Annotated in this window: 32 protein-coding genes, 5 tRNA genes, 1 pseudogene and 1 riboswitch (1 of these 39 running past the window's edge); of the genes and pseudogenes, 12 read left to right on the top strand and 26 right to left on the bottom strand. The window is 56.8% G+C overall.

Features of this window, described 5'->3' with window-relative positions; all coding sequences use genetic code 11:
* Positions 1-140: 140 nt before the first annotated feature.
* Positions 141-217, bottom strand: a tRNA-Arg gene (locus tag KBP52_RS25905).
* Positions 218-512: 295 nt separating this feature from the next.
* On the opposite strand from KBP52_RS25905, the gene KBP52_RS25900 reads away from it, so the two are divergent.
* Together KBP52_RS25900 and KBP52_RS25895 are read left to right on the top strand one after the other, a co-directional pair.
* Entirely contained in the window at positions 513-749 is a 237-nt protein-coding gene (locus tag KBP52_RS25900; RefSeq protein WP_137218949.1) for a hypothetical protein, read from the top strand.
* Positions 750-769: 20 nt separating this feature from the next.
* A complete protein-coding gene (locus KBP52_RS25895; protein ID WP_077574181.1) occupies positions 770-949 on the top strand; it encodes a PA3371 family protein in 180 nt (59 codons plus the stop codon).
* Here the strand turns inward: KBP52_RS25895 and phnN are convergent.
* Positions 924-1,493, bottom strand: coding sequence for a phosphonate metabolism protein/1,5-bisphosphokinase (PRPP-forming) PhnN (gene phnN / locus KBP52_RS25890; RefSeq protein WP_212621269.1), 570 nt, complete (start codon positions 1,491-1,493; stop codon positions 924-926). The two genes, KBP52_RS25895 and phnN, sit on opposite strands and share 26 nt — an antisense overlap.
* A 131-nt stretch (positions 1,494-1,624) precedes the next feature.
* Between phnN and KBP52_RS25885 the strand changes: the two genes are divergently transcribed.
* Together KBP52_RS25885 and KBP52_RS25880 are read left to right on the top strand one after the other, a co-directional pair.
* On the top strand, positions 1,625-1,879 hold the full coding sequence (locus KBP52_RS25885; RefSeq protein ID WP_212621268.1) for a hypothetical protein: 255 nt from the start codon (positions 1,625-1,627) through the stop codon (positions 1,877-1,879).
* Positions 1,880-1,883: 4 nt separating this feature from the next.
* Positions 1,884-2,210 (top strand): Arc family DNA-binding protein, encoded by a 327-nt coding sequence (locus KBP52_RS25880; protein WP_003178899.1) that lies wholly within the window; start codon positions 1,884-1,886, stop codon positions 2,208-2,210.
* Positions 2,211-2,323: 113 nt separating this feature from the next.
* Here KBP52_RS25880 and mgtE read toward each other — a convergent pair whose 3' ends face one another.
* On the bottom strand, positions 2,324-3,766 hold the full coding sequence (mgtE, locus tag KBP52_RS25875; RefSeq protein ID WP_034153320.1) for a magnesium transporter: 1,443 nt from the start codon (positions 3,764-3,766) through the stop codon (positions 2,324-2,326).
* Positions 3,767-4,087: 321 nt separating this feature from the next.
* Between mgtE and KBP52_RS25870 the strand changes: the two genes are divergently transcribed.
* Positions 4,088-4,606 (top strand): cell envelope protein SmpA, encoded by a 519-nt coding sequence (locus tag KBP52_RS25870; RefSeq protein ID WP_212621267.1) that lies wholly within the window; start codon positions 4,088-4,090, stop codon positions 4,604-4,606.
* A gap of 19 nt (positions 4,607-4,625) precedes the next feature.
* Here the strand turns inward: KBP52_RS25870 and KBP52_RS25865 are convergent.
* The 8 genes and pseudogenes from KBP52_RS25865 to ltaE all read right to left on the bottom strand — a co-directional run bounded on the left by KBP52_RS25865 (position 4,626) and on the right by ltaE (position 10,737).
* A tRNA-Arg gene (locus tag KBP52_RS25865) sits at positions 4,626-4,702 on the bottom strand.
* A 71-nt stretch (positions 4,703-4,773) separates the two neighbouring features.
* A tRNA-Arg gene (locus KBP52_RS25860) sits at positions 4,774-4,850 on the bottom strand.
* A 71-nt stretch (positions 4,851-4,921) separates the two neighbouring features.
* Positions 4,922-4,998, bottom strand: a tRNA-Arg gene (locus KBP52_RS25855).
* A 107-nt stretch (positions 4,999-5,105) separates the two neighbouring features.
* Positions 5,106-5,196 (bottom strand) — tRNA-Ser (locus KBP52_RS25850).
* Positions 5,197-5,258: 62 nt separating this feature from the next.
* Positions 5,259-5,447 (bottom strand): carbon storage regulator CsrA, encoded by a 189-nt coding sequence (csrA, locus tag KBP52_RS25845; RefSeq protein WP_002554426.1) that lies wholly within the window; start codon positions 5,445-5,447, stop codon positions 5,259-5,261.
* Between the two features lie 187 nt (positions 5,448-5,634).
* Positions 5,635-6,877 (bottom strand): annotated as a pseudogene (locus KBP52_RS25840) (aspartate kinase).
* Between the two features lie 90 nt (positions 6,878-6,967).
* Complete coding sequence (alaS, locus tag KBP52_RS25835) at positions 6,968-9,586, bottom strand: alanine--tRNA ligase (RefSeq protein ID WP_212621266.1); 2,619 nt, start codon at positions 9,584-9,586, stop codon at positions 6,968-6,970.
* 146 nt (positions 9,587-9,732) lie between these two features.
* A complete protein-coding gene (gene ltaE, locus KBP52_RS25830) occupies positions 9,733-10,737 on the bottom strand; it encodes a low-specificity L-threonine aldolase (RefSeq protein ID WP_212621265.1) in 1,005 nt (334 codons plus the stop codon).
* A 275-nt stretch (positions 10,738-11,012) separates the two neighbouring features.
* Positions 11,013-11,183: riboswitch (FMN riboswitch) on the top strand.
* A 101-nt stretch (positions 11,184-11,284) separates the two neighbouring features.
* Here ltaE and KBP52_RS25825 point away from each other — a divergent pair.
* Entirely contained in the window at positions 11,285-11,794 is a 510-nt protein-coding gene (locus KBP52_RS25825) for a 6,7-dimethyl-8-ribityllumazine synthase (protein WP_007919335.1), read from the top strand.
* Positions 11,795-11,915: 121 nt separating this feature from the next.
* Here the strand turns inward: KBP52_RS25825 and astE are convergent, their stop codons facing one another.
* The 7 genes from astE to KBP52_RS25790 form a co-directional block, all read right to left on the bottom strand.
* Positions 11,916-12,926: a succinylglutamate desuccinylase gene (gene astE / locus KBP52_RS25820; protein ID WP_212621264.1), complete on the bottom strand. Its 1,011-nt coding sequence runs from the start codon at positions 12,924-12,926 to the stop codon at positions 11,916-11,918.
* 12 nt (positions 12,927-12,938) lie between these two features.
* Complete coding sequence (locus KBP52_RS25815; RefSeq protein WP_077574188.1) at positions 12,939-13,229, bottom strand: topoisomerase II; 291 nt, start codon at positions 13,227-13,229, stop codon at positions 12,939-12,941.
* A gap of 57 nt (positions 13,230-13,286) precedes the next feature.
* On the bottom strand, positions 13,287-14,633 hold the full coding sequence (astB, locus tag KBP52_RS25810; protein WP_016983957.1) for an N-succinylarginine dihydrolase: 1,347 nt from the start codon (positions 14,631-14,633) through the stop codon (positions 13,287-13,289).
* 139 nt (positions 14,634-14,772) lie between these two features.
* Positions 14,773-16,242, bottom strand: a complete 1,470-nt coding sequence (gene astD, locus KBP52_RS25805; RefSeq protein ID WP_212623163.1) for a succinylglutamate-semialdehyde dehydrogenase — start codon at positions 16,240-16,242, stop codon at positions 14,773-14,775.
* Positions 16,239-17,264: an arginine N-succinyltransferase gene (astA, locus tag KBP52_RS25800; RefSeq protein ID WP_077574191.1), complete on the bottom strand. Its 1,026-nt coding sequence runs from the start codon at positions 17,262-17,264 to the stop codon at positions 16,239-16,241. Before astA ends, astD begins: the two co-directional genes overlap by 4 nt.
* 51 nt (positions 17,265-17,315) lie before the next feature.
* Positions 17,316-18,335, bottom strand: a complete 1,020-nt coding sequence (gene aruF / locus KBP52_RS25795; RefSeq protein ID WP_007919353.1) for an arginine/ornithine succinyltransferase subunit alpha — start codon at positions 18,333-18,335, stop codon at positions 17,316-17,318.
* Between the two features lie 214 nt (positions 18,336-18,549).
* A complete protein-coding gene (locus tag KBP52_RS25790; protein WP_008077923.1) occupies positions 18,550-19,770 on the bottom strand; it encodes an aspartate aminotransferase family protein in 1,221 nt (406 codons plus the stop codon).
* Between the two features lie 303 nt (positions 19,771-20,073).
* On the opposite strand from KBP52_RS25790, the gene KBP52_RS25785 reads away from it, so the two are divergent.
* Positions 20,074-27,879, top strand: a complete 7,806-nt coding sequence (locus tag KBP52_RS25785) for a DUF6543 domain-containing protein (protein WP_212621263.1) — start codon at positions 20,074-20,076, stop codon at positions 27,877-27,879.
* Positions 27,880-27,898: 19 nt separating this feature from the next.
* Here KBP52_RS25785 and argR read toward each other — a convergent pair whose 3' ends face one another.
* The 7 genes from argR to acs all read right to left on the bottom strand — a co-directional run bounded on the left by argR (position 27,899) and on the right by acs (position 35,954).
* On the bottom strand, positions 27,899-28,879 hold the full coding sequence (gene argR / locus KBP52_RS25780; protein WP_034153329.1) for a transcriptional regulator ArgR: 981 nt from the start codon (positions 28,877-28,879) through the stop codon (positions 27,899-27,901).
* Between the two features lie 244 nt (positions 28,880-29,123).
* On the bottom strand, positions 29,124-29,888 hold the full coding sequence (locus KBP52_RS25775) for an ATP-binding cassette domain-containing protein (protein WP_007912705.1): 765 nt from the start codon (positions 29,886-29,888) through the stop codon (positions 29,124-29,126).
* Between the two features lie 27 nt (positions 29,889-29,915).
* Positions 29,916-31,028 (bottom strand): M14 family metallopeptidase, encoded by a 1,113-nt coding sequence (locus KBP52_RS25770; RefSeq protein WP_123594083.1) that lies wholly within the window; start codon positions 31,026-31,028, stop codon positions 29,916-29,918.
* Position 31,029: 1 nt separating this feature from the next.
* The gene (locus KBP52_RS25765; protein ID WP_007912703.1) at positions 31,030-31,728 is read right to left on the bottom strand and encodes an ABC transporter permease; all 699 of its coding nucleotides are present in this window, start codon (positions 31,726-31,728) and stop codon (positions 31,030-31,032) included.
* Positions 31,725-32,414 carry an ABC transporter permease gene (locus tag KBP52_RS25760; protein WP_007912702.1) on the bottom strand — a complete coding sequence of 230 codons (690 nt, stop codon included), beginning with the start codon at positions 32,412-32,414 and terminating at the stop codon, positions 31,725-31,727. The genes KBP52_RS25765 and KBP52_RS25760 overlap by 4 nt, the downstream gene beginning before the upstream one ends.
* Before the next feature lie 91 nt (positions 32,415-32,505).
* Positions 32,506-33,279 carry an ABC transporter substrate-binding protein gene (locus KBP52_RS25755; RefSeq protein ID WP_077574196.1) on the bottom strand — a complete coding sequence of 258 codons (774 nt, stop codon included), beginning with the start codon at positions 33,277-33,279 and terminating at the stop codon, positions 32,506-32,508.
* Between the two features lie 719 nt (positions 33,280-33,998).
* Positions 33,999-35,954, bottom strand: coding sequence for an acetate--CoA ligase (gene acs, locus KBP52_RS25750; RefSeq protein ID WP_007912698.1), 1,956 nt, complete (start codon positions 35,952-35,954; stop codon positions 33,999-34,001).
* Positions 35,955-36,408: 454 nt separating this feature from the next.
* Between acs and KBP52_RS25745 the strand changes: the two genes are divergently transcribed.
* Both KBP52_RS25745 and KBP52_RS25740 read left to right on the top strand, forming a co-directional pair.
* The gene (locus KBP52_RS25745; protein ID WP_008084846.1) at positions 36,409-36,669 is read left to right on the top strand and encodes a DUF2790 domain-containing protein; all 261 of its coding nucleotides are present in this window, start codon (positions 36,409-36,411) and stop codon (positions 36,667-36,669) included.
* A 542-nt stretch (positions 36,670-37,211) separates the two neighbouring features.
* Positions 37,212-38,462, top strand: coding sequence for a ribonucleotide-diphosphate reductase subunit beta (locus KBP52_RS25740; RefSeq protein ID WP_008084848.1), 1,251 nt, complete (start codon positions 37,212-37,214; stop codon positions 38,460-38,462).
* A gap of 92 nt (positions 38,463-38,554) precedes the next feature.
* Here the strand turns inward: KBP52_RS25740 and KBP52_RS25735 are convergent, their stop codons facing one another.
* A complete protein-coding gene (locus KBP52_RS25735) occupies positions 38,555-40,930 on the bottom strand; it encodes an AAA family ATPase (RefSeq protein WP_212621262.1) in 2,376 nt (791 codons plus the stop codon).
* 296 nt (positions 40,931-41,226) lie between these two features.
* Between KBP52_RS25735 and KBP52_RS25730 the strand changes: the two genes are divergently transcribed.
* The 3 genes from KBP52_RS25730 to KBP52_RS25720 all read left to right on the top strand — a co-directional run.
* Positions 41,227-42,449, top strand: a protein-coding gene (locus tag KBP52_RS25730) for an IS3 family transposase (protein WP_212620801.1) whose coding sequence is annotated in 2 segments (ribosomal slippage) — positions 41,227-41,578 and positions 41,578-42,449 — 1,224 coding nt in all. Because the reading frame shifts where the segments join, the coding sequence is not laid out codon by codon here.
* 266 nt (positions 42,450-42,715) lie between these two features.
* Entirely contained in the window at positions 42,716-43,249 is a 534-nt protein-coding gene (locus KBP52_RS25725; protein ID WP_212621261.1) for a Bro-N domain-containing protein, read from the top strand.
* A gap of 113 nt (positions 43,250-43,362) precedes the next feature.
* A protein-coding gene (locus KBP52_RS25720) for an HNH endonuclease signature motif containing protein (protein ID WP_095112220.1) crosses the window boundary here: on the top strand, positions 43,363-43,798 show its 5' portion. The gene runs 281 nt beyond the window's last position; the window shows 436 of its 717 coding nt (coding positions 1-436); it begins with the start codon at positions 43,363-43,365; its stop codon lies off the right edge, out of view.

The following is a 43,798-nucleotide window of genomic DNA, read 5'->3' as shown; positions in this document are numbered from 1 at the left end:
CGCTTACGCACGCCTGATTCAAAATCAAGGAGACAGCCCCTCTAGCAGCAAGCGCAGGCAAGCCCCCTTGGCCCATGACAAAGCCAGAGCCTTGAGCATTGGGTTAGCGAACAGCAAGGGAGAGGAGTTTCTATAGTAGATGGTGTCCCAGGGCAGGTTCGAACTGCCAACCTTCCCCTTAGGAGGGGGATGCTCTATCCAATTGAGCTACTGAGACACACGTTTCGTCGCAGCAGACGCTGCATGACGGACGGCGTGCATGTTAACCACCGAACCCCGATTTGTCATGTCGTCCGTAGGGCTTTTTAAGTGTAGGCAGGCGCCCTGTGATGCTGCGGGAAAAATTACCGTGCATTTTGCACGCAGGCTTAAAAGCCATCAGTGCAGATTGCAACCTGCACAATCCGAAAAACTTGCTCAAATGCTTGTTTTTAAAGGACTTAACAGAGGTTAGACTGTTGGCACGACGGCTGCTTTGTCTGTTCAATAGAAGAACATTCGGAGCTACGCCCATGAACAGCACCCTTTTGCTTGCAAACGCAATTGCTCTGGCGGTTTTGGTGAGCTTCCATTTTATCCCCGCAAGCGACTCGCCGGAGCCATTGGCCCAGCGTATGCCGCATTACTTGCAGGTACAAAAAGCCCCCCAACTGGCAGTACTGAGCGATCAGGGCACATCAACACCGCTGGCCGTCAGTAACTCTGAGCAAGTGCGACCAGCACTGACCTCCGAACATCTGGTTTTTTGAAATATCTTCAGGAGTACAACATGTCCAAGTCAGCTGCGGGATTTCTGATCCTCGCCCTTTTGAGTGGCGTTGCGCATTTATCGCTGTTCGAAGGCGCTGAAATCACCCTGCCCCTGATTGGCTGCGCCGTTTTTGCCGTGCTATTTGTGCTGGCACTGGCAGCAGGACGAAAGATCAAATTTGATCCGGTTTTACGCTGAGCCGGATCAGACGCAAGAGATCATTGACGGCGTCCGCCAGATCTCCGGAATTGTCGACAATATGTACTGGCCCATCACTTGATCTCCTATCCTTGAACAACGCATTGCGAGCCAGTCTTGCATCAATTTGCTCAAGCGTTTCCCTACCACGCTTGAGCAGACGCTCTCGCAGTACTTCATCCCTGACCGTCAGCAAAACCGGCAGCAACGCTGGATAGCATTCAATTGCCTGACGCAGATTGGCCCTAGAGCCATTGACCAGCACATGCTGCCCATCGCTTAGGCGCTGATCCATTTCCACCGGAATCCCGTAGGCAAGACCATTGGCACGCCAGGCCAGCGAGAAATTGCCAGCATGCTCACGACGTTCGAACTCTTCCGGTGTTACACCAATAGCATCCTCCCCTACCGATTCGGCAGATCGTGTGATCACCCGGCGCATCACATGGCAATTCAAAGCGCGTAATGGCTGCCGAGCTGCCTCAATCAAACTGTCCTTGCCTGAACCGGAAGGCCCCATCAAATAAATTAGCTTGCCATCCATCCTGAAAACGCCCTCCAGCGGGTGCCTGCCACTAGTAAATCGGCAATTTGCCACTATCCTGTAAAGGTAAGGAACAAGGATGCAGAACCCGCATAGAATGCACGCTCTGATGCCTTCGGACATCAATTCATATGCAGCAGGAAGCGGGCAAGGATGCGGACAGAGGCGAAGTTTTCAAACCAGTCCGCATTTCTGATAATTGGTGCTGGCATTACGCCTTTACCCAGCTCAATATTTGTCACAGAATTGACGCCAATGATCTGGCAATTTTGAGGCATGATGCGGGCCTCTTAACAATTCAGGTTGAACCATTTGGCGCGGATGCTTGTCCTACCACACATCCTGCGGCCAATCCCGAGAACCGCTCCCCTGAACTAACCGGTTAAATATATGCGCCCATTGAAACAGGCAATTTATTCCAGCCGTACGGCTGACAAGTTTGTCGTACGTCTGCCAGACGGAATGCGTGAACGCATTGCCGAGGTGGCTCGCAATCATCATCGCAGCATGAACTCCGAGATCATTGCGCGCCTTGAGCAGAGTCTTATTCAGGAAGGCGCACTGGGCGAAGAGCTGAGCATGCGCCTGGACAGCCCGGAGCTGTCGTTGCACGAGCGCGAGCTGTTGCAACGTTTCCGCCAGCTATCTCATCGTCAGCAAAACGCTTTGGTGTCCTTGATTGCCCATGACGCCGAAATGGCAGCAGACGCGTCCTGAGCCATACCGAACATCTCAAGCCAGCTTAACTGCTGGCTTTTTTTTGCGCGGAATTTGAGTTTTCGCAGCCACAAAAAAGCCCGCCAATTGGCGGGCAGTTTCGCTAATACCGATCAGAGCAGGAAGATTGTCGCCAACCCCAGGAAGATGAAGAAACCACCACTGTCCGTCATCGCAGTGATCATCACGCTCGCCCCCATCGCCGGATCTCGCCCCATCTTCGCTAGGGTCATAGGGATCAACACTCCCATCAACGCAGCCAGCAACAGATTCAGCGTCATCGCTGCCGTCATTACCACGCCCAACGACCAACTGCCGTAGAGCAGATAAGCAACGACGCCGATCACACCGCCCCAGACCAAGCCATTAATCAAGCCCACCGCCAACTCCTTGCGCATCAGACGCGAGGTATTGCCAGTGCTGACCTGATCGAGCGCCATGGCGCGAACAATCATGGTGATCGTCTGATTACCGGAATTGCCGCCGATACCCGCCACGATCGGCATGAGCGCTGCAAGCGCTACCAGCTTCTCGATCGAGCCTTCGAACAGACCGATCACTCGAGAGGCGACAAACGCAGTGATCAGGTTGACCGCCAGCCATGCCCAACGGTTGCGTAAAGACTTCCAGACGGAGGCGAAGATGTCTTCCTCTTCACGCAGACCGGCCATGTTGAGAACTTCGCTCTCACTCTCTTCACGAATCAGGTCAACCATTTCATCAATGGTCAGACGGCCGATCAACTTGCCGTTCTTGTCGACTACAGGGGCCGAGATCAAGTCGTAACGCTCGAACGCCTGCGCGGCGTCGTAAGCGTCTTCGTCCGGATGGAAACTCACCGGATCGCTGGCCATCACTTCGGCAACCTGCTTGTCCGGGTCATTGACCAGCAGACGCTTGATCGGCAGCACACCCTTGAGCACACCGTCGTAGTCGACGACGAACAGCTTGTCGGTATGACCCGGCAGCTCTTTGAGTCGACGCAGATAACGCAGAACCACTTCGAGGCTGACATCCTCACGGATGGTGACCATCTCGAAGTCCATCAACGCACCGACCTGCTCCTCGTCGTAAGACAGGGCCGACCGTACGCGTTCACGTTGCTGGTTATCCAGACTCTCCATCAGCTCATGGACGACGTCTCGCGGCAGCTCGGAAGCCAGGTCAGCAAGTTCGTCGGCGTCCATGTCCTTGGCCGCAGCCAAGAGCTCGTGATCGTCCATGTCGGCGATCAGCGTTTCACGAACGGAGTCGGATACTTCGAGAAGGATATCGCCGTCGCGATCAGCCTTGACCAATTGCCAGAGCGTCAGACGATCGTCCAGCGGCAGGGCTTCAAGGATGTAGGCAACGTCAGCGGAGTGCAGATCATCGAGCTTGCGTTGCAGCTCGACGAGGTTTTGTCGGTGAACCAGGTTTTCGACGCGATCGTGATGCGCGCCTTCCTGGCGGTGAGTCAGGTCTTCGACGACCCGCTGACGCTGCAGCAGTTCGACGACCTGAGCCAGGCGATCCTGCAGGCTTTCTTGTGTTTTCTTTACTTCGATTTCAGACATAGGCGAACTCCACTCCCAGCAGCGGGGCACGCCGGAAGGATCAATCAGTCAATTCATGATTGGTGAAACTATTTACTGAGTAACTACTGGGTAAGTCCATGGAGGTTTTCCATAAGCCCCGGCGGGGCTGACGGGCGCAATGATACACCGCCTGACGGTTTAAAACGTTAAAAAATCGCGGTCGAAACAAGCGCTTGCGAAACAAACCTGAGCGCTGTCCTGATCCCTGCAAATGCGACGACTCATCCTGAAAAGAAAACACACCAGCACTTGAAAATGTAGCGACTACCCTTGAGCGTAGATCGTCATGGAGGACGCCGAATGCCATTGAAACCATCCCACCTCGTACTCACCAGCCTGCTCTGCCTGCCACCCACCGGGGCCGCCCTCACCCTCCATCGCTGCGAAGCCGCTGACGGCAGCATCACGTTCACCTCGATGAGCTGCGCACAAGGCGAGCAGCGCTCAGCACAGGAAGTCCACCCCTACTTACCCGGATCGGTTGTGGCAGTGATGCCGGAACACAACCATGAAGAAACATCAGGCATGACAACGCGAAATAGAGAACCAGGCATTGTTGGCCACACTGAAGACAAATGCGGAAACCTGATCGACGCGAGACAACGTCGCGCCGCGATCATCAATCAACGCGTGATTGCCGGCATGAGTCAGCAAGATGTCGAAAGTGCGCTAGGCAAACCGGACAAAGTGAATATTCGAACATCGACGACGAGCTATCGATACGACCTCAAGCGAGGCAGGAGTGCTCAAATAGATTTTGACGAGAGAGGATGCGTGAAGGCAAAAGCCAAATCGCGAACAGCAAAAAGCCCGCGTTAAACGCGGGCTTTTCGGTATATGGTGCACTCGACAGGATTCGAACCTGTGACCGCTCGGTTCGTAGCCGAGTACTCTATCCAGCTGAGCTACGAGTGCATTTGTGTTTTTAGACCAGACCACAACTGGCTGAAACCAAGTTATTCACATTGCTGCAACTAACTCTTAAATGGTGCACTCGACAGGATTCGAACCTGTGACCGCTCGGTTCGTAGCCGAGTACTCTATCCAGCTGAGCTACGAGTGCATTTGTGTTTTTAGACCAGATCACATCTGGTTGAAGCCAAGTCATTTACATTGCTGTAACTGACTCTTAAATGGTGCACTCGACAGGATTCGAACCTGTGACCGCTCGGTTCGTAGCCGAGTACTCTATCCAGCTGAGCTACGAGTGCATTTGTTGCGCCGCATTATAGCCCGTCTAATCTCTATTCCAACCACTTTTTCTATAAATTTCAACAACTTACAGAAAAAGCCAGATTACGACGTACTAAGCAAATAATGGCGGAGAACGGGGGATTCGAACCCCCGACACCCTTGTGAGGTGTACTCCCTTAGCAGGGGAGCGCCTTCGGCCACTCGGCCAGCTCTCCGCAACACGGGGCGTATCTTAACCAACCTTTTCCCCGTTTGCAAACATAAAAATCGATAAAAATTAATGGCTTGGTTCTTCGTCCTTCTCTTTCTTTATACGCAGGTAAATTTCCTCACGGTGCACGGCAACCTCTTTCGGGGCGTTGACGCCGATACGCACTTGGTTTCCTTTAACGCCGAGCACGGTCACGGTGATTTCGCCATCACCGATAATCAGGCTTTCTGCGCACCGACGAGTCAGAATCAGCATACCTTTCTCCTCACGCAATTCAGTTCAGGGACAACAGTCTGCAAAAAAAAGGCACCCGACCTACAACCGGAGCGATCGTAGCCCTACATGCCTGAGTATTGACCAGCGCGAGCAAAAGAACAGTTCAGGGCTCGCGCCATTCAAAAAATAAAGGGCGCGGTCAGACCGCGCCCTTCAAGAAACGGAATTACTCGCCTTGACGGGCCGGAGCATCCAGTTCGAAAGCCGTGTGCAGGGCGCGCACGGCCAATTCCAGGTACTTCTCTTCAATCACCACGGAAACCTTGATTTCCGAAGTCGAGATCATCTGGATGTTGATGCTTTCTTTTGCCAGGGATTCGAACATGCGGCTGGCCACGCCTGCGTGGGAACGCATGCCGACGCCGACGATCGAGACCTTGGCAATCTTGGTGTCGCCAACCACTTCACGGGCACCGATCTCGCGAGCGGTGTTTTCCAGCACGGTCTGTGCGGCCTGGTAGTCGTTGCGGTGTACGGTGAAGGTGAAGTCGGTGGTGTTATCGTGCGCAACGTTCTGCACGATCATGTCGACTTCGATGTTCGCGGCACTGATCGGGCCGAGAATCTTGAACGCCACGCCCGGGGTGTCTGGCACGCCACGGATGGTCAGCTTGGCTTCATCGCGGTTGAAAGCGATGCCGGAAATGATCGGCTGTTCCATGGTTTCCTCTTCATCAATAGTAATGAGGGTGCCCGGACCCTCCTTGAAGCTGTGCAGTACGCGCAGCGGAACGTTGTACTTGCCGGCGAATTCCACCGCACGGATTCTGCAACACCTTGGAACCGAGGCTGGCCATTTCCAGCATCTCTTCAAAGGTGATCTTGTCCAGACGCTGAGCGACTGGCACGACACGCGGGTCAGTGGTGTAAACACCATCAACGTCGGTGTAGATCTGGCACTCGTCAGCCTTCAACGCGGCAGCCAGTGCCACACCGGTGGTGTCGGAACCGCCACGACCGAGGGTGGTGATGTTGCCGTGCTCGTCGACGCCCTGGAAACCGGCGACAACCACCACGCGACCCGCTTTCAGATCACCACGAATCTTCTGGTCATCAATCTGCAAGATACGCGCTTTGTTGTGCGCACTGTCGGTCAGGATCCGCACCTGGTTACCGGTGTACGACACCGCCGGCACACCGCGCTTGATCAGCGCCATGGCCAACAGGGCAATCGTCACCTGCTCACCGGTGGAAACGATCACGTCCAGTTCACGCGGAACCGGTTGAGTGTCGCCACTGATTTGCTTGGCCAGATCGATCAGACGGTTGGTTTCGCCGCTCATTGCAGACAGCACAACCACCAGGTCATCGCCGGCATCGCGGAATTTCTTCACCTTGTCGGCAACCTGCTCGATTCTCTCGACGGTACCGACCGAGGTGCCTCCAAATTTCTGTACGATCAAAGCCATTTCAAAGCCGCCTCTGCCCATGAAGGGCGCCCAATAATCACTCGAACAGCCGCCGGGCCCGCCACTAGACTGCGGGCCCGCCGTGCCGTCTTATAAACCCTGCTCGACGAATGGAAAGGTCAGCGCCAATGCACCATCCAGCGCGCCGGCGTCGATACCGCCGCCCTGCGCCATGTCCGGACGACCACCGCCCTTCCCGCCCACTGCCGCAGCAGCCTGCTTCATCAAATCACCGGCTTTGAGTTGGCCAGTCAGGTCTTTGGTTACGCCAGCAACCAGAACGACCTTTTCCTCATGGACACTGCCGAGCAGGATCACTGCGCGACCGAGTTTGTTCTTCAACTGATCAACCAGCGCCAGCAGCGCCTTGGCGTCCTGACCATCCAGACGTGCGGCCAGAACCTTCACGCCTTTGACGTCCAGCGCCGAGGACGACAGATCGTCGCCCGCAGCGCTGGCCGCCTTGGCTTGCAACTGCTCGAGTTGCTTCTCCAGTTGGCGGTTGCGCTCCAGCACAGCTGACAGCTTGTCGATCAGGTTGTCGCGGCTGCCCTTGACCAGGCTGGCCGCTTCCTTGAGTTGTTCTTCTGCCGCGTTCAAGTAGGCCAGTGCTTGCGCACCAGTGACTGCCTCGATACGACGTACGCCCGATGCCACACCGCCTTCGCTGATGATTTTCAGCAGGCCGATGTCGCCGGTACGGTTGGCGTGGATACCGCCGCACAGCTCGACGGAGAAATCGCCGCCCATGCTCAGCACGCGCACGTTGTCGCCGTACTTCTCGCCGAACAGCGCCATGGCGCCTTTGTTCTTGGCGGTTTCGATGTCGGTTTCTTCGGTTTCAACGGCGGAGTTCTTGCGGATCTCGGCGTTGACGATGTCTTCCAGTGCTTTGATCTGTTCCGGCTTGATCGCTTCAAAGTGGCTGAAGTCGAAACGCAGACGCTGGCTATCGACCAACGAACCTTTCTGTTGAACGTGCTCGCCCAATACCTGACGCAGCGCAGCGTGCAGCAAGTGCGTGGCCGAGTGGTTCAGCGAAGTCGCGTGACGCACTTCGGCATCGACGTGGGTTTCCACTGGCGCGCCGATGGTCAGGCTGCCCGAATCCAGCACGCCGTGGTGCAGGAATGCGCCGCCAGTCTTGGTGGTGTCACGTACGTCGAAACGTGCGTTGCCAGCCTGCAGATAACCACAGTCGCCGATCTGGCCGCCGGATTCAGCGTAGAACGGCGTCTGATTCAGAACGATCACCGCCTCTTCGCCTTCATTCAAGACGTCGACCGACTGGCCATCTTTATAGATAGCGACGATTTTTGCCGAACCGCTGGTGTCTTTGTAGCCGGTGAATTCGGTGGCCACATCAACCTTGACCAAGGTGTTGTAGTCCAGACCGAACGAGCTGGCCGAACGCGCGCGAACACGCTGGGCTTCCATCTCACGCTCGAAACCGGCTTCGTCGACAGTCAGGCTGCGCTCGCGGGCGATGTCGGCGGTCAGGTCCATCGGGAAACCGTAAGTGTCGTAGAGTTTGAACACCACGTCGCCCGGCACCACGGTGCCTTTGAGTTCCAGCAGATCCTGCTCGAGGATCTTCAGACCGTGCTCCAGCGTCTTGGAGAACTGCTCTTCTTCAGCCTTGAGCACGCGCTCGATGTTGCTCTGCTGCTTCTTCAGTTCCGGGAAGGCTTCGCCCATCTCGGCAACCAGCGCCGCGACGATCTTGTAGAAGAAGCTGCCGGTGGCACCCAGCTTGTTGCCGTGACGGCAGGCGCGACGGATGATCCGACGCAGCACATAGCCGCGACCTTCGTTGGACGGCAGCACGCCGTCGGCGATCAGGAAACCGCACGAACGGATGTGATCGGAAACAACCTTGAGCGAAGACTGATCGCCATTTTCGCAACCGATGGCTTCAGCCGAGGCCTTCAGCAGGTTCTTGAACAGGTCGATGTCGTAGTTGGAGTTGACGTGCTGCATCACCGCACTGATCCGCTCCAGGCCCATGCCGGTGTCGACCGACGGTGCTGGCAACGGATGCAACACGCCATCGGCGGTGCGGTTGAACTGCATGAACACGTTGTTCCAGATCTCGATGTAACGGTCGCCATCTTCTTCCGGCGAGCCCGGTGGGCCGCCCCAGATGTGGTCGCCGTGATCGTAGAAAATCTCGGTGCATGGGCCGCACGGGCCGGTATCGCCCATGGTCCAGAAGTTGTCAGAGGCGTATGGCGCGCCTTTGTTGTCGCCGATGCGGATCATGCGCTCGACCGGCACACCGATTTGTTTGGTCCAGATGTCATACGCTTCGTCGTCGGAGGCGTAAACGGTGACCCAGAGTTTTTCCTTCGGCAGTTGCAGAACGCCGGTCAAGAAGGTCCACGCGTAGGTAATCGCGTCTTTCTTGAAATAGTCGCCGAAGCTGAAGTTACCGAGCATTTCAAAGAACGTGTGGTGACGAGCGGTATAACCGACGTTTTCCAGGTCGCTGTTCTTGCCACCGGCACGCACGCATTTCTGGCTGCTGGTCGCACGGGTGTACGCACGTTTTTCCTGGCCCAGGAAGCAGTCCTTGAACTGGTTCATCCCCGCGTTAGTGAACAGCAGGGTTGGGTCGTTGCCCGGAATCAAAGAGCTGGAGGCTACACGGGTGTGGCCTTGCTCTTCGAAGAAGCGAAGGAAGGCTTCACGGATTTCTGCGCTTTTCATTAGGTTCTTCCACGGAGGCTGCGGCCAAAGGCCTGTTCGAAACGTCAACAGACGAAGCGACGGCAAAGGGCCGCATTATATCGGCCCTGCGCGCGGGGTACAGCGTGTTTATACGATAGAAACGGTCAATTGGACGGCTAACGCTGTCACTTGCGCGAAAACTCGACGAATGTCGCGATCACTTGCTCGATTTGCGAGCGATTGACGTCCATGTGCGTGACCATACGCAGGCGTGCGGCGGCGCTCAACTTGATCCCGCGTTCGGCAGCAAAGGCCTTGATCGCTTCGGCTTTGTCGCCCATTTGCACATAAACCATGTTGGTTTGCACGGGTTCGACGATGAAACCTGCTTCACGCAGACCTTCGGCGAGCAATTGCGCATTGGCGTGATCGTCGGCCAGACGCTCGACGTTGTGATCCAGCGCATACAGCCCCGCCGCCGCCAACAACCCGGCCTGACGCATGCCGCCACCGACCATTTTGCGCAAACGCCGGGCCTTGCCGATCAGTTGCTCCGAACCGCACAACACCGAGCCGACCGGCGCGCCAAGACCTTTGGACAGGCACACCGATACCGAATCAAAGTACTGAGTGATTTCCCGTGCATCGACGCCCAGCTTGACCGCCGCGTTGTAAAGACGCGCGCCGTCGAGGTGCAACTGGAGACCGTGGTCTTGGGTGAATTGGCGGGCCCGAGCCAGATAGTCCAGTGGCAGCACTTTGCCTTGCATGGTGTTTTCCAGCGCCAGCAGACGAGTCCGGGCGAAATGGAAGTCGTCAGGTTTGATCGCTGCCGCGACCTGATCCAGATCCAGCGAACCGTCAGCCTGCACTTCCAGCGGCTGTGGCTGAATCGAACCGAGCACCGCCGCACCACCGCCCTCGTACTTGTAGGTGTGCGCCTGCTGGCCAACGATGTACTCGTCGCCGCGCTCGCAATGCGCCATCAAACCCAGCAGGTTGCTCATGGTGCCGGTCGGCACAAACAAAGCGGCGGCAAAACCCAATCGTTGGGCCAATTCGGCTTCCAGGCGATTGACCGTCGGATCTTCGCCGTACACGTCATCGCCGGTGTCCGCCGCAGTCATCGCGTCGAGCATGGCCGGAGTCGGTTGGGTGACGGTGTCGCTGCGAAGATCGATAACGCTCATGAACCTGGCCTCAAGTCAGCAGGGGAAATCCCTTTACGAAGTGGAATTACTGCGGGCATCGCGTGGATTAATCAACCCTTGAGCGCGAAAAGGTCAGGTTACTTCTTGAAAACACACCATCCATGTGGGAGCGAGCCTGCTCGCGAAAGCAGTCTGTCAGTGACACATCTGCTGACTGACACACTGCTTTCGCGAGCAGGCTCGCTCCCACAGGTTCTGTGCAGGGCCGGAAAATATGTGTTAAAAACGCTGCGCCGCCCGAGAAAGGGCGGCAAAAACGTTCTCAGGGCGGGGTGCAATTCCCCACCGGCGGTAATTGCGCGCAATGCGTATAGCCCGCGAGCGCTTGGTGCTGACACGGCTTTGGTTGTGCGCGGCGGCAAGGTCAGCAGACCCGGTGTGATTCCGGGGCCGACGGTCATAGTCCGGATGAAGAGAGAACGGGATTAACGCCAAAGGGCCGTCCGCGCGATGTTGTGCGTGTGCGCACCCTTGAATCCCTTTCGATTCATAACGCCCTGTTTTTCACACAAACAGGAGTCAGAACATGCAACCCACCGCTATCGACAGCAAAAGCAAACACCCTCATGGCGAGCGCGTCGCGTTCATCCAGGCCTGCTGGCACAAGGAAATCGTCGACCAGAGCCGTAAAGGCTTCGTCGCTGAAATGATTGCCTTGGGTTATCAGGAATCGGACATCGATATCTTCGAAGTCGGCGGCGCCTTTGAAATGCCCCTGCACGCCAAGTTGCTGGCCAAGACCGGTCGCTATGCCGGCATCGTCGCCGCAGCCTTGGTCGTGGACGGCGGCATCTACCGTCACGAGTTCGTCGCCCAGTCGGTGGTCAGCGGCCTGATGCAGGTGCAACTGGAAACCGAAGTGCCGGTGTTCTCGGTGTCGCTGACGCCGCATCACTTCCATGCCGGTGACGAGCATCAGAAGTTCTTCTTCGAGCACTTTGTGCACAAGGGTCAGGAAGCGGCGCGGACTTGCGCGGATACGCTGCGCAAGGTTCGCGCGCTGCGCCGTACTGAGCCGCATGCTGTAGCCGTGTAAACACGGAACCAAAACTGTAGGAGTGAGCCTGCTCGCGATAGCGGAGTGTCAGTCGACCAATGTAGTGACTGATACATTGCAATCGCGAGCAGGCTCACTCCTACAGGGGTTTTGCGTAGGATCAGGCGAGATTTTCGTCGGTGGTCGGGACGATCAGGATGCCCGCGCGCAAGCCGTTTTTGACCTTGGGATTGGGGAAGATGATCCGCGCGCCCTGCTCTTCGATGATCCAACGGGTATTGGCCAAATCCTCGGCCAACACATAACCCACTTCCAACTCGGAAAAGTTTTCGATGTCCTGCGGCAGGTTCAAACGAAAGGCATCGCTGTGCTTGATGATTTCCCGCGCGACGCTGAACAGCTGCAAACCATCCAGCCGTGGTTCAGCCATCTCCGGCTCAGTGCCTTCGATGATCTGCTTCAGACGAGTTTCCAGCAGCGAGACGTTAACCCCGTCGTTCTGCCCGAACGGCCGCGCCTTGCCCAGTTCCAGCGTGAAAGCCTCGGCACCGAGCTTGTCGTAGGTGTACGAGCTGAACACGATCGACGGTTTGTTCTGCAATAGCACCGCTTCCATCCCGGCAGCACGCAGACGTGCCAGTTCAAGACGGGAATGCTGACGACCTTCCTTCCACGGATACAGCGCGAACTGTTCGATCTTCGAGCCGCGAATAGCGGTGTGCAGGTCGTAGTGCAGACGCTGGCGATCCGGCAGGCTGAAGAAGCTCGCCGCCAACCGCTCCAGCTCACAGGCACGCAGCGCTTCGCTGCCACTGCTTTGTTCATGACGGCCGTTGAACAGCCGATTGACGTCCTGCTCGACGAAACGCTCGCCTTTGCGAATCGCTTCCGGGTTGCCGAACAGGAACAGAATGCGTGCGCGCGGCTTCAGATCGCCACGCGCGATGTCGTGCAGCAGTCGATCAAGCAACTCGATCGGTGCAGTTTCGTTGCCGTGGATGCCCGCCGACAGCAGCAGGTCCAGGCCGTTGTCGCGTGCTTCCGGTGGCCGGACTTCCAGCGCACCTTCGCTCAACCAGCGCATGCGCACGCCTTCGACAGTCAGTTGAGTCTTCTCCGCCGGTTCGCGGCCGGCGAGGGTCAGTTCAAGCAGTTTGCCGAGGGCGAGCATAGAGCGGTTTCCTTAGTGGTCGTGGTTGCAATCCGGGCCGTGCACGTGGTCTTCGTCGTCGCCGACGTCAGCCGGTTCCATTTCCAGTTGCAGACTTACCAGATTAGTCGCCAATGGGCGCAGCAGCAGGTTGGCGTACTCGGCGTCACCTTCTTCAACATCCACGCCGATCAGCAGTTGGCCACGGCCGTCCTGCTGGATCCACAGCTCTTTGCCTTGCCACATGACCGCAACGCGGGTGCAGGAAGTCTCCTGTTGCGTGCCGTCGGTGTCTTCAAGGATCAGCTGCAGGGAATCGCTCATGTTTTTACTCTCTTGGGGAGACAAGCCGCGCGCCGCGTTCAGGCGACGCGCCGGCCATCAATTGATCTGGAATGGATAAACCGCGCCCAGTTTAAGGATTTGCGTCAGTTCATCCAGTGCCGTCCGGCATTCAAGCAGCAATTGCGGATCCGCCAGATCGGTTTCGCTCAGGCGGTCGCGGTAGTGCTTTTCAACCCATGCGGTCAACGAACCGTACAACGGTGGCGTCATGATAACCCCTGGGTTGACCGCCGCCAGTTCGGTTTCGTTAAGCGCGACGCGCAGTCGCAGGCACGCCGGGCCACCGCCGTTCTGCATGCTTTGCTTGAGATCGAAGACTTTCACTTCGCGGATCAGACCGCCAGAGCTGGTCAGACTTTGCAGATACGCCCAGACGCGCTCGTTGGCCTGACACTCTTGCGGCACGATCAGCAGCATTGAGCCGTCAGGACGCGACAGCAACTGGCTGTTGAACAGGTAGGAACGTACCGCGTCATCCACGGTGACCGCCGAACGCGGCACACACACGGACTGGAAGTTGCCGCCGACTTTGGCCAGCTTGCTTTGCAGCTCAGCCAGCATCGACTCGGTGTCGAGGAAGGCGTCCTCGTGATAGAACAGCACCTCACCATTACCCACGGCGATCACGTCGTTGTGGAACACGCCCTGATCGATCACGTTCGGGTTTTGCTGGGCGTAAACCACGCCTTCGTCACGCAAACCGTGCAGACGCGCTACCGCTTGCGACGCTTCGAGGGTTTGGCGCGCCGGGTACTTTTGCGGCGCCGGGAATCGGTTGTCGAAGGCACTGCGACCGAACACGAAGAACTCGACGCCCGCCTCGCCATACTCACGGCAGAAACGCGTGTGGTTGGCCGCGCCTTCGTCACCGAACTGCGCGACCGCTGGCAATGCTGCGTGATGAGCAAAGTGCTGCTGATTGGCGAACATCGCACCGAGCACACGGCTGGTGGTCGGGTGCTCGATGCTGCGGTGGTATTTGCAGTTGAGGTTGGCGGCGGTGAAATGCACGCGGCCATCAGCGGTATCGGCACTCGGGCTGACCGTGGCGGCGTTGGCCACCCACATGCTCGACGCCGAGCAACTGGCGACCAGCAGCGGCATCGCCTCTTTGGCGGCGCGCTCGATCACTTGCGCGTCAGTGCCGCTGAAACCCAGACGGCGCAGAGCGGCCACGTCCGGACGTTCCTGCGGTGCCAGCACACCTTGCTGAAAGCCCATCTCCATCAGCGCTTTCATCTTCGCCAGACCTTGCAGCGCCGCTTCCTTCGGATTCGAAGACTGCTGGCTGTTGCTCTGGGAGGCAACGTTGCCGTAGGACAGACCACCGTAGTTATGGGTCGGCCCCACTAGACCGTCAAAGTTGACTTCATAGGATTTCATCAGCGAGGCTCCACGAGAATCTGTTGTTATAGGCTTCAGGTAACAATTCAGTCAGACCGCGTCGCGGCTATCGCGAGCAGGCTCACTCCTACAGGGATTTTCATCGCTCTTGTAGGAGTGAGCCTGCTCGCGATGGCCGTTACGCCATTTTCACGCCAGGCGTCAGGGCTGCTGGCAAAGTCAGGCTCGGTGTTTCCAGCGACGCCACCGGATACGCGCAGTAATCCGCTGCGTAATAGGCGCTCGCGCGATGGTTGCCCGAAGCACCGACACCGCCGAACGGCGCGCTGCTCGCAGCACCGGTCAGCTGTTTGTTCCAGTTGACGATGCCGGCGCGGCTTTCCAGCCAGAACTGCTGATAACGCGCTTCGGAATCCGACAAAAGACCAGCGGCCAGACCATATGCCGTGTCATTGGCCTCAGCGATCGCCGCTTCGAAATCGGTGTAGCGGATTACTTGCAGCAACGGGCCGAACAGTTCTTCGTCCGGACGCTCGGCAACCGCCGTCACATCGACAATGCCCGGAGTCAGCAGCGCGGCTTGTGCCTGTGGCTGAGTCATCGCCAGCAGCGACACCGCGCCGTTGGCCAACAGATGTGCTTGAGCGTCCATCAGCGCTTTCGCCGCGCCGAGGGAAATCACTGAACCCATGAACGGCGCCGGTTGCTGATCGAATGCGCCGACTTCAATGGTCGCGCTGACTTCAACCAGACGCTTCAACAGACTGTCGCCCCAAGTCCCTTGCGGTACCAACAGACGGCGCGCGCACGTGCAGCGCTGGCCGGCAGAAATGAACGCCGACTGAATGATCGTGTAAACCGCCGCATCCAGATCCGCGACCTGATCGACCACCAGCGGGTTGTTGCCGCCCATCTCCAACGCCATAATCTTGTCCGGACGTCCGGCGAATTGCTGGTGCAGGTGATTGCCGGTGCGGCTGGAACCGGTGAAGAACAGACCGTCGATGCCCGGGTTCGCCGCCAGCGCGATGCCGGTTTCGCGAGCGCCTTGCAGCAGGTTCAGCACGCCGGCCGGCAGACCGGCTTCGATCCAGCACTTGACCGTCAGCTCGGCGACTTTCGGCGTCAGTTCGCTTGGCTTGAACAGCACGCTGTTACCGGCCAGCAATGCCGGAACGATGTGACCGTTCGGCAAGTGGCCGGGGAAGTTGTAAGGGCCGAACACCGCGACTACGCCGTGCGGCTTATGGCGCAACACTGCAGTAGCATCGCCCAGCGGGCCGCTTTTCTCTCCGGTACGTTCACGGTAGCTCTGCACCGATATCGCGATCTTGTTGACCATGCTGGTCACTTCGGTCGCAGATTCCCACAGCGGTTTACCGGTCTCTTCACCAATGGTGCGAGCCAGTTCGTCAGCGTGGTTTTTCAGCGACGTGGCGAAAGCTTCAAGCACGCTGATGCGCTCTTCCAGCGTACGACGTGCCCAGCCCGGAAACGCCTGACGCGCAGCCTGCACCGCCGATTCAACCTGAGCAGTGGTGGCGCCCTCCCCCGACCACAGCACTTGCTGGGTCACCGGGTTCAGCGATTGAAAAGCTTCACCCTGACCGGCCAGCCACTCACCTGCGATGTATAGCGAATTCATTATTTCGACTCCCGTGCAGCGGACAACGCCACGGCGCGCACTTGGTCGCCAGCGTTGAGTTGAAGACGTTTGGCGGTCTGCGGATCGACCACCAACGTACCGGCAGCCAGACGCGCCGGCGCAGCAGTGATGCGGCAGTCTTCGCGCTTGCGGTTATGGATGATGAACGGCGTCGCGTCGTCGCCCGGTGTACCAACAGCGAGCACCAGCGCTTCACTGTCACGCACCGCGCGGATCTTGCCGGTTTCGCATTCGATGGCCGGGCCGGCGTCGAAAATGTCGACGTAACCCTGATAGCTGAAACCTTCACCCTTGAGCATCGCCAAGGCTGGCTCGGTGTCCGGGTGAACCTGACCGATGACACTGCGCGCGCCTTCGGAGAGGAAGCAGGTGTACAGCGGGAATTTCGGCATCAGCTCAGCGATGAACGCCTTGTTGCCGACACCGGTGAGGTAATCGGCCTGGCTGAATTCCATTTTGAAGAAGTGCCGACCGAGGCTTTCCCAGAACGGCGAACGACCGGCGTCATCGGAGACACCGCGCATTTCGGCAATGATCTTGTTGCCGAACAATTCCGGGAATTCGGCGATGAACAACATCCGCGCCTTCGACAGCATGCGACCGTTCAGACCGCTGCGGTAATCGGCGTGCAGAAACAAAGAGCACAGCTCGGAATTACCGGTCAGGTCGTTGGCCAGAAACAGCGTCGGAATCTCGCGATAGATGTTCAGCTCTTGCGAGGCGCTGACGGTGAGGCCAACCCGGAAGTTATACCAAGGCTCACGCATACCGACGGCGCCTGCGATCGCAGAAATACCCACCACGCGACCGTCGTCATCTTCGAGCACGAACAGGTAGTCCGCATCGCCACGGCCGGCTTCGCCGCGAAAGGTCTTCTCGGCCCAGCCGACCCGATGGGCCAGACGTTCTTCGTTGGCCGGCAATGTGGTCAGGCCGGTGCCGGTGCTGCGGGCCAGGTCGATCAGCGCGGATAAATCGCTGCTGCGTACGGGACGAACAATCATGCTATCTCCTCAAACGGGCCGCTTTCGCCACCCGTGAAACTCGCTAAGGCGTTAAACCGCCACCAGGCGCACGCTGGCACCTTCACCGACGCCCAGGGCTTCGGCCGCTTCCAGATCCAGAGTCACCGGTTTACCCGGCGCGTAGTCCAGCTCCAGCAACACCGCGCGGTAATCCTGCAACTGCGCGTTGGCCACCAGATACTGGCGCCCGGCACCTTTCACCGGCTCGCCGATTTTCACTGGCACCACGCGGCTCTGGGCGATCGAACGGATCCCCGAAACACGTGCATGCAGGGTCGGGCCACCGTCGAAAATGTCGATGTAGTGATCGGTCTCGAAGCCTTCGCGCATCAGGATGTCGAAGGTGATCTGCGCACGCGGGTGCACCTGGCCCATCGCCTCTTGGGCGGAATCCGGCAGCAACGGCACGTAGATCGGGTAATGCGGCATCAGTTCGGCGAGGAAAGTACGGCTTTTCAGCCCGCACAGGCGCTCGGCTTCGGCGTAATTGAGGTCGAAGAAGTTGCGACCGATCGCGTCCCAGAATGGCGAGTCGCCGTTCTCGTCGCTGTAACCGACAATCTCGGTCACTACCGAATCGGCAAAACGCTCCGGGTGGCTGGCGACGAACAGCAAACGGCCACGGGAGTTGAGTTCCGACCACGGCGAACCGACTAACTCACGCTGCACGTAGAAGCTGGTCAGCAAGCTGTTGCCGGTCAGATCGTGGCACTGCGAGAGCACGTGGATCTTGTTGTGGATCTTCAGCTCGCGCGAGGCGTGCACGAAGGTCTCGTTGCGGAAGCTGTAGAACGGCTCCGAATAACCCGCCGAGGCGACAATCGCCGAGCAGCCGACCAGCTTGCCAGTGGTGGAATCTTCGAGGACGAAGAAGTAACTCTCTTCACCGTTGAAACTCACTTCGGCAGCGAACGAAGCTTCGCTTGCAGCGATCTTGTCGCTCAGACGTTCCACGTCATCCGGCAAGGAAGTGACACCAATCGGGCTGTCCGCAGCCAGACGCTGTACCTCGCCCAGATCAGCCATTTGCGCGGGGCGCATCACCAGCATGGTGTCACTCCTTTTCTCTTATCAATTCACAGAAAAATAACCGGGCCTACATAGAGATCAATGTAGGAGTGAGCCTGCTCGCGATTGCGGTCTGTCAGAAACCAATGAGTCGACTGACATACCGCAATCGCGAGCAGGCTCACTCCTACAGTTGATCTGGTCCGGCATAAAATTTTGATCGACGCCTGAAAAACTCCAGGCGCCGAAGGGTCTATCAGGCTTGCGTCAGTGCTGCGGCAGCGCGTTCGAAACGATCCAGGCCGGCATCGATATCAGCGTCTTCCACCACCAGGCTCGGGGCGAAACGGATCACGTCCGGGCCGGCTTGCAGAATCATCAGGCCTTCTTTTTCAGCGGCGTTGAAGATGTCTTTGGCCTTGCCTTTCCAGGCATCGCTCAGCACGCAACCGATCAGCAGACCGAGGCCACGCACTTGGGTGAACAGGCCGTATTTCTCGCCGATCTGCTCAAGGCGCGCCTTGAACTTGTCGTGCTTGGCGTTCACGCCGTTCAGCACTTCCGGGGTGTTGATCACGTCGATCACGGCTTCCGCTACCGCACACGCCAGCGGGTTGCCGCCGTAAGTGGTGCCGTGAGTGCCGACGACCAGATGTTTGGCCAGCGCTTCGGTGGTCAGCATCGCCGCGATCGGGAAACCACCGCCCAGGCTCTTCGCGCTGGTCAGGATGTCCGGGGTCACGCCGTAATGCTGGTAGGCGAACAGCTTGCCGCTGCGACCCATGCCGGTCTGCACTTCGTCGAACACCAGCAGCGCGTTGTTCGCGTCGCAGAGTTCGCGGGCACCTTGCAGGTAGGCTAGTTCGGCTGGCAGTACGCCGCCCTCACCTTGAATCGGTTCCAGCACGACCGCACAGGTCTTGTCGGAAACGGCGGCTTTCAGCGCGGCCAGGTCGTTATAAGGCACGTGGGTGATGCCGGTGATTTTCGGGCCGAAACCGTCGGAGTACTTCGACTGGCCACCGACGTTGACGGTGAACAGGGTACGGCCGTGGAAGCTGTTCAGCGCGGCGATGATTTCGTACTTCTCGGTGCCGAAACGGTCGAACGCCACACGACGGGCCAGCTTGAACGCGGCCTCGTTGGCTTCAGCGCCGGAGTTGCAGAAGAACACGCGCTCGGCGAACGTGGCGTCGATCAGCTTGTGCGCCAGACGCAAGGCCGGTTCGTTGGTGAACACGTTGGACACGTGCCACAGCTTGTTCGCTTGCTCGGTCAAGGCACCGACCAGCGCCGGGTGCGCATGGCCCAATACGTTAACGGCAATCCCGCCGGCGAAGTCGATCAGCTCGCGGCCGGCCTGATCCCAGACACGGGAACCGGCGCCACGCACCGGAATGAAAGCGGCAGGCGCGTAGTTGGGAACCATTACCTGGTCGAAATCGGCGCGTTGTACCGCAGCGTGCTCAACGGACATCGGAGTCTCCTGATGAGGGCCACCCGCCTGAAACTGGCGAGCGATGGGGGGATTGTAAGGACAGTTTTCTGCCCGGCCTTGTCGCCAAGCGACAACTTCTTATAGCGCAAACCCCGGATTTTCCCGGGTTTACGGCAATGCGACAAATAGCGTCGCAAAGGCGCAGTTTACCGGGCGCCGCCGATTTGCGGCAGGTTGCTGAGAATACCAATTCAACCCCGCGACAAAGATATAAATATGTACCGCACAAGGGTGGCCCATTCCTGATTTGCTGCGCGTTCTTTCAACGCCAAGGATTGGCCCATGCACCTGACTCAACGACACCCTGCGGCAGCCTCGACCGCCACGAGTGACGAGCAGTATCAAGACGATCATTATCTGCCGCTGAAAAACGCTCTGCCCGACTGGCTCGGCAACGCTTCATCGACCCGCCGCCAGGCATTCCAGAACAGTCTGCCCCGCCTGTCCACCTCACTCCAATCGGCCCCCGCCGAACAGCATCAACAGATGAAGACCCTCAACGCCGCGCACTGGGCCGCGCAAAGCAAGGTCGACCAAAGCCTGGAGCACCTGCAGGACGCCAGCGCCTTTGCCGAACCCTTGCTCAAGGAGGAACTGAAAAAAAACTTCGACCTGGATCTGGATGTGCGCAACACCTTTGTGCGCCTGTATATCCCCGCGACGACCCCCTGGTTCCCGATCAGAACCGGTACACGCGCCTGGACTGTTTCGTTACTGGAGGCTGCGCTGCACAACTTCGAGGAAGCGGAGACCCGCGATGACGCCTTCGACGTTGACTCGACCTTTGTCACCCGGCCTTCCACCTCCGGCCAGTTCATGACCCTGCCGTCGATCAAGGCCAAACTGAGCATTGCTGCCTTCACCAGGCTGTGCCGAAGGCTGGATATCGGCGCGCAGTACAAAACTCATCTCGAAGATAACCTCGGTTACACCGATCCGATGGTGGCTGCCGTACTGCGCAGCAAACTGGACGACAGCCAGAAAGCCGCGATGAAAGCCGCCCTGCAGTGGGCGCGGATGAACCGCGACGTGTCGGAAAGTTACTTTCGCTTGATCGACGCCGTGCTCGACGGCATGAAAGGTCTGTATGTCAGCGGGGCGCCTGTGGTGTGCCATGACATGGGGATGCTGTGCGCGCCGCTCACCGGCATCGTCGTGTTTGCCCCTGATCTGTACGCATCACGCGACCCTGCGCGCGTGGTGGCTTACGTCCCCGATGATCCCGAGCACCCCTTCAAGGAATACGCCTCGACCAACGATCTGATCGTCGAACTGACGCGCCAGTTACGCTCGAAAGACTACCAGCAGTTTTTCAGCCGCTTCGTGAACCACGAACATCGCGGCTTTTTCTTCAGCACCCTCAATAGCCGCTTGACGAAGATCGAGTGGCATCCGCCAGAGCCCGGCAGCTCACTGCCCGCGTGGCGCGAAACGCCCGTCGAGCATCCCGATCTGCAGACCACGCTGACGCCGTTCCATGACGGTCTGTGGCAACACCTTTACCAAACGAAACTGAACAAGATCTTCAATGACGCCCGAGTGATCGCCGTACCCACCGCTATCGTCGATCAAAAAGCACGCTGGGCGTTCTGGGATTCGGTGAGCAACGTCATCTCCAACATCGTGCAGGCCGCCGCGCTGATCGTCGCACCGTTCGTGCCGGTGCTGGGTGAAGCAATGATGGCCTATATGGCCTATCAAATGCTCGATGAAGCCTTCGAGGGCATCATCGAATGGGGACAGGGGCGCACGACCGAAGCATTCACACACCTGATGGGCACCGTCGAATCGTTGATCCAGCTGGGTATCTTCGGCATGGGCGGTGCGATTGGCGCCGGCGAGTTTCGCAAAGTCTTGCCCAAGGAAGTTGTCGCATTCATCGATCGCTTCAAGCCTGTGAAGCTGGCCAGCGGTGCAACCCGCTACTGGGAGCCCGATCTGGCCCGGTACCAACACCCGGCAGAACCCGATGCCAGTTCAATACCCAATGAACTGGGCTTGCACACTCACCAGGACAAACAACTGCTGCCACTTGAGAATGCCCACTTTGCAGTCAGTGAAGGCGCGGTTCCCGGCCAGTACCGCATTGATCACCCGACCCGACCCGGCGCTTACCAGCCGGTGGTGCGGCACAATGGCGCCGGCGCCTGGCACACCGAGCTGGAACGACCACTGGAGTGGGACACCGACACGGCGCTGCGGCGAATCGGTCCGGCAGTCGAGTCGTTCTCACCGACCGAGCGCGAGGCATTGCTGCGGGTCAGCGGCGTCACCGAAGATGCCGTGCGCAAAATGCATGTCGATCAGCAAACGCCGCCACCCCTGCTGGCTGATAGCATCCAGCGCTTCAAGATCGATCAGCAACTGCAACGCCTGATCAATCAGCTCGATAGCGACGTCAGCGAGGAATTCCTGCGGGCCGACCCCGTGACGCAGTTGCAACTGCTGACGCAACACGGCCGCTGGCCAGACAACCAGCGTCTGCGTTTGATCAACCAGCAGGGCGAGTTGGTCTGGCAATCTTCGGCGGACGAAACCTTGCCGCTGACCGAGCTTGATCAAAGTCGCCTGATCGACGGCGATCTGCTCAAGAGCCTGCTGGCTGCCCTCGACGAACAACAAGCCAGAGCCCTGCTCGCAGAACCATTCGGCGGACCAATGCCTTCGCTTGGCGTGCGCAGCCAAACCCTGCGTCAGCAACTGGCCGGTCTCGCCCGCCGCCATCGCAGCTCGCTGTTCGAATCGCGCTATCAGGCACTCCAGCGTGTCGACGACCCGTTGGCCCAAGCCCTTGTCAGCCGCGATCCGACACTGCCGGCCAGCATCACCCGGGAACTGCTCGACACCGCCAGTGGCAGCGAGCTGTTGCAGATCAACGAGGGAGACCTGCCGGAGCGTCAACAGGACCTCATGCAACTGGCCAATCAGGAAGTACGCGTCACCCGTGCTTACGAAGGGCTGGCACTGGACTCGATGAACAATCCCGATTCCGATGCACTCGCTCTGCACAGCATCAAGCTATTGCCAGGCTGGAGCGGCGACGTACGCCTCGAAATCCGCGATGAACGCTACGAAGGTCTCGTACTCAACAGCATCGGCATCGAAACCGCGCCCGCACGCAAAGTACTGGTTCGCCAACAGGACGGTCGCTACCAGCCCTATGACGAACGCGGTCAGGAACTGCATTCGGCCACTGATTTCTACTCCAGCGTTTTGTATGCGTTGCCCGACGGTGAACGCCAAAACCTGAAGATGCAGATTGGCCAGAACGATCGGCTGTACTCGGCGATCCGTGAGCGGACACTGGCGCGCAACGAGCTGCGCACCGTGTTGTTCGAGGCGCCGATCCGCCAGCCTGTCGTCGATACGCTGCGCCTTGAAGGCTTTGGCAATCAGCGACTGAATACACCCAGGCGCGTTGAAGATGTCGATTTTTTTGAGGCGGGCGAACTCGGTGCGGTGGGCATTGAAAACCAGGACAACCTGACCACCACCGGCCAGCGAATCATCAGCCCCGAAGAGCGCGCCCAAGAGGTCTTTCGAGGCATTTCCACCGACGAAGCACGAGCTTATGTCGCCCCGTTCCAGAATGATCCGACAGCACTCAACGCTGAACTGGCCGCACGTCGCGACGAGCACTTCAAGCTCAGTGATGACCTGCGTCGCTGGGAAACCGATGTCCCCGCCAACGACCCGGCCAGCGGCCTGCCATTGACCTACATGCAGCGCCGGGCAGCCCGGCAGAATCGTGCCCTGTTCAGAGAGGCACTTTTACGCTGCTGGCGCAGACAGACTCGCGGGCCCTCAGGCTACATGCTGCAGATCGCTGAACCGATCGTCGGTGACCTGCCTTTGCTGGAGGCGGATTTCAGCCACGTCTCCATGCTCTCGATCAATGGCAGTGCCAGTACCGGGGCCGTGGATGTTTTTCTGCAACGCTTTCCGGGAATGCTGTATCTGGATGCGCAAAACCTCAACCTGCCGAATCTGCCCCAAGCCTTGACCGCCATGCCCCATCTGCGCCAGTTGATCCTGCGCAACTGCGGCGTCAGCCACTCGGCGGCCAACCAGGCAGTGTTTGCGGCATTGCCCAAGCTCTCGCTGCTGGACCTGCGCGGTAATCCGCTGAATGCGCTACCCGATATCAGCGCTCTACCCTCGCTGCGCTACGTCAATCTGTCGCGAACCGGTATTTCGACGCTGCCGGACAATCTGCTCGATCATCCGGTGCTGATTTCCGGCAATTTCCAGGGCAACCGGATCACCGAAATACCGCCATCCTTTTTCAATCTGGCCAGCTCGCTCAGTGACGGTTTCGGGTTTGCGGACAACCCGCTGACGGCGGCAACGCGAGAGAAGGTCAAGACGTTCTACAACCACACCGGAAAACACTTCGGGGTACGGCCGGAGGCTGCAGACATCGAGCGCGCGGTGGCACTGTTTCCGGCGCTGGAGATTGATCAGGCCAGTGAACTTCTGTATCGGATACCCGGCCCCCTGGTTGAAGGTCGAGCCCAACTGGCCCGCTGGGAAGCCGAACTCAGCACGCTGAAAACCGAACTGGACGCGTGGGCCCAGCAGACTCCGGCGCTCGACCCCGTGTTCAAGCGCCCGTTGACGCTCGAGGAGCAAGTCCTGGAACGCAGTGCAAGGGAGACGTTCCGCAATAACCTGGAGCAGTTCTGGCGCAACAGATCGGCGTCGGCCAGGCAAAGCGAACTGGCGGCCAATCTGGACTTCGCCGGAAACATGCCCGCTCTCAGCGCCAACTTCGGCCATGTTTCCCGGTTAAGGCTGACGGGCAACAAAAACATCACCGCTCTGTTGCCATTCGTGCGCCGTTTTGAACATTTGAACACGCTGGAATTGCACGCCTTCGACCTTGAGCCGGTTGCGCTGTCAGAGATCAGGCTGCCGGGCCTCAATGTCCTCGAGCTCAACGACTGCGGTGTGGTGCTGACCCCGGAAAATCAGGCGACACTGGTATCACTCAACAACCTGCATACGCTGGATTTGAGCAACAACCCGCTGGGGACCTTCCCCGATCTGAATATGCTGCCCGAGCTGACCTACCTCGATCTGTCCAACACCGGCATCAACGTAGTGCCCGACGGACTGACCAGCCACCCGCACCTGCGCACCGCGATTCTCAGCGGCAACCGTATCAGCGAAATCCCCGATACCGTTTTTGAAATGACGGCCAATCAAAGTGACGGACTGGACTTCTCCGACAATCCGCTATCGAGTGCAACGCACAATAAAATAAAAGCCTATTACCGACGCACCGGTTTCGACTTCGACGTGCGCGCCGATGAAGGCGACATCGCCCTGATGCGTCAACTGTTCCCGTCCCTGGACGAACAAGAGGCCAGCGATGTGTTCTATGACTTGCCAGGCACTTTGGCAGATGGCCGGACGCAGCTCGTTCAATGGCGCGCCGAACTCAATCAGATGACCACCGACCTGACCTTGTGGGCTCCCCAGGTGCCAAGCACTCACCCGCTCACTGGGCAGATCCTCACGGCCATTGAGCTGTTCGACCAGTACGCCGCCCGATCCGAATTCGGCCAGCAGCTGGAACGATTCTGGCGTCACCGCTATGGCGAATCAGGGATGCGCGCCGACTTTCTCGAAGCCGACCTGAGGTTCTTTGGAGACTTCCCCCAACTGACCACGGATTTCAGCCATGTGTCTGGCGTGAAACTCAAAGGCAACGCCGCCATCGGCGCACCGGATGCGTTGACCGATTTGTTCGTGAACGCGCGGGAACTGGAACTGCGAAAATTCCCGCTGGATGAAATCCCCCAGACCGTGACTCGTCTGACGAAGCTCAAGGAACTGACGCTGAGCGATTGCGGCATCACCTTCACCGCCCTCGACCAGAGCACCCTTGCGACACGGCAAAACCTTGAACTGCTGGATCTGAGCCACAACCCGCTATCGACGGCACCTGATCTTCAGTCCTTCCCGGCCATGCGTGACATTCTGCTGACCAATACCGGTATTCCCGCCCTGCCCGAAGGCATCGCCAGGCATCCGAACCTGAAAAACGCCCTGTTGAACGACAACCGTATCAGCGATCTCCCCGAGGCTTTTTTCAGCATCGATCTGGACCTTGCCGACGGGCTCAATCTGGGCAACAACCCGCTGTCCCTGGCGGCTCGCGAACGTATCAAGACTTTTTATGTCGAGCACGGACGCCACTTCGATGTGATGCCGGACGTCAGCGATCTGAGCAGCGCGCTACGGCTGTACCCGGAGATGGATGTCGACGACGCCAGTCACATGATCTATCACCTGCCTGGCAGCTTGCAGGCCGGTACGGCGCAACTGGCGCGCTGGGAGGTGGAGATCAGCCAGATGCTCAGCGACCTCAATACCTGGACCGAACGCGTACCGGTGCGCAACCCTGCGACCGGCGAACACTGGGGGGCATTCCGACGAACACTGGAAAGGAGCAACAGGAAACAGTTCAGTGAGAAACTGGAGGAATTCTGGCGCGGCAGAAACCCGAACAAACTCGAGTTGAGGCTGAACTCGCTGGAATTTGATGCGTCCTTCGCCGGTGAATTACCGTCGTTGACGGCCGATTTCAGCCACGTCATCCGTCTGTCCATACGCGGCAATGAGGCGTTGAATGCACCCACGGGTTTTCTGTCGTGCTTCAGCGGATTGCAGGTGCTGGAACTGCGCAGTTTTGCCTTGGGCCGGATGCCCCGTGCACTCTCACTGATGCCGGCTGTGGAAACACTGACGCTGAGCAGTTGCGGCATCGTTCTCGATAGCGTGGGGCAGACCACGCTGACCGGACTGAGTCGCCTGAAGGCGCTGGACCTGTACAACAACCCCCTTGGCACCGCGCCGGATGTCAGCTCATTGCGAGTTCTGATGACACTCGACCTCAGTCGCACCGCTATCAGCCAGGTTCCCGTCGGCGTGGGCCAATTGCCGCGGCTGCGCTACGCGCTGCTGAGCGAAAACGCCATAGTCGATTTGCCGCAAGACATGACTGGCTTCGCTGCCAACGGGGTCGACCTGCGGGCCAATCCGCTGTCCGCCGCCGCCAGAGACCGAATCAAAACCGACTATCAGATCACTCGCCAGCATCTGGGTGTAACGGCCGCAGAAGCGGACATTGCCCTGACGCAATCGTTATACCCACGCATCAGCGAAGTCGATGCTAACCATCTGATCTACAGGCTGCCCGGCACGCTCGCCGAGGGGCATCTTGAATTGCTGCGCCGGCAGAGCGACCTTGCGGCATTACTGGGCGAACTCGGGGCCTGGGCGAAGGAGGCCCCGCGCGATCCAGTCACAGGCGCCACCCTGGGGGGCGAAGCACTGCGGCAGGAAAATGCCAAAAGAGCCTGGTTCGTAAATGGCCTGGAACGCAGATTGCGCGAAGCTCCGATAGGTTTTTCCTCCACCGAACTCACCTGTGATCTTTCGTTCACCGGCGAGTTGCCAACACTGAGTGGGCGCTTCGAGCAGATCAGCGAGCTGACACTGACCAGTACCGCGAAAGTACATCCTCGGGTTGATCGCCTGCTTGAGCTGCTGCCGAATCTGGAGCAACTGGACATACGGGCCTATCAGCTCAATGAGATCCCCCAAGCGGTATTCACCTTGAACAAGCTGACTCACCTGGAACTGCCCGATTGCCAAATCACCCTGAACGCGCAAACGGTGAGCGCCCTGGCACGCATGGAAAACCTGCAAGTTCTCGACCTGAGCCACAACCCGCTGGGGCTGGCACCAGACCTGCGAAACCTGCGGACGTGCTACTCGTTACATCTGGGCCACAGCGGGTTGAGTGACCTTCCAGCCGGGCTTTTCGAACTGCCCCGTTTGAATTATGCCGATCTGTCCGCCAACGCCATTACCGAGCTTCCTGACCCGCTGCCGTCACCGACCCTCGGTTCAGGGGCCACTTATGACTTCAGTGGCAATCCATTAAGCACGCAGAGCGAGCATCGCCTGAGAACGTACAACGAGGCACTGATCGCCCGCAGACTGGAGGATCGAGAAACGCGAGCCAGCACAAACGAAGCGCTGGATGACTTCCAGGACCTTTCGTTTTCCGATTGACCCCGGCGCTCGACGCGGTCTAACCGCGCTCGGGTGGCACTGACGACAATTCGAACGGGCTGCTGCTGCGCCGCTGGTTGCGATCTTCCCGCGGCGTGGCACCGAAGAAGTTGCGATAGGCGCTGGAGAAATGCGGCCCCGAGGAGAAGCCACACGAGAGGCCGATCTGGATGATCGACTTGCTGGTTTGCATCAACATCTGCCGGGCCTTGTTCAGGCGCAATTCCAGGTAGTACTGGCTCGGCACACGGTTGAGGTATTGCTTGAAGATCCGTTCCAACTGACGACGGGATACGCACACGTGCTGGGCGATTTCGTCGGTGGTCAGCGGCTCTTCGATGTTGGCTTCCATCAGCAACACCGCTTGGGTGAGTTTTGGATGACTGGAGCCGAGACGGTTTTGCAGCGGGATGCGCTGGCGCTCGCCGCCTTCACGAATGCGTTCAACCACCAGTTCTTCCGAGACCGCACCGGCCAGTTCCGCACCGTGATCGCGGGCGAGTACCGCCAGCAACAGATCGAGCACGGACATGCCGCCGCAGGCGGTCAGGCGATCGCGATCCCAGTCGAACAGGTGACTGGTGGCGATGACTTTCGGGAAACGCTCGGCAAAATCGTCCTGCCAGCGCCAATGCACGGCAGCGCGATAACCGTCGAGCAAACCGAGTTGCGCCAAGGGATAAACGCCAGCGGACAAACCGCCGATGACGGTTCCCGCACGCACCAGTTGCTTGAGCGCACTGCTGAGTGCCGGCGCCAATGTGGTCGGCGGCTCGTCAGCGAGCAGGAACAGTTTCTGGAAATTTTCGAGCTTGCCGGTCCAGGCTTCGCCGGGCAATTGCCAGGCACCTTCAGCCGGTGGCTCGGCTTGCAGGAACGACAGTTCGTAAACCACGTCCGGGTGCACCCGCTGAGCAACACGCAAGGCTTCCTCCGCCAGCGCCAGCGTCAACGCTTTAGTGCTGGGCCAAATCAGGAAACCAATTCGATGGGCAGTCATGGGCGGGCAATCCGAAGCGAAGAACAGTGATGAAGGCATGGGCCAATGCTAGCCCGTAAATGAACACAAATCTTGAAACTGCACAGCTCAAATGTAGGAGTGAGCCTGCTCGCGATGGCGGTGTAACAGTCAACATTACTGCTGTCTGAACCACCGCTTTCGCGAGCAGGCTCACTCCTACAAGGGATCTCGGTCAGTCTCTAGGTCGCGAAGCATGACCTAATCTGGTGCATAACGGCAGCGATTACTTGAGGCTGCCCGAGAGGAATTGTTGCAAGCGTTCCGATTGCGGATTCACCAGCACTTCACGCGGGTTGCCGCTTTCTTCAACAACGCCTTTGTGCAGGAACACCAACTGGTTCGACACTTCACGCGCAAAACCCATTTCGTGCGTGACCACGACCATGGTGCGACCTTCCTGAGCCAGTGCTTGCATCACCTTCAACACGTCGCCAACCAATTCAGGGTCGAGCGCCGAGGTCGGTTCGTCGAACAGCATTACCTCAGGTTCCATCGCCAGCGCACGGGCAATCGCCACACGCTGCTGCTCGCCACCGGACATGTGCCCAGGGAACGCGTCTTTACGATGGGCCACGCCGACCTTGTTCAGGTAGTACTCGGCTTTCTCGCGGGCTTCGTACTTGGGTACGCCGAGCACGTGAACCGGCGCTTCCATGATGTTTTCAATTGCAGTCATGTGCGACCACAAGTTGAAATGCTGGAACACCATCGACAGGCGCGAACGCATGCGTTGCAGCTGCTTCGGATCAGCGGCTTTCAGCGCGCCGTCCTTGTTCGCTACCAGTTTCAGCTCTTCGTTGTTGAGCAGAATCTTGCCCGCGTGCGGCTGCTCGAGCAGGTTGATGCAGCGCAGGAAAGTACTTTTGCCGGAGCCACTGGAGCCGATGATGCTGATCACATCGCCGGCTGCCGCTTTCAGGGACACGCCCTTGAGCACTTCGTGACTGCCATAGCGTTTATGCAGGTCTTGGACTTCAAGTTTGTACATGCGGTCGGTTCTCACAAAAACAGTCAGTCAGTCGTTGAGCAAGCGCCCGTGACGCAGCGCTTCGCGCCCCGCCACCTTGGCCAGCCAGAAACCGGGTTGGGCATAACGCAGCCGTTCAATGGCAAACAGCACCCCGGAGGTACCAGCACATACCGTGCTGACCCGATCGGACAGAGGATCAATCACTTCAAAAATCTCGTCGCCGGCCTCGACCCACTCGCCGGGCTTGCGCAGAAAACTCACCACGCCAGGGTGCGGCGCGAACAGCAACTCGGTGCCTTCGAACGGCATGCCCTCACAGGCTTCGTGCGCCGGGTTCGGCCACTCGCCGGTGATCAAGCCTTGCTCGGCGAGGAACGCGAGAATGCCTTCAGCATACGCACAGGCTTCAGCGCGACCGGTGTCGGCCTGACCGCCCAGCTCAATGGTCGTCGCCAGGCACGCCAGCGGAATTTGCGCATCGGGGAACTGCCGCGACAGACGCAACCACGGCAGCGAACACGCTTCATCGAACGAGCTGCCGCCGGAATCTTCCGCGAGCAATCCGACCTTCACATTCAGATGCGCCGCCAGTGAACGCCACTGCGGCCAGTGCTGCGGCAACGCATACATGTGCAGCGCGGCTTCAGCATCGCAGTGCAAGTCAAGCACCACATCAGCGCTGCAAGCGTGGCTGAGCAACACACGTTGCATGCCTTGCAACTGGCTGCTCGCTTCCGGCAATGCCGCCAAGTGATCGGCCATCGCCTGACGGATCAGGCGCACATTGGCGTGCGGATCATCACCAAGGCTGTCAGCCAATGCCGCCGCAACCGGCGCGCTCAGCTCAACAAAATCACGGTTGAAATTCTTGCCGCTGCCGGCCTCGAAACGGCCCTGGTGATTGCCTTGCAGCAACTGCCCAAGACCCAACGGGTTGGCGACTGGCACCAGTTCGATGACACCGTTGAGCAAGCCTTTGGCTTCGAGCTCGCCGAGGCGCTTTTTCAGCTCCCAGGCGGTACGCATGCCCGGCAATTCGTCAGCATGGAGGCTGGCCTGAATGTAGGCCTTGCGCTCGCCATGCCCGAAGCGGAACACCGAAATCTTGCGCTCGCTGCCCAGATGGCTCCACGGCAATACGTGGTCGATGCGTTCCATATCAGTGCTTCCGCGGGGCCAGGTAGCTCAACCAGCGACGCTCGGCCAGTTTGAACAGCTTGACCAGAATGAACGTCAGGCACAGGTAGAACACGCCAGCGGTGATGTACGCCTCGAACGGCAGATAGAACTGCGCGTTGACGGTGCGCGCCGCACCGGTGATGTCGATCAGGGTGACGATGGAGGCCAGACTGGTGGTCTGCAGCATCATGATCACTTCGTTGCTGTACTGCGGCAGTGCCCGGCGCAGGGCCGATGGCAGCAGGATGCGCTTGTACAGTTTGAAGCGCGACATGCCCATGGCCTTGGCCGCTTCGATCTCACCGTTCGGCGTGGCCTTGAGGCTGCCGGCAATGATCTCAGCGGTGTAGGCGCTGGTGTTGACCGCAAAGGCCAGGCACGCGCAGAACGTTGCGCTGGACAGCCACGGCCACAAGAAGCTTTCGCGTACCGCTTCGAACTGCGCCAGACCGTAGTAGATCAGGAACAGTTGCACCAGCATCGGCGTGCCACGGATCACGTAGGTGTACAGCCACGCGGCGCCGTTGACGACCGGGTTCTTCGAGACGCGCATCAGCCCCAGCGGCAGGGCCGCGAGCAGACCGAAAAACAGCGACAGCGCGAGCAGTTTGAGGGTGGTCAGCAAGCCGCCGAGGTACAGCGGCATGGCCTCCCAAATGACGTTGTAGTCGAAGATCATAGATCAGCCGCCCTTACGCCTACCGAGTAGCGCTTCTCAAGTTGACGCAGGATCAGCAACGAAACACTGGTGATCACCAGGTACATCGCCGCCACTGCGAGGAAGAAGGTGAAAGGCTCGCGGGTGGCATCTGCCGCCTGCTTGGCCTTGAACATCATGTCTTGCAGACCGACCACGGAAATCAGCGCGGTGGCCTTGGTGAGTACCAGCCAGTTGTTGGTGAAGCCCGGAATCGCCAGGCGAATCATCTGCGGCACCATCACCCGGAAGAACACCTGAAAACTGCTCATGCCGTACGCCATGCCCGCTTCGGCCTGACCTTTGGGAATGGCCATGAACGCGCCACGGAAGGTTTCCGACAGGTACGCACCGAAGATGAAACCGAGGGTGCCGATACCGGCGGCCAGCGGATTCAAATCGATGTAGTCGTCATAGCCGAGCATCGGTGCGACGCGGTTGAGCAAGTCCTGACCGCCGTAGAAGATCAGCAGGATCAGCACCAGATCGGGAATCCCGCGGATCACCGTGGAATACAGATCGCCCAGCCAGGCCAGCCAGCGCACTGGCGACAGGCGCAACGCGACACCGATCAGCCCGAGAACGATGGCCAGAGCCATGGACGACAAGGCGAGCTGAAGCGTCAGCCATGCGCCATCGAGGATGACAGCCCCGTAGCCTTTCAACATGATTCAGGTCCTCGAAAGTTGGGATGAAAAAATGGCGCAAACCGCAGAGATCCTGTTGCTTGCGCCATTTCGGACTTGTCGCAGAGACGTCTTACTTGCCGTAGATATCGAAGGCGAAGTACTTGTCCTGGATTGCTTTGTATTTGCCGTTTTCGCGGATGGCCGTGATGGCAGCGTTGATCTTGTCTTTCAGGGCGTCGCCCTTACGGACTGCGATGCCTATGCCGTCACCGAAGTATTTGACGTCGGTGAACGCCGGGCCTGCGAAGGCGAAACCTTTGCCGGCGTCGGTGCTGAGAAAGCCATCTTGCAGCAGGGTGGCGTCAGCCACGGTACCGTCGAGACGACCGGCGGCCACGTCGAGGTAGATTTCGTTCTGCGAGCCGTACGGCTTGATCTCGGCACCCACTGGCGCGAGGACCTCGCGGGCGAAACGCTCGTGGATCGAACCACGTTGTACGCCGATGTTCTTGCCCTTCAGCTCAGCCAGACCTTCGCTGACCTGAGTACCGGCCTTCATGACCAGACGTGCCGGGGTGTTGTAGTACTTGTTGGTGAAGTCGACCGACTTCTTGCGATCTTCAGTGATCGACATCGACGACAGGATCGCGTCGATCTTGCGCACTTTCAGTGCCGGGATCAGACCGTCGAACTCTTGCTCGACCCACACACACTTGACCTGCATCTGCTCGCACAGTGCGTTGCCGATGTCGTAGTCGAAACCGACGATGCTGCCATCCGGTGCTTTCGAAGCGAACGGAGGGTAAGCCGCTTCGATACCGATCTTCAGAGGTTTTTCGTCAGCGAAGGCGTTCATCGACAGCACGGACAGTGCCAGGGCGCCAAGCAGCACAAGTTTCTTCATCTTGGGACTCCATCGGTAAAGGGCAAAAACGGCAGAGTGAGCGACAGCCCAATATGCGAATGGGTGAATCGGGAAATCGGTTGCTGCATCGGTGGGAAGTTTCCCATTGAAACCATCGCAGGTTTCAACGTCAGCCACGATGAGCGAGTGATCGGCATTCTAACGACAGGCCGGAAGCCGATATTTCTTCAATGCGACAACTAATTACAGATGCACAGAGAAAGCGACTTTGGCACATTGACAGCCTTGCAATTTCATGCAAGAGCGAAAGACAGTGAACCGATCTATGCTGCAAATTGCGGGCCTATTATTCGCAAACCCTTCTAATCCGGCAAGCGCAGCGTTGTGTCTTATTTTTCACTGGGGGTTTCGAGGCTCTAAAACGGGGCGATGCGTTTCCCTTTGCCCCGTCGCGGGGCGGGCGGTTACACATTCGGTTACGTGGAAGGTGTTGGGTAACAGCGGGAAATGTCTTACGGGGTAGATCGATAATTATTGGTTGGGTGCGCTGATGGTCTGACAATGGACTGCGATGGCGTCTGACAGATTGCTATCGCGAGCAGGCTCACTCCTACAGGGATCGCATTCCATCTGAAGGAACCCGGTCAATTGTAGGAGTGAGCCTGCTCGCGATGAGGCCAGCCCAGTCACCACAAAACCTCCAGACACAAAAAAGCCCCGCCCGGCAAAACCGGACAGGGCTCCTATGCTTCTAACGCTTAAGCAACATTCATGGTCTTGTGCGTATCAATCAAATGCTGCACCACACCCGGATCCGCCAGGGTCGAGATATCCCCCAACCCATCGTATTCCGCCGTGGCAATCTTGCGCAGAATGCGGCGCATGATCTTGCCCGAACGCGTCTTCGGCAGCCCTGGTGCCCACTGGATCACATCCGGCGAAGCAATCGGCCCGATCTCTTTGCGCACCCAGTTCTTCAGCTCCAGACGCAGCTGCTCGGTCGGCTCCTCGCCATTCTTCAACGTGACATAGACATAAATGCCCTGTCCCTTGATGTCATGCGGCACACCCACCACCGCTGCCTCAGCAACTTTCGGATGCGCAACCATCGCACTCTCGATCTCGGCCGTGCCCATGCGGTGACCGGATACGTTGAGCACGTCATCGACACGCCCGGTGATCCAGTAGTAACCATCGGCGTCACGGCGCGCGCCGTCACCGGTGAAGTACATGCCACGGAAGGTCTTGAAGTAGGTATCGACGAAACGATCGTGATCGCCATACAGCGTACGCGCCTGACCTGGCCACGAATCGAGAATCACCAGATTGCCTTCGGCCTCGCCCTCAATGATGTTACCGAGGTTGTCGACCAGCGCCGGCACCACACCAAAGAACGGACGCGCCGCCGAACCCGGCTTCAGCGCATGAGCACCCGGCAACGGGCTCATCATGTTGCCGCCGGTTTCGGTCTGCCACCAGGTATCGACGATCGGGCAACGCGACTTGCCGACATTCTTGTAGTACCAGTCCCAGGCTTCCGGGTTGATCGGCTCGCCCACGGAACCGAGCAGACGCAAGCTGCTGCCATCGGCGCCTTCAACCGCAGCCTGACCCGAGGCCATCATCGCGCGGATCGCGGTCGGTGCGGTGTAGAGGATGTTGACCTTGTGCTTGTCGACGATCTTCGCCACCCGGGTGATGTCCGGATAGTTCGGCACGCCTTCAAACAGGAGCGTGGTCGCGCCATTGGCCAGCGGGCCGTAGACGATGTAGCTGTGGCCGGTGACCCAGCCGACGTCGGCGGTGCACCAGTAAACTTCGCCCGGACGGTAATCGAACACGCGCTCGTGGGTCATAGCCGCATACAGCAGATAACCGCCGGTGGTGTGCTGCACGCCCTTCGGCTTGCCGGTCGAGCCGGAGGTATAAAGGATGAACAGCGCTTCTTCGGCGCCCATCTCTTTCGGCGCGCAAACGGTGCCCGCCACTTTCATCAGGTCTTCGTACCAGATGTCGCGATGCTGGTTCCACTTGATGTCGCCACCGGTGCGCTTGCAGACGATGACTTTCTGGATGCTGCTGGTTTCCGGGTTGGTCAGTGCGTCGTCAACGTTGGCCTTGAGGGAAATCTTCTTGCCGGCACGAATGCCTTCGTCAGCGGTGATCACCACTTTCGATTTGCAGTCGATGATGCGACCGGCCAAGGCTTCCGGCGAGAAACCGCCGAACACCACCGAGTGAATCGCGCCGATCCGGGTGCAGGCCAGCATGGCGACCACGGCTTCGGGAATCATCGGCATGTAAATGGTCACCACGTCGCCACGGTGCACGTCCTGACCACGCAGGGCGTTGGCGAGTTTGCAGACTTGTTCGTGCAGTTCGCGGTAGGTGATGTTGCGGCTCTCGGAAGGATCGTCGCCTTCCCAGATGATTGCGACTTGATCGCCACGCTCGGCCAGATGACGGTCGAGGCAGTTGTAGGAAACGTTCAGGGTGCCGTCGGCAAACCACTTGATGTCGACATGGTGATCGTCGAACGACGTCTGTTTCACCGTGGTGAAAGGCTTGATCCAGTCGAGACGCTTGGCTTGCTCGCGCCAGAAGCCGTCAGGGTTGACGACCGACTGCTGGTACATGGCTTTGTAGGTCGCCTCGTCAGTCAGCGTGTTAGCCAGAACCTCGGGACGAACGGGATACAGAGAAGCCGCACTCATCTTTCCTACCTCGGTGTAATAGTTGTTTTTGTATGACCCTGTTGTAACGGGGCGGGGGCCATAGAACCATTCGACGATGGTAGTAACAAGCCCCTACAAACCCTCCACCTACCCCGCACGCAGATCTCCCAAACATCCCCAATCCCCTGTGGGAGCTTGCCTGCAAGCGAATCAGACAACTCGGTCCCACAGACAAAACACCCGGTTATCAATCCCCATATCAAGGGATTGTTACCAAATCTGCCAAAGGTGTTTATCAAAACCCGCTCTGTTTACCCCCGCCCCTTCTCCCTAAAATCCACCTCGCCAACAAGGCAAACGCGATTAACAACGATACAGCCCCCACGAAGGCCGTTAATCCAGCTCTCAAGTAATAACTGCAAACGATGAAGTTACACACGCAACCCCATAAAGGTTGCGTGACCCCACTCGACCTCAAAAAGGTAAATTTGAAATGAAAGCTTTATTGGTTCTGGCCCTCAGCAGTCTGTGCGCAACCGCCATGGCAGATGAGGTCCCGACTGATGTCGCACAGCAACAACCGGTAATCGAGGAATACACTTACTCCACTCACCTGGACATCGCCAACGTCGTATCGATGAGTGAAATTCCCAACGTCTGCGAAGTAGTACCGGCAAAAATGGAGTACGACGACTCCAAAGGCCAGCGCCACATCCTGCGTTACAGCGTGATGGGCAACGGCTGCACCAATTGATGATTCGAGACTGCACCGAATTGGATCTCTCAGCGCTTCATTGAGGGTCGATTCCAGCCCGACTTCGGTCGGGCTCAGTTGTGTTTGAAACCGTCAGAAATGCTTGCAAAACACTAGATGTAGTGAAAAACCCATTTTTTTGTTTGTTTTTTGAGCAAATTCACATTGGCGAGATTTTTGCGAAAAAAAATCTATCCCCGGCAAAGCCCTGTAAACCCTCACTCTCGTCGAAAAACCACCCTCCTCGACCGCTCCATGCGCGGATTCGCCTCAGCACAGCCGTGTTTTTTTCCCTATAATGCCGCCCCATACGGGTCAGCAATATTCCCTTACAGGGAGCAAAAGCCATTCTGAAGCCCCGCAGCAGCGTTCAACGCTGATTGCGCCCATCAGAGGCTCTCGGAACCCGTCAAAATTTCTGTTTATTTGCCTGCGTGCATCGCTGCAAAAAACGACATCCAACGCGGTCTGTACGACCGTGTGAAAAACCAACCAATCAGGTTTCACACGGGCACAGGCCCTCACGCAGGAGACGACACGTCATGCTGAGCTGGGACGAATTCGACAAAGAAGACAGTGAAGTAGCAACCGTGAAAGGCGCCAACGCCGGCCACGCTACTGAAGCCAACATGGACCGCCTCGACAACGCTGGCGGTGCCGCCGCGATCGAAGCCCGCGCCGTGACCGCCGACGACTCGGCCGCTGTCGCCCGCGCCAAGGCTGCACTGAACTCCCTCGACGTCGCCGAAGGCCTCGCCGAACTCGAAGGCGCCTCCGCCCGTGTCGCCGTTGACGAAAAGCGCATGATCAACTGCCGCGCCGACCTCAACCAACTCGTGCCATTCAAGTACGACTGGGCCTGGCAGAAATATCTGGACGGTTGCGCAAACCACTGGATGCCGCAAGAAGTCAACATGACCGCCGACATCGCCCTCTGGAAAGACCCGGAAGGCCTGACCGACGACGAGCGCCGCATCGTCATGCGCAACCTCGGCTTCTTCTCCACCGCCGACTCCCTGGTTGCCAACAACCTGGTACTGGCCGTGTACCGTCTGATCACCAACCCGGAATGCCGCCAGTACATCCTGCGCCAGGCTTTCGAAGAAGCGATCCACACCCACGCCTACCAGTACTGCATCGAATCGCTGGCCATGGATGAAGGCGAGATCTTCAACATGTACCACGAGATCCCATCGGTCGCCAAAAAGGCAGCCTGGGGCCTGAAATACACCCGTTCGATCTCCGATCCGAAGTTCGAAACCGGCACCCCGGACACCGACAAAGAGCTGCTGCGCAACCTGATCGCCTACTACTGCGTTCTGGAAGGCATCTTCTTCTACTGCGGCTTCACCCAGATCCTCTCCATGGGCCGCCGCAACAAAATGACCGGCGTCGCCGAGCAGTTCCAGTACATCCTGCGCGACGAATCCATGCACCTGAACTTCGGCATCGACGTGATCAACCAGATCAAAATCGAAAACCCACACCTGTGGGATGCCGAAATGAAGGAAGAAGCGACCCAGATGATTCTGCAGGGTACGCAGCTGGAGATCGAATACGCCCGTGACACCATGCCTCGCGGGGTGTTGGGCATGAACGCGGCGATGATGGAGGACTATCTGAAGTTCATCGCTAACCGTCGGTTGTCGCAGATTGGTTTGAAAGAGGAATATCCAGGGACGACTAACCCGTTCCCTTGGATGAGCGAGATTATGGACTTGAAGAAAGAGAAGAATTTCTTTGAGACTCGCGTGATCGAATACCAGACTGGTGGGGCGTTGAGCTGGGATTAAAATTAGCGAAGGCAACACTCCTAATGAAAAATAAAAAGCCCTGAACTTCAGGGCTTTTTTATATAACACGCTTAGCCATATATAAAACACTTCTAAAAAGTCACAACTGGATTACCTATACTTTCCATAAAAGCTGAATACTGATCGGCATCCTTTTCTTTCATCTTGTTCAGAATAAATTGCGCAGACCTCTTCATCTCCGGAACATCAACAGGACTGATACTTCGTTCGAACACACCTGCCAGATGAGAATACTCGTTATGGATACGTTCTGTAAGCAATGAAGAACGACTATCATCACCAAAAAACCTCTCCAACTTTGTCGAATCTTTTTCATCCGCATTAGGGTATTTATAATAAAGAAAAGCCTCTAAAAATTTTCGCGCATTATTACCGTAATTATAATAGCAATCATGCTCACTCTCCGCAGGCGCATCGCCCGCATTAGCACACTTGAATATTTGATGAAACAGATAATTAAACTCAGTCACATACGATTTCAAATACCCAGGCATTAACTTAATCGAGCTTACATCACCAGAAGTCTCGATTATGAAATACCTTCTCTCCTCAGCCTTTCCCGAAACATCCTTGGGAATAAGCCGTTTAAGATATTTCAAAAAATCTAAATTGTGAGTAGACACGAATAGCTGACCAAACTCACCCGACCTCACGATTTCGCTATTAATCAGGCCAAATATAAAAAATATATGATTACTATCGAGACTTGAGATGGGATCATCAATATATATGACTGGCTTATGCCCTTTAGTTTCAACATCATGAAGCTTCGCCATAAAATAACAAAATGCGATTAAACTACACTCTCCCTCACTGAGATGGTGAGCCTTAACCCCGTTTCTTACGACCTCGAATTTGTAGCCCGTTTCGACCTCTTCTGACTTAAGAGACAAAGCTTTATGACCAAAAAAATCGTTCAAATAAACATTAACTCGATCAGCCCCTTTGCTTTCATCTTTTAGTTGCGCCTTTAACTTATCAAGTTCGCGAACGAGCACGTCAACCTCTAATTTCGATTCTCTCCACTCGCGCTCTGCATCATCTGAACAAGTATTCAAAGCGATGATTTTTGCTTTTTCACCCCCTAAATTTATGTCCATAACAAACCGAAATACATCTCTTAACCGCAAACACTTTTGAGCCTTATTCTTTTCAGTAGCAAGCGTTTTGGTAAACTCATTAGACTTACTCACAACACCATTCAAATCCTCACCAATAGCTACCACAACCTCACTATAATCTTCCACATCAAAATACACTTTCGGATGAAAAATATCAGCAAGCCTGGCGTCCAAAGCCGCACCCAATTTTTCTAAAGATTTTCGATAATTATTTAAAGTAGAATTAAGCTCAACCTCAGCACTCAATACCTCGACGCGAAAGGACGCGTAAAAGGAAGATACATCTATCTTAGGTACATCCGCAGCTCTTTTTATTTCATTTTGCAAATCAAACAAAAGACTCGAAATACTAATCCTAAGCTCTTCCGATTCTTTATTAAAATGGAGATCCAACTTACTCCACAACCCACTAGGTAAAGCGCCCCCACAAAATCCGCAATCATCTCGCTTATGCTCATGAAGAGCGCGCCCCTTTCGCACCCAATCTTCTAACAGGTTGTCTTCCAACAACTCAATAAGAGGCTGAGTTACCGAGATCTTCTTCTCAACAAGATCCTTTGCTCTACTGGATAACTTATCGAAAGACGGTTCAAAAAAATAAAATCTATCTATTTCCGCCTTAACCTCTTCTTTAAGCAGGGCTTCTAAATTCAACGACTCATCGTCACTCACGCACTCAAATCCGTCATCCAAAACAGTTTCTACATCTTTTAGGAGCTTCGGCGCGTTATAGGTTGCTTCTCCGTAAATCTTATTATGTTTTATTCCGGTGTTTTTATTATTAGCTTTATCCGAAATCTTTGAGTCCAGAGAATCTTGAGCGTCTTGAGCGTTTTTACGAGCAACACCGAGCGCGAGTTTCTTCTCTTTCTCTACTCCTAGCTTCCCCACCCCGTCCTCTTCCGAACCAAGAGCCTCCTCCTTAAGCTTAATTTCTTCTTCCAAGCGATTATTATCCTCACCTAGTATGGCGAAAGATTTAATACTCTCATCAGCATTACTTATAAACTTTAAATTCTCCCTAACGAAATCCTCATTAAACACTCTCACCTTATGTTGCTTCAAAGGAATCTGATCCTGATTAACCACCCCGCCAGCACTCAACTCAAACTCAAACTTTGGCGATATATATTTATCAGAGATAAACCCAGTCTCCAAGGATCTAAAAATCCTTGAAAGAGTTGTCTTCCCAGAGTAATTCCTCCCATAGATTATGTTTATTCCTTTGAACTCACTTATCCGCCCACCCGACTCCCTTACTGAAGCATCCCAATCAAAATCTGAATAAACCGCTACATTCTTAATTCTTTTTATTTTCTTAAACATTTCCTACTCCCTGATAGTTCTGACAGACATAACTGCAACCAACACAAGCAAACCACATAGAAAATGATTAATGAGCATAGCTGAAGCGTATAAATTTCAACTTTTTTTACAATTATTATTTCGGCGTAAGCCTTCCACTTGACTGCCTCTCGCGAAGCAAATAAGCTCAATGACCCGGCGCCTAAGAAACGCCTCAAGTAGCGGCCTGACCGCTCCCGAAAGATGCGGCTTTTTTCTGCCTATTGCCTCGTCCTAAATAAGGTTTACACCTTCTGGCTTCTTATCAGGAGGGTGCAATGGAGACGGGCGAAAAGCGGAGTCAGCGCGATTACACACTGACTTTTAAATTGTCGGTTGTCGATCAGGTCGAAAAAGGCGAGTTGAGTTATAAAGAGGCTCAACGGCGCTATGGGATTCAAGGCCGGTCGACGGTTCTGGTTTGGTTACGCAAGCATGGTCGGCAGGATTGGAGCCAAGGCGCCTCCATTCGCTCTCAGAGGACTCGACCGATGGACGAGCCAACTTTGCCGCTGACGCCTGAGCAGAGAATCAAAGAGCTTGAAGAACAATTGGCGCTGGCCAATCAGAAAGCCAAATTTTTTGAAGACGTGGTCGATGTTCTGAAGAATGACTATGGCGTATCCGTTGTAAAAAAGCGGCCAGGCAAGTCGTTGCGCAAACCCAAACCCTGAGTGTCAGCAGGGCTTGCCAGTTTATGGGAATAAGTCGCCAAGCCTATTACAAGCGAGATCGGGCTTACCGATCCAGGCTTGAGCAAGACCAGAAGCTCATCAAGTTTGTGCATGAGATCCGCTTACGTCAGCCCTGCATCGGTACTCGTAAGTTACATTCGATGATGCATGCCAAACGCGAGAGACAAGAACTGCATGTTGGAAGGGATCGTCTATTCGATGTTTTGCGCGATCATCGACAACTGGTACGTAGAAAACGGGCCTATCACAAGACGACTGACAGCCATCATCGTTTTCGCTGCCATCCCAACCTCCTGAAACCTGGCCCGCATCAAGTGATTGCGACCGGCCCAGAACAAGTCTGGGTAGCAGATATCACCTACATCCCCACACGAGAAGGATCTGTTTACTTGAGTTTGGTGACAGATGCTTACTCGAGAAAAATTGTCGGCTTTCACGTACATGACAGCCTGCACGCCAAATCCGTGGCTCAAGCCTTCCGAAAGGCGCTAAAAGAGCGCCGAACAAAGCAACGACTGGTGCATCACTCGGATCGAGGCGCACAGTACTGCTCTGATCTTTACCAGAAGCTGCACGCCAAACATGACGTCACTTGCTCAATGACCGATGGCTACGATTGCTACCAAAACGCTCTCGCAGAGCGGGTTAACGGCATTCTGAAAACAGAGCTGCTGCTCTACAGGCCAGAAAATCTAGAACAGGCTGAACAGATGGTGCGGGAGGCTATTACGATCTACAACCAAGAGCGGCCGCACCTTTCCTTAAAATACAAAACGCCCGATGCGGTGCATCGGGCGTTAGGGTGAATAGGTGTAAACCTATTTCAGGACTAGACATATGGATTCCTCGTGGGCGTAAAACACCTCTGCTATGTCGGGAGTGGGCTAATACAAGACCCGTAAGGGGAATATGTCCGGCCTTCTACTTGGGGTTTCTTAACTCCCGGCGCCTTAGCCCTAAGAAAGCTATCAAGTAGAGGTAATGGATATGCCTACGTATTTTCCCTTCTGTATGAAGGAAATTGCCTACAGCTTTACCGCTGAAATTATGCTTCCTATTCGGGAGGCTGATCATGCCTGACGCACACACTCCCACAGTATTTACCCGCCATAGCCTTCATCTGCACGGCCTCCTTCTCGAAAACGAACCATGGTTCAGCGCCCGCGACATCGGTCGCTTGATGGGCGTCCATCTCAGTGATCGCATGGTCGCCAAGCTGGACAAAGATCAACATCGTTTTTTGTGGATTGATTATTACCGGCAGCCTGAAAAGCTGTTGATGCTCAGCGAGTCCGGCGTATATGCGCTACTTGTGTATCACTATGTCCCGGAAAATCGGTTGTTGCGTGAGTGGCTTACTCATCTGGTTGTGCCGACGTTGCGCGATGCGGAACGCTCGGTAAATACAGATCAGCCGATGTTGAGTTTGCTGAACTGGCCCGAAATGTCGCTGAGCCTGCTGCATTGGCAGGATGAGAACTGGATTAGGCTTCGGGATATGCCCTACCTGTTGAACGATCAGTCCCAACGGCGGGCTACGGCAGCGGTTCCTTGGTGGCGGAGGGTTGTGCAAGTGTTTCAGTCTTCGAAGCATTCGATGGGTTAGCGATGTGGTTGTCGGATCTCGAGAGATCCGTCGCTATTTACTGTAGGAATTTTCCTAGACAGCCGTGATGGCCACTCAGTATCGTCCGAGGGTTTTCAACCCTCGGCGATTTTATGAGCGACAAGAAAAAAGACACTGACTGGACTGTTGCTGAAATTGAGGCAGCGGTTGACACCTATCTCAGAATGCTTGATTTAGAGCTCGCGGGTCACAAATTCAACAAGGCACATGAGAATCGCGAATTACGCGCATCAGCCTTGTCGACTCGTACAAAAGGCTCTGTCGAATTCCGAATGCAGAACATTTCCAAAGTCCTGATGACGATGGATCGGAAACCCATTAAGGGTTACAAACCGGCGAAAAACGTTGGTTCGAATGTCGAACAGTTAATTCGAACAGCTCTCACAAATCGCGGATTCCAGCCGGGCGACCCTGCTATTCCGACAGCCGACGAAGAAACACTAGAGCGTCGCGCTGCTGCAATTCAGAAGAAGCACATAAAAGAGCCGCCGAAAGGCATAAAGAAACCAAAGAAAGCGTCGAGTACTC

This window comes from Pseudomonas sp. SCA2728.1_7, assembly GCF_018138145.1.
GTDB lineage: Bacteria > Pseudomonadota > Gammaproteobacteria > Pseudomonadales > Pseudomonadaceae > Aquipseudomonas > Aquipseudomonas koreensis_A.
Note: the sequence above shows the minus strand (reverse complement) of the source record. Positions and strands in the feature narration are given on the sequence as shown.

What these genes read in the sequence shown, in the direction of transcription:
- KBP52_RS25900 (WP_137218949.1), top strand. Translation starts at nt 513, where the DNA reads ATGAACAGCACCCTTTTGCTTGCAAACGCAATTGCTCTGGCGGTTTTG.
- KBP52_RS25895 (WP_077574181.1), top strand. Translation starts at nt 770, where the DNA reads ATGTCCAAGTCAGCTGCGGGATTTCTGATCCTCGCCCTTTTGAGTGGC.
- phnN (WP_212621269.1), bottom strand. Translation starts at nt 1,493, where the DNA reads ATGGATGGCAAGCTAATTTATTTGATGGGGCCTTCCGGTTCAGGCAAG.
- KBP52_RS25885 (WP_212621268.1), top strand. Translation starts at nt 1,625, where the DNA reads ATGCAGCAGGAAGCGGGCAAGGATGCGGACAGAGGCGAAGTTTTCAAA.
- KBP52_RS25880 (WP_003178899.1), top strand. Translation starts at nt 1,884, where the DNA reads ATGCGCCCATTGAAACAGGCAATTTATTCCAGCCGTACGGCTGACAAG.
- mgtE (WP_034153320.1), bottom strand. Translation starts at nt 3,766, where the DNA reads ATGTCTGAAATCGAAGTAAAGAAAACACAAGAAAGCCTGCAGGATCGC.
- KBP52_RS25870 (WP_212621267.1), top strand. Translation starts at nt 4,088, where the DNA reads ATGCCATTGAAACCATCCCACCTCGTACTCACCAGCCTGCTCTGCCTG.
- csrA (WP_002554426.1), bottom strand. Translation starts at nt 5,447, where the DNA reads ATGCTGATTCTGACTCGTCGGTGCGCAGAAAGCCTGATTATCGGTGAT.
- alaS (WP_212621266.1), bottom strand. Translation starts at nt 9,586, where the DNA reads ATGAAAAGCGCAGAAATCCGTGAAGCCTTCCTTCGCTTCTTCGAAGAG.
- ltaE (WP_212621265.1), bottom strand. Translation starts at nt 10,737, where the DNA reads ATGAGCGTTATCGATCTTCGCAGCGACACCGTCACCCAACCGACTCCG.
- KBP52_RS25825 (WP_007919335.1), top strand. Translation starts at nt 11,285, where the DNA reads ATGCAACCCACCGCTATCGACAGCAAAAGCAAACACCCTCATGGCGAG.
- astE (WP_212621264.1), bottom strand. Translation starts at nt 12,926, where the DNA reads ATGCTCGCCCTCGGCAAACTGCTTGAACTGACCCTCGCCGGCCGCGAA.
- KBP52_RS25815 (WP_077574188.1), bottom strand. Translation starts at nt 13,229, where the DNA reads ATGAGCGATTCCCTGCAGCTGATCCTTGAAGACACCGACGGCACGCAA.
- astB (WP_016983957.1), bottom strand. Translation starts at nt 14,633, where the DNA reads ATGAAATCCTATGAAGTCAACTTTGACGGTCTAGTGGGGCCGACCCAT.
- astA (WP_077574191.1), bottom strand. Translation starts at nt 17,264, where the DNA reads ATGATTGTTCGTCCCGTACGCAGCAGCGATTTATCCGCGCTGATCGAC.
- aruF (WP_007919353.1), bottom strand. Translation starts at nt 18,335, where the DNA reads ATGCTGGTGATGCGCCCCGCGCAAATGGCTGATCTGGGCGAGGTACAG.
- KBP52_RS25790 (WP_008077923.1), bottom strand. Translation starts at nt 19,770, where the DNA reads ATGTCCGTTGAGCACGCTGCGGTACAACGCGCCGATTTCGACCAGGTA.
- KBP52_RS25785 (WP_212621263.1), top strand. Translation starts at nt 20,074, where the DNA reads ATGCACCTGACTCAACGACACCCTGCGGCAGCCTCGACCGCCACGAGT.
- argR (WP_034153329.1), bottom strand. Translation starts at nt 28,879, where the DNA reads ATGACTGCCCATCGAATTGGTTTCCTGATTTGGCCCAGCACTAAAGCG.
- KBP52_RS25775 (WP_007912705.1), bottom strand. Translation starts at nt 29,888, where the DNA reads ATGTACAAACTTGAAGTCCAAGACCTGCATAAACGCTATGGCAGTCAC.
- KBP52_RS25770 (WP_123594083.1), bottom strand. Translation starts at nt 31,028, where the DNA reads ATGGAACGCATCGACCACGTATTGCCGTGGAGCCATCTGGGCAGCGAG.
- KBP52_RS25765 (WP_007912703.1), bottom strand. Translation starts at nt 31,728, where the DNA reads ATGATCTTCGACTACAACGTCATTTGGGAGGCCATGCCGCTGTACCTC.
- KBP52_RS25760 (WP_007912702.1), bottom strand. Translation starts at nt 32,414, where the DNA reads ATGTTGAAAGGCTACGGGGCTGTCATCCTCGATGGCGCATGGCTGACG.
- KBP52_RS25755 (WP_077574196.1), bottom strand. Translation starts at nt 33,279, where the DNA reads ATGAAGAAACTTGTGCTGCTTGGCGCCCTGGCACTGTCCGTGCTGTCG.
- acs (WP_007912698.1), bottom strand. Translation starts at nt 35,954, where the DNA reads ATGAGTGCGGCTTCTCTGTATCCCGTTCGTCCCGAGGTTCTGGCTAAC.
- KBP52_RS25745 (WP_008084846.1), top strand. Translation starts at nt 36,409, where the DNA reads ATGAAAGCTTTATTGGTTCTGGCCCTCAGCAGTCTGTGCGCAACCGCC.
- KBP52_RS25740 (WP_008084848.1), top strand. Translation starts at nt 37,212, where the DNA reads ATGCTGAGCTGGGACGAATTCGACAAAGAAGACAGTGAAGTAGCAACC.
- KBP52_RS25735 (WP_212621262.1), bottom strand. Translation starts at nt 40,930, where the DNA reads ATGTTTAAGAAAATAAAAAGAATTAAGAATGTAGCGGTTTATTCAGAT.
- KBP52_RS25725 (WP_212621261.1), top strand. Translation starts at nt 42,716, where the DNA reads ATGCCTGACGCACACACTCCCACAGTATTTACCCGCCATAGCCTTCAT.